This window comes from Methanospirillum lacunae, from assembly GCF_003173355.1.
GTDB lineage: Archaea > Halobacteriota > Methanomicrobia > Methanomicrobiales > Methanospirillaceae > Methanospirillum > Methanospirillum lacunae.
This window is the reverse complement of the sequence record NZ_QGMY01000009.1, coordinates 57672-114208: the sequence shown is the minus strand read 5'-3', so window position 1 is coordinate 114208 and position 56537 is coordinate 57672. Positions and strand designations below refer to the sequence as shown.

At 42.5% G+C, this 56537-nt stretch carries 65 protein-coding genes (2 of these 65 cut by a window edge); 38 read left to right on the top strand and 27 right to left on the bottom strand.

What is annotated here, in order from left to right; translation table 11 throughout:
- Positions 1–899, bottom strand: the 5' portion of a protein-coding gene (locus tag DK846_RS13420) for a response regulator (protein WP_109969471.1). 370 nt of this gene lie to the left of the window's left edge; the window shows 899 of its 1269 coding nt (coding positions 1–899); its start codon is at positions 897–899; the stop codon falls past the left edge of the window.
- Positions 900–1081: 182 nt separating this feature from the next.
- Between DK846_RS13420 and DK846_RS17760 the strand changes: the two genes are divergently transcribed.
- The 8 genes from DK846_RS17760 (at position 1082) to DK846_RS13380 (ending at position 6670) form a co-directional block, all read left to right on the top strand.
- Entirely contained in the window at positions 1082–1222 is a 141-nt protein-coding gene (locus DK846_RS17760; RefSeq protein WP_181391785.1) for a hypothetical protein, read from the top strand.
- A gap of 254 nt (positions 1223–1476) precedes the next feature.
- A complete protein-coding gene (locus tag DK846_RS13410) occupies positions 1477–2289 on the top strand; it encodes a sulfite exporter TauE/SafE family protein (RefSeq protein ID WP_109969469.1) in 813 nt (270 codons plus the stop codon).
- Positions 2290–2472: 183 nt separating this feature from the next.
- Entirely contained in the window at positions 2473–3276 is an 804-nt protein-coding gene (locus DK846_RS13405; protein WP_109969468.1) for an ATP-binding cassette domain-containing protein, read from the top strand.
- On the top strand, positions 3273–3980 hold the full coding sequence (locus tag DK846_RS13400; protein ID WP_109969467.1) for a GTP-binding protein: 708 nt from the start codon (positions 3273–3275) through the stop codon (positions 3978–3980). The genes DK846_RS13405 and DK846_RS13400 overlap by 4 nt, the downstream gene beginning before the upstream one ends.
- Positions 3981–3985: 5 nt before the next feature.
- A complete protein-coding gene (locus DK846_RS13395; protein WP_109969466.1) occupies positions 3986–4600 on the top strand; it encodes a (Fe-S)-binding protein in 615 nt (204 codons plus the stop codon).
- Positions 4601–4609: 9 nt separating this feature from the next.
- Entirely contained in the window at positions 4610–5560 is a 951-nt protein-coding gene (locus DK846_RS13390) for an ABC transporter substrate-binding protein (protein ID WP_109969465.1), read from the top strand.
- A 72-nt stretch (positions 5561–5632) separates the two neighbouring features.
- A complete protein-coding gene (locus DK846_RS13385) occupies positions 5633–6370 on the top strand; it encodes a HesA/MoeB/ThiF family protein (protein ID WP_109969464.1) in 738 nt (245 codons plus the stop codon).
- Positions 6371–6397: 27 nt separating this feature from the next.
- Positions 6398–6670, top strand: a complete 273-nt coding sequence (locus tag DK846_RS13380) for a ubiquitin-like small modifier protein 1 (RefSeq protein WP_109969463.1) — start codon at positions 6398–6400, stop codon at positions 6668–6670.
- A 99-nt stretch (positions 6671–6769) separates the two neighbouring features.
- On the opposite strand, the gene DK846_RS13375 is transcribed toward DK846_RS13380, so the two are convergent.
- From DK846_RS13375 to DK846_RS13350, 5 genes are all read right to left on the bottom strand, one after another.
- Complete coding sequence (locus DK846_RS13375; RefSeq protein WP_109969462.1) at positions 6770–7351, bottom strand: TlpA family protein disulfide reductase; 582 nt, start codon at positions 7349–7351, stop codon at positions 6770–6772.
- 712 nt (positions 7352–8063) lie between these two features.
- On the bottom strand, positions 8064–9749 hold the full coding sequence (locus tag DK846_RS13370) for a PAS domain S-box protein (RefSeq protein ID WP_146201230.1): 1686 nt from the start codon (positions 9747–9749) through the stop codon (positions 8064–8066).
- A 649-nt stretch (positions 9750–10398) separates the two neighbouring features.
- Positions 10399–10914: a chemotaxis protein CheW gene (locus tag DK846_RS13360; protein WP_245926556.1), complete on the bottom strand. Its 516-nt coding sequence runs from the start codon at positions 10912–10914 to the stop codon at positions 10399–10401.
- 4 nt (positions 10915–10918) lie between these two features.
- Complete coding sequence (locus DK846_RS13355) at positions 10919–13744, bottom strand: methyl-accepting chemotaxis protein (RefSeq protein ID WP_109969459.1); 2826 nt, start codon at positions 13742–13744, stop codon at positions 10919–10921.
- 211 nt (positions 13745–13955) lie between these two features.
- A complete protein-coding gene (locus DK846_RS13350; protein WP_245926555.1) occupies positions 13956–14735 on the bottom strand; it encodes a TrmB family transcriptional regulator in 780 nt (259 codons plus the stop codon).
- 98 nt (positions 14736–14833) lie between these two features.
- Here DK846_RS13350 and DK846_RS13345 point away from each other — a divergent pair, with 98 nt between their 5' ends.
- The 3 genes from DK846_RS13345 to DK846_RS13335 are packed head-to-tail and all read left to right on the top strand — an operon-like array spanning position 14834 to position 16464.
- Complete coding sequence (locus tag DK846_RS13345; protein WP_109969457.1) at positions 14834–15271, top strand: ester cyclase; 438 nt, start codon at positions 14834–14836, stop codon at positions 15269–15271.
- 46 nt (positions 15272–15317) lie between these two features.
- Complete coding sequence (locus DK846_RS13340) at positions 15318–16019, top strand: CDGSH iron-sulfur domain-containing protein (RefSeq protein ID WP_109969456.1); 702 nt, start codon at positions 15318–15320, stop codon at positions 16017–16019.
- Between the two features lie 31 nt (positions 16020–16050).
- Positions 16051–16464: a Rieske (2Fe-2S) protein gene (locus DK846_RS13335; protein WP_109969455.1), complete on the top strand. Its 414-nt coding sequence runs from the start codon at positions 16051–16053 to the stop codon at positions 16462–16464.
- 186 nt (positions 16465–16650) lie between these two features.
- On the opposite strand, the gene DK846_RS13330 is transcribed toward DK846_RS13335, so the two are convergent.
- Both DK846_RS13330 and DK846_RS17755 read right to left on the bottom strand, forming a co-directional pair.
- A complete protein-coding gene (locus tag DK846_RS13330; protein WP_109969454.1) occupies positions 16651–17448 on the bottom strand; it encodes an EFR1 family ferrodoxin in 798 nt (265 codons plus the stop codon).
- A gap of 144 nt (positions 17449–17592) precedes the next feature.
- Entirely contained in the window at positions 17593–17736 is a 144-nt protein-coding gene (locus tag DK846_RS17755; RefSeq protein WP_181391784.1) for a hypothetical protein, read from the bottom strand.
- A gap of 404 nt (positions 17737–18140) precedes the next feature.
- On the opposite strand from DK846_RS17755, the gene DK846_RS17910 reads away from it, so the two are divergent.
- The 4 genes from DK846_RS17910 to DK846_RS18365 all read left to right on the top strand — a co-directional run bounded on the left by DK846_RS17910 (position 18141) and on the right by DK846_RS18365 (position 22860).
- On the top strand, positions 18141–21497 hold the full coding sequence (locus DK846_RS17910) for a S8 family serine peptidase (protein ID WP_219970717.1): 3357 nt from the start codon (positions 18141–18143) through the stop codon (positions 21495–21497).
- Between the two features lie 560 nt (positions 21498–22057).
- Complete coding sequence (locus tag DK846_RS13315; RefSeq protein WP_109969453.1) at positions 22058–22309, top strand: hypothetical protein; 252 nt, start codon at positions 22058–22060, stop codon at positions 22307–22309.
- Positions 22306–22551, top strand: coding sequence for a hypothetical protein (locus tag DK846_RS13310; RefSeq protein WP_109969452.1), 246 nt, complete (start codon positions 22306–22308; stop codon positions 22549–22551). Before DK846_RS13315 ends, DK846_RS13310 begins: the two co-directional genes overlap by 4 nt.
- Before the next feature lie 213 nt (positions 22552–22764).
- Entirely contained in the window at positions 22765–22860 is a 96-nt protein-coding gene (locus tag DK846_RS18365; protein WP_109969538.1) for a histone-like protein, read from the top strand.
- Between the two features lie 7 nt (positions 22861–22867).
- On the opposite strand, the gene DK846_RS13300 is transcribed toward DK846_RS18365, so the two are convergent.
- The gene (locus DK846_RS13300; protein WP_109969451.1) at positions 22868–23560 is read right to left on the bottom strand and encodes a DUF166 family protein; all 693 of its coding nucleotides are present in this window, start codon (positions 23558–23560) and stop codon (positions 22868–22870) included.
- Between the two features lie 144 nt (positions 23561–23704).
- Between DK846_RS13300 and DK846_RS13295 the strand changes: the two genes are divergently transcribed.
- The 4 genes from DK846_RS13295 (at position 23705) to DK846_RS13280 (ending at position 26232) form a co-directional block, all read left to right on the top strand.
- The gene (locus DK846_RS13295; RefSeq protein ID WP_109969450.1) at positions 23705–24118 is read left to right on the top strand and encodes a hypothetical protein; all 414 of its coding nucleotides are present in this window, start codon (positions 23705–23707) and stop codon (positions 24116–24118) included.
- Between the two features lie 170 nt (positions 24119–24288).
- Positions 24289–25356: an ACR3 family arsenite efflux transporter gene (gene arsB, locus DK846_RS13290; RefSeq protein ID WP_146201229.1), complete on the top strand. Its 1068-nt coding sequence runs from the start codon at positions 24289–24291 to the stop codon at positions 25354–25356.
- A 79-nt stretch (positions 25357–25435) separates the two neighbouring features.
- Positions 25436–25810, top strand: coding sequence for an ArsR/SmtB family transcription factor (locus DK846_RS13285; RefSeq protein ID WP_109969448.1), 375 nt, complete (start codon positions 25436–25438; stop codon positions 25808–25810).
- A gap of 11 nt (positions 25811–25821) precedes the next feature.
- Positions 25822–26232 carry an arsenate reductase ArsC gene (locus DK846_RS13280; RefSeq protein WP_109969447.1) on the top strand — a complete coding sequence of 137 codons (411 nt, stop codon included), beginning with the start codon at positions 25822–25824 and terminating at the stop codon, positions 26230–26232.
- Positions 26233–26311: 79 nt separating this feature from the next.
- On the opposite strand, the gene DK846_RS13275 is transcribed toward DK846_RS13280, so the two are convergent.
- The 5 genes from DK846_RS13275 to DK846_RS13255 all read right to left on the bottom strand — a co-directional run bounded on the left by DK846_RS13275 (position 26312) and on the right by DK846_RS13255 (position 29197).
- Positions 26312–27040: an aromatic aminobenezylarsenical efflux permease ArsG family transporter gene (locus DK846_RS13275; protein ID WP_245926554.1), complete on the bottom strand. Its 729-nt coding sequence runs from the start codon at positions 27038–27040 to the stop codon at positions 26312–26314.
- Positions 27037–27519: a nitrophenyl compound nitroreductase subunit ArsF family protein gene (locus DK846_RS13270; protein ID WP_146201228.1), complete on the bottom strand. Its 483-nt coding sequence runs from the start codon at positions 27517–27519 to the stop codon at positions 27037–27039. Before DK846_RS13270 ends, DK846_RS13275 begins: the two co-directional genes overlap by 4 nt.
- 65 nt (positions 27520–27584) lie before the next feature.
- The gene (locus DK846_RS13265) at positions 27585–28058 is read right to left on the bottom strand and encodes a nitrophenyl compound nitroreductase subunit ArsF family protein (RefSeq protein ID WP_109969445.1); all 474 of its coding nucleotides are present in this window, start codon (positions 28056–28058) and stop codon (positions 27585–27587) included.
- A gap of 230 nt (positions 28059–28288) precedes the next feature.
- The gene (locus tag DK846_RS13260; RefSeq protein ID WP_109969444.1) at positions 28289–28624 is read right to left on the bottom strand and encodes an ArsR/SmtB family transcription factor; all 336 of its coding nucleotides are present in this window, start codon (positions 28622–28624) and stop codon (positions 28289–28291) included.
- A gap of 393 nt (positions 28625–29017) precedes the next feature.
- Positions 29018–29197: a DUF2703 domain-containing protein gene (locus DK846_RS13255; RefSeq protein ID WP_109969443.1), complete on the bottom strand. Its 180-nt coding sequence runs from the start codon at positions 29195–29197 to the stop codon at positions 29018–29020.
- Positions 29198–30336: 1139 nt separating this feature from the next.
- On the opposite strand from DK846_RS13255, the gene DK846_RS13250 reads away from it, so the two are divergent.
- The 10 genes from DK846_RS13250 to DK846_RS13215 all read left to right on the top strand — a co-directional run bounded on the left by DK846_RS13250 (position 30337) and on the right by DK846_RS13215 (position 35684).
- A complete protein-coding gene (locus DK846_RS13250; protein WP_109969442.1) occupies positions 30337–30591 on the top strand; it encodes a hypothetical protein in 255 nt (84 codons plus the stop codon).
- Between the two features lie 29 nt (positions 30592–30620).
- On the top strand, positions 30621–31595 hold the full coding sequence (locus tag DK846_RS13245) for a permease (RefSeq protein WP_109969441.1): 975 nt from the start codon (positions 30621–30623) through the stop codon (positions 31593–31595).
- A gap of 69 nt (positions 31596–31664) precedes the next feature.
- The gene (locus DK846_RS13240) at positions 31665–31901 is read left to right on the top strand and encodes a thioredoxin family protein (protein WP_109969440.1); all 237 of its coding nucleotides are present in this window, start codon (positions 31665–31667) and stop codon (positions 31899–31901) included.
- Positions 31901–32353, top strand: a complete 453-nt coding sequence (locus DK846_RS13235) for a putative zinc-binding protein (protein WP_109969439.1) — start codon at positions 31901–31903, stop codon at positions 32351–32353. Before DK846_RS13240 ends, DK846_RS13235 begins: the two co-directional genes overlap by 1 nt.
- 12 nt (positions 32354–32365) lie before the next feature.
- Positions 32366–32722, top strand: coding sequence for a putative zinc-binding protein (locus tag DK846_RS13230; RefSeq protein ID WP_109969438.1), 357 nt, complete (start codon positions 32366–32368; stop codon positions 32720–32722).
- A 46-nt stretch (positions 32723–32768) separates the two neighbouring features.
- Positions 32769–32909: a hypothetical protein gene (locus DK846_RS17750; RefSeq protein ID WP_181391783.1), complete on the top strand. Its 141-nt coding sequence runs from the start codon at positions 32769–32771 to the stop codon at positions 32907–32909.
- A gap of 228 nt (positions 32910–33137) precedes the next feature.
- Positions 33138–33275 carry a hypothetical protein gene (locus DK846_RS17745; RefSeq protein WP_181391782.1) on the top strand — a complete coding sequence of 46 codons (138 nt, stop codon included), beginning with the start codon at positions 33138–33140 and terminating at the stop codon, positions 33273–33275.
- A 245-nt stretch (positions 33276–33520) separates the two neighbouring features.
- Positions 33521–33901, top strand: coding sequence for a putative zinc-binding protein (locus tag DK846_RS13225; protein ID WP_181391781.1), 381 nt, complete (start codon positions 33521–33523; stop codon positions 33899–33901).
- Positions 33902–34070: 169 nt separating this feature from the next.
- Positions 34071–35021: a permease gene (locus DK846_RS13220; RefSeq protein ID WP_109969536.1), complete on the top strand. Its 951-nt coding sequence runs from the start codon at positions 34071–34073 to the stop codon at positions 35019–35021.
- A gap of 315 nt (positions 35022–35336) precedes the next feature.
- Positions 35337–35684 carry an ArsR/SmtB family transcription factor gene (locus DK846_RS13215; protein ID WP_109969436.1) on the top strand — a complete coding sequence of 116 codons (348 nt, stop codon included), beginning with the start codon at positions 35337–35339 and terminating at the stop codon, positions 35682–35684.
- Between the two features lie 507 nt (positions 35685–36191).
- Here DK846_RS13215 and DK846_RS13205 read toward each other — a convergent pair.
- Positions 36192–36602 (bottom strand): hypothetical protein, encoded by a 411-nt coding sequence (locus DK846_RS13205; RefSeq protein WP_109969434.1) that lies wholly within the window; start codon positions 36600–36602, stop codon positions 36192–36194.
- 139 nt (positions 36603–36741) lie between these two features.
- On the opposite strand from DK846_RS13205, the gene DK846_RS13200 reads away from it, so the two are divergent.
- Positions 36742–37113: a winged helix-turn-helix transcriptional regulator gene (locus DK846_RS13200; RefSeq protein ID WP_109969433.1), complete on the top strand. Its 372-nt coding sequence runs from the start codon at positions 36742–36744 to the stop codon at positions 37111–37113.
- A 363-nt stretch (positions 37114–37476) separates the two neighbouring features.
- Here the strand turns inward: DK846_RS13200 and DK846_RS13195 are convergent, their stop codons facing one another.
- Positions 37477–37815 carry a hypothetical protein gene (locus DK846_RS13195; RefSeq protein ID WP_109969432.1) on the bottom strand — a complete coding sequence of 113 codons (339 nt, stop codon included), beginning with the start codon at positions 37813–37815 and terminating at the stop codon, positions 37477–37479.
- Between the two features lie 184 nt (positions 37816–37999).
- Here DK846_RS13195 and DK846_RS13190 point away from each other — a divergent pair, with 184 nt between their 5' ends.
- Both DK846_RS13190 and DK846_RS13185 read left to right on the top strand, forming a co-directional pair.
- Positions 38000–38641: a C39 family peptidase gene (locus tag DK846_RS13190; protein ID WP_181391780.1), complete on the top strand. Its 642-nt coding sequence runs from the start codon at positions 38000–38002 to the stop codon at positions 38639–38641.
- A 186-nt stretch (positions 38642–38827) separates the two neighbouring features.
- A complete protein-coding gene (locus tag DK846_RS13185) occupies positions 38828–40030 on the top strand; it encodes an aspartate aminotransferase family protein (protein ID WP_109969430.1) in 1203 nt (400 codons plus the stop codon).
- Positions 40031–40602: 572 nt separating this feature from the next.
- Here DK846_RS13185 and DK846_RS13180 read toward each other — a convergent pair.
- The 9 genes from DK846_RS13180 to thiI form a co-directional block, all read right to left on the bottom strand.
- Entirely contained in the window at positions 40603–41952 is a 1350-nt protein-coding gene (locus DK846_RS13180) for a nitrogenase component 1 (protein WP_109969429.1), read from the bottom strand.
- Positions 41952–43508 (bottom strand): nitrogenase component 1, encoded by a 1557-nt coding sequence (locus DK846_RS13175; protein ID WP_109969428.1) that lies wholly within the window; start codon positions 43506–43508, stop codon positions 41952–41954. The genes DK846_RS13180 and DK846_RS13175 overlap by 1 nt, the downstream gene beginning before the upstream one ends.
- 18 nt (positions 43509–43526) lie before the next feature.
- The gene (locus tag DK846_RS13170; protein WP_245926553.1) at positions 43527–44441 is read right to left on the bottom strand and encodes a nucleotide-binding protein; all 915 of its coding nucleotides are present in this window, start codon (positions 44439–44441) and stop codon (positions 43527–43529) included.
- Positions 44442–44781: 340 nt separating this feature from the next.
- Positions 44782–45774, bottom strand: coding sequence for an AEC family transporter (locus DK846_RS13165; RefSeq protein WP_109969427.1), 993 nt, complete (start codon positions 45772–45774; stop codon positions 44782–44784).
- 129 nt (positions 45775–45903) lie between these two features.
- Complete coding sequence (locus tag DK846_RS13160; RefSeq protein WP_109969426.1) at positions 45904–46851, bottom strand: AEC family transporter; 948 nt, start codon at positions 46849–46851, stop codon at positions 45904–45906.
- 336 nt (positions 46852–47187) lie between these two features.
- Positions 47188–48108, bottom strand: coding sequence for a hypothetical protein (locus tag DK846_RS13155; RefSeq protein WP_109969425.1), 921 nt, complete (start codon positions 48106–48108; stop codon positions 47188–47190).
- Positions 48109–48416: 308 nt separating this feature from the next.
- Positions 48417–48728 (bottom strand): hypothetical protein, encoded by a 312-nt coding sequence (locus tag DK846_RS13150; protein WP_109969424.1) that lies wholly within the window; start codon positions 48726–48728, stop codon positions 48417–48419.
- A gap of 9 nt (positions 48729–48737) precedes the next feature.
- On the bottom strand, positions 48738–49541 hold the full coding sequence (larE, locus tag DK846_RS13145) for an ATP-dependent sacrificial sulfur transferase LarE (RefSeq protein WP_109969423.1): 804 nt from the start codon (positions 49539–49541) through the stop codon (positions 48738–48740).
- A 48-nt stretch (positions 49542–49589) separates the two neighbouring features.
- Positions 49590–50687 carry a tRNA uracil 4-sulfurtransferase ThiI gene (gene thiI / locus DK846_RS13140; protein ID WP_109969422.1) on the bottom strand — a complete coding sequence of 366 codons (1098 nt, stop codon included), beginning with the start codon at positions 50685–50687 and terminating at the stop codon, positions 49590–49592.
- A gap of 284 nt (positions 50688–50971) precedes the next feature.
- Between thiI and DK846_RS13135 the strand changes: the two genes are divergently transcribed.
- The 5 genes from DK846_RS13135 to DK846_RS13115 all read left to right on the top strand — a co-directional run bounded on the left by DK846_RS13135 (position 50972) and on the right by DK846_RS13115 (position 53992).
- The gene (locus DK846_RS13135; protein WP_146201227.1) at positions 50972–51166 is read left to right on the top strand and encodes a hypothetical protein; all 195 of its coding nucleotides are present in this window, start codon (positions 50972–50974) and stop codon (positions 51164–51166) included.
- A gap of 138 nt (positions 51167–51304) precedes the next feature.
- On the top strand, positions 51305–52057 hold the full coding sequence (locus DK846_RS13130; RefSeq protein WP_109969420.1) for a HesA/MoeB/ThiF family protein: 753 nt from the start codon (positions 51305–51307) through the stop codon (positions 52055–52057).
- A 90-nt stretch (positions 52058–52147) separates the two neighbouring features.
- Positions 52148–52546: a molybdenum cofactor biosynthesis protein MoaE gene (locus DK846_RS13125; protein ID WP_181391779.1), complete on the top strand. Its 399-nt coding sequence runs from the start codon at positions 52148–52150 to the stop codon at positions 52544–52546.
- Between the two features lie 7 nt (positions 52547–52553).
- Positions 52554–53702 (top strand): aminotransferase class V-fold PLP-dependent enzyme, encoded by a 1149-nt coding sequence (locus DK846_RS13120; RefSeq protein WP_245926552.1) that lies wholly within the window; start codon positions 52554–52556, stop codon positions 53700–53702.
- Positions 53702–53992: a hypothetical protein gene (locus tag DK846_RS13115; RefSeq protein WP_109969418.1), complete on the top strand. Its 291-nt coding sequence runs from the start codon at positions 53702–53704 to the stop codon at positions 53990–53992. Before DK846_RS13120 ends, DK846_RS13115 begins: the two co-directional genes overlap by 1 nt.
- A 113-nt stretch (positions 53993–54105) precedes the next feature.
- Here DK846_RS13115 and DK846_RS13110 read toward each other — a convergent pair whose 3' ends face one another.
- Positions 54106–54447 (bottom strand): winged helix-turn-helix transcriptional regulator, encoded by a 342-nt coding sequence (locus tag DK846_RS13110; RefSeq protein WP_109969417.1) that lies wholly within the window; start codon positions 54445–54447, stop codon positions 54106–54108.
- 121 nt (positions 54448–54568) lie between these two features.
- Here DK846_RS13110 and DK846_RS13105 point away from each other — a divergent pair, with 121 nt between their 5' ends.
- The gene (locus tag DK846_RS13105) at positions 54569–56008 is read left to right on the top strand and encodes a DHA2 family efflux MFS transporter permease subunit (RefSeq protein ID WP_109969416.1); all 1440 of its coding nucleotides are present in this window, start codon (positions 54569–54571) and stop codon (positions 56006–56008) included.
- A gap of 492 nt (positions 56009–56500) precedes the next feature.
- Here the strand turns inward: DK846_RS13105 and DK846_RS13100 are convergent, their stop codons facing one another.
- On the bottom strand, positions 56501–56537 hold the end of the coding sequence (locus DK846_RS13100) for an ABC transporter ATP-binding protein (RefSeq protein WP_109969415.1). The gene runs 653 nt beyond the window's last position; 37 of the gene's 690 nt are visible here — the last part of the coding sequence; its start codon lies beyond the right edge, outside the window — the gene reads right to left on this strand; it ends in the stop codon at positions 56501–56503.

Sequence of the window (56537 nt, the reverse complement as noted above, 5' to 3'; positions counted from 1 at the left end):
TGTTCCTGTGCCATGAGTTCAAATGCCAGTGATAGACTTTCTGTAATTTCCATCATGAGGAGCACCTCTTCTTCACTAAAAAAGTCAGCCTCATCAGAATGCAGTGTGAGTGCTCCGATTAATCCATCACTAACTCTGAGCGGAAATGACGCACTGGTGAGAAACCCTGTTGCACAAAGAGCACGGCCATACGGTTCTTCATGTGGATAACGTCTGTTGTCTGAACAGACATGAAATCGGTCTTCTTTAAGAGTATGCAGAGTTGGAACAGAGTCCGGGCTTATGAAGGGTTCTGTTGTCTTCCCCAGGATCTCCGGTGAAGTATCGTAAGCAACAATTTCGGGCAGGTTGGATATGGGATGGAGCATACAAACAGATGCTGCCTTAAATCCTCCCTGATCAATAGCAATATGACTGACTTCCTTTATGAGATCATCACGTGATCTGATCTGGTATACTGCTTTATTGACTCGTGAAAGGAGCGAATACAACCTTGCAAGGTGTCGTATCTGGTCCTGTGCCTGTCTTCGTTCGATTGCCCTTCGACATTTGTGTGCAAGTTCAGTATACTGAGCCTTTGCATCTCCCCCTTTTTGGAGATAAAAATCTGCACCAAGATTCAGGGCTTCGATTACTATCTCTTCCCTTCCCTTTCCGGTAAAGATAATAAATGGCTGGTTTGGTGACCGTTGCTTTACTTCCCTGAGCAGTTCGATACCGTTCATGTATGGCATGTCGTAATCCGATACTACGATCTGGTATGGCCGTTTTTCCAACCGTTCCAGGGCTTCTTTTCCATTTGATGCGGTATCAACGGTAAAATGCTCACGCTGTGTCAGGTAGAAGGATCCTAGATCTAACAGAACGGGTTCATCATCTACGAGCAGGATAGAGATCATAACTCTGGTACAACTCCACTTAAAGTATTTATGCGGCGATAAATTTCACTGGATATTGAATTAATCTATCACAAACGGCAGATGGAACTGGATCCATGGTAAGAACTGCCGATACAATGCATATTATGTTTGGGAAGGATCAATATGATGTGTTCACAATCGTGAATCACAGGAGAGATTTCATGAATTATGTCAAATCCAGAGCGGGAGCATATACGCTATCTGCCCGTGATTCTCCTGAATCATTCCTGGATGCAGGAGATAACATGATTGCATATATCTACCCGTGGGAACTTATCAGAGGAGATTACTGTCACCACTGAAAGACGTTTTCACTCATCACAGAACATCACACCTCTAAGGGATGATCCCGGACTGGACCCCGGGATTATCAATATTCAACTGGTCGTATCTGAACATCGCAGATATCGGCTCTGGATGTATCTATGCCGTTGCGTTACCTCGGATCAGTCGCCTTTGCATTATAAGCCGGATGGAGTTATCCTTCTCTTCCGGTTTAAAAAAAAGTCCATTCGTTTAAAATCAGTAATAATTCCTGTTAAAAACCCTTGGTGCCATGATATATCTTTCACCAGATCTTATTCTTGCTGGAATCGGGTCACTATTTGTGGGAATTCTATCTGTACTCATCGGTCTTGGTGGCGGGTTTATCCTCGTTCCGATGTATACGCTGGTTTTTAGCCTTACTCCAGAAATCGCTGTTGGAACTAGTATTACAGCTACAATATGTACCACACTATCTGCAACTCTTTTTCAGTTTGATAAAGTAAAGGAGCATCTTTCAATCATTTTTCGAATAATTATATTTTCTCTTCCGGCATCTATTTTGAGTTCATATAGTGTTCAATTTTTACAAGGATGGGCATTAACTGGTATATTTGGGTTATTTCTTCTGATCATGGCATTCAGACTTACGCTCTGGAATGAAGGTACATATGTCTGGTTGAAGATTTTGTCAAGTAATCGGCATCAGGAATCAGAAAAAAATGTTCGAAAGAAGTGTATCACAAATCGCTTTCTGTATTCTATTGGATGTCTTGGGGGACTGGTTAGTGGTTTAACCGGGATTTCAGGAGGGATAATCTTCGTTCCTGCACTGATTACCAGAAAAATTCAGATCCATGAGGCGGTCATCATCTCCCTTGCATCTATCATAATAACCTCATCAGGAGCTGCTGCAACCAGTCTTTGTCTTGGTCACGTGAGTCTTCCTTTTCTCTTTAGTACTGCAATTGGAGTCTTTTTAGGTGCCGCAATCGGTGTTAGGTTATCTCCCTATTTTTCCCCCGTGACGATCAGATGGATGCTAGGTGTCTCGGTGGGACTAATGGCCCTGATAATGATAGTCAAGGCTGTGACTCCCGTTTAAATTTTCAAACCTATTTTTCTGATAGTTGCAGATTGCCAGCCTGCATTACCTAACGTCTGACAATAATCAAATTGCCACAATATTTTTCTCAATAGGATAAATTTATTGTATATATCTTCCTTAATGGGATAATTTTATTGCCACTTTCTCTTCTCTTATATCTATGGACATAGACGGTACTTCATGGAATCTCTCCAGAATTATATCATCACAATCCTGCCAGGCCGGAGCAGAGATGGCCAGGAGGAATTTTTTGACCGGATTGATATTCAGCCTGGTGACTCTGTATCCATTGTTGGATCAACCGGATCGGGCAAATCCGCTTTCATTAATGACATTGAAGTCCTGGCGCAGGGAGATACAGTCACCCGAAGAACTATCAGAATTAATGGTGCTGAACCACCGGAAGAGATGGTTCGAAATCCTGCAAAAAAGCCGATTGTTATGATTACTCAGAATAACCGGTGTATAGCAGATCTGAAAGTTGTCGATTTTCTCGCTGTTCACATGAAGGCCAGGGGAATTGCAGATCAGTCAGTTCTTCTTGAAACCATTGAACTTGCAAATGAGTTCACCGGTGAGAAGATTCTCCCGCAGTACCGAATGACGGCCCTGTCAGGAGGTCAGACCCGTTCGCTCTTTATCGCAGATGCCATTCGTATTGGTGACGCTCCCATTCTTCTTCTGGACGAAGTTGAGAATGCAGGTATTGCCAAGGAACGGGTTATCAGCCGGATCAAAGAACATCGTCGTGCTGTAATCCTGGTTACACATGATCCTCTGCTTGCTCTGAGCACTGACCGGAGAATTGTCATGCAAAATGGGGCAGTTCGTGAGGTTATTTACCCGGCAGGATCCGAACAGGCTCTTGTCAGAAATCTTTCAGATATTGATCAATATGTCTCTGATATCAGAGAAAAACTCAGGAACGGAGAGCGGTTTTCTGATTCACCGGTGATCGTTTCAAAAGCAAAGGTGACAGCATGAAACTTCTTATTGTCGCAGGACCACCGAGCGTTGGAAAAACTGCAGTTATCAGGCAGGTTATAAAGGAACTCTCTGGAGAATTCAAGCCGTCATACCTGAAGATTGATGTTGTGAGAGCTTTTGAGGATGAAGAACTCCGGGAAGAGTTTGGCATTCCAACCCGTAAAACCTACTCTGGGGATGTCTGTCCTGATCACATGGGTATCCTCGTGCTTGCCGATGCCCTTGCCTGGGCTGTGGCTGTGGAGTCAGACCTGTTAATTGTCGAGAGTGCAGGACTGTGCCTGCGTTGCACACCATATACTACCCAGTCATTTGGTGTAGTGGTTCTCTCGGCAGTATCAGGAAGCAAGGCACCACTCAAGATGGCTCCGATGATTGCTCTTGCTGATGTTGCGGTAGTCACCAAAGTTGATCTTGTTTCACAGGCTGAAAAGGAAGTGTACCGTGAGGGTATTCTCTCTGCTTCTCCAGAAATTGAGATAATTGAGACAAATGCACTGCAGGGATCAGGTCTGCGGTTCCTGATAAACAAGATCAGATCATTCCCTGATGTCGAGGATGCGGGAACTGTTACACTCCGTGGAACTTCGCCACTTGGAGTCTGTACAGTCTGCATCGGTAAGAAAGAGATTGGATGGAAAAATCACTTTGGAATCATCAGAACCCTTGACAATGCAGAACCTATCTACCGGGGTGACTGAACAAGATGGTCTGGCAACCTCCAGGCAGGGATTGTGGTGCATGTGGTTTCTCCACTTGTGTCGAATTTTCAAAGGCTCTCATAACTGGTGAGCGATCAAAGGAAGACTGCCCGTATTCAGTGACTGCATCAGAACATACTGCCAGAACAGTCTCCTATTCCGGAGTTGATGTCACAGGGAAAGAGTATGATTTTGTATTGAAGGCTTTTCCCGGTGAACCATCTGCACGGAAATTTGTGGTGCCATTCAGAGCAGACCTTGTCGAGAAATGGGATATCAAGGCTGGAGATTTAATTACCGGAAGGCCGGCAGGTCCTGGTTGTCCGCTGTATCATGCACTCAGGGTCCTGTCTGCAAATCCGGTAACCGGTGTTCTTGAATGTCACACAGTTGGTCCCCTGGCAGCTCGGTCAGAAGAGCCACATGATGTTCAGGCATACCATGTCCATGCCTTTGAAGGTATTGCAGAGCCGATAAAGCGACCACCGATTCTGGGAATCAGGCAGTATTTCCTTCCTGGTTATTGTATGATCGATCTCGCACACACGGCTCTTGTGAACATGGTTCTTCAGAAAAAGGACGGTATTCACGTCCGTGTGGAGGATATCAGGATTCTCTGATATATTCTTATGACACTTCATCGAATCCGTATTGGTCATCTTTCAACAGTATACCATACGGCTTTCATTTTAATGGGCACTGATCTGCTGGAAAAAAATCAGATTCAAGCCGAGTGGACTCTTTTTCCATCAGGCCCTGATATAATCAGAGCAATGGAGAAAGGAAACCTTGATATTGCGTATATTGGTCTTCCTCCTTTTATTATAGGTCTGGACCGGGGACTTCAGGCACGATGCGTTGCCGGAGGTCATATTGAAGGCACAGTGATCATTGCGGGTCCTTCTATACTCCCTCTCAGTTCATTTTCTGGCATGAATGGTTTTCTCGATCAGTTTGCAGGAAAATGCATCGGAACCCCTCCAAAAGGTTCTATCCATGATATCATTGTGAGAAATCTTCTTTCCAGATATGGAAAAAACACAGTCCAGGTAAAAAATTATGCATGGGCTGATTTTCTTCATGATGCTCTTGAAGATGGGGAGATAGCAGCAGCAGCAGGAACTCCTGCTCTTGCGGTTGCAGCTCGACGGTATGGCTCTGCACATATTGTTGTTCCTGCCGAGGACATATGGCCGTTCAACCCAAGTTATGGGATTGTTGCAACCGATGATCTGATAAGCCGGGGAAACATTGTTCCAGCATTTATAAGGGCACATGAAGATGCATGCCAGATGATACGCAAAAATCCAGGGGAATGTGCGAAAATTGTTGCAGATACCTGTGGATTTGTTGATAAAGCCTTTGTAGAAGAAGCATATAGGATATCTCCGCATTATTGTGCTGCCCTTCCTTTGGAATATCTCAACTCTACAGATGAGTTTTCTCACACACTCTATACCCTTGGCTCAACTGAACATTGCATCTCTCCGGATGAGATCTTTGATCTGACAGCGGTGAATGCGATTCATCTGGCAGGGCACCATTATCGGGACGGAATTTATGAATATCAGAGGTGGTGATGATGTCAACATTTGCCCGGATCACCGGGATTTTATGGATCATCACGGAACTCATAGTACTGACTTGTTTGTATGACATTGACACCGTACGATCAAAAGCGATATAATCGCCAAATTCTGATTCGTGGATTTGGTGATGCCGGGCAGGAGAAACTGAAAGATGCCACTGTGTTTATTGCAGGATGTGGCGGGCTTGGAAGTCCGGTTGCAACGTATCTTGCAGTAGCAGGAGTTGGTCATCTTGTGATTGTGGACATGGATGTTGTTGACCTGTCTAACCTGAACCGCCAGATATTACACTGGGATGAGAATGTTGACCAGTATAAAGTCAAGAGCGCCAGTGTAAAACTTGCAGGCATTAATCCCTCTCTTAAAGTAACAGCTCTTCAGGAGAAGATAGATGAGGATAATTACCTGGATATCACGAAGGGCGCTGATATCATCATTGATGCCCTAGATAACTATCCAACCAGGTATCTTCTCAATAAAGCAGCAATTCATCACAATATTCCCTTTATCCATGCTTCTGTTTGGGGTCTGGAAGGCCGGCTAACAACAATTATTCCTGGAAAAACCCCGTGTCTTGAATGTCTTGTACCCGAAGCTCCTCCAAAAGAAGTCTTTCCGGTACTAGGAGCAACGCCAGGTGTGCTTGGAACGCTGCAGGTGACTGAAGCTATCAAGGCCATTACTGGAGTGGGTCAACTCGCTTTAAACCGTATGGTGATATATGATGGAGAGTACCTGGAATTTCATGAAATTCCAATCGTCCGAAATCCCCACTGCCCTGCATGCTCACATCTGAAATAGATAAGAGAAGATACATAGGCGATAATTATGACTCTTAAAGTAATTCTGTTTGCAAATTACCGGGAAACAGCCGGTGTAAAAGACGTTGAACTTGACAATGTCAAGACTGTACAGGATATTATAACTGAATTGACGAGTCGGTATCCGGGTCTTTCTGCCCTTCTGTTTCAGGATGGAGAATTGAAGCGGTACGTGAATATCCTGGTGAATGGGACAGGGTTTAAAGATCTTGATGGTCTTTCAACACCGGTTCATGATGGTGATGAAATAAAACTCTTTCCCCCCGTATCGGGTGGATAGGTTTGTTTGAAGTTTTATCGATATCTGACAGAATAATTTCGTGTATCAGGCCGAGGCAAAAAGGTTCCGGATGTTTCCGGATTTTTATTTTTTTGTGTATTAACAGAGTTCTGACAGGATTAATTTGAGTTTTTCTTCAGGGAATGCACCATCTCCCACATACGTGATTTTTTTATTGCATATTATCAGAGTCTGTGGAAGTGACTGTACAACTTTTGGTCCTACTGTCTGGACTAAGCCCTTTGTTAGTTCAATAGGAGCAGCAATGTACATTCCAACAAACTGGTTTTTCTCAATGTGACTCTTGATCATATTAGTATTTTCACGTGAATCAAGATCTATTCCAAGAACTGTGTATGCTCCCGGGTTTTCTTTGAGGAGTTTTGCAGTTTCACGGAGTTGTATTGAACAGGCCGGACACCAGACTGCAAATGAATGAATTATTACCGGTTTCCCTTCTTCTGCCAGTTCTTCAATGGTTGTCTGCTTTCCAGTCATCACATCAGTTATTGGCACGGTCATCCATGATGACTCATTACCTGATTGGGCTACATGAGTAGATGGTGTTGTTGTTTTTGAAGTTGTCTGGTTCCCGGTGTCAGGATTTGTGCAGCCGGCTGATAATATGACTGCCATAAGACAGAGTATCAGGATCAGAATCCGGGTATCTACTCGTTGCATATACAGAGTTCGTAATTTTGAGGATAATAGCTTGTTGAATGTTTACTCCTTATTCATGAGTTACGATAGAAAACAAGTTCAATTTGACGAGTGTGAGGCGAAATATTTTCTCAACTATGATGAGGTTCTTCTTCTTATGGTTATTTTGTGTCGTATCCCGGGGTAGCGATGATAGTGATGATGTTTGGGTAAGATCTAAAAAATCGCGATAATGTTTTTGATATTCAAAGATCAGAACTTGGAAATAGCGGTAATGGTAGTTGATATTTCAGAGCCAGAACCCGGAATTGAACCGGGCTATGCTGATCTGCAGTCAGCTGCATAGCCTCTCTGCCATTCTGGCTTTTGTTACAGGCACTTCACCTGTTACATACTAGAGTTACTTTTCCGGGAATATATATTCGAATATTTCGGCAATATCGTCCTGATAATCCGGATTGATTATTTAGCAACTTGGTCAGGTATACATGGTTTAATAAAAAATGATCGATTAATTATTCTCTTTTCTCAAGAGATGATCAAATTGAATCGATATTCTTTGATCATTGGGCCGGAATCAAATCTATGGGCAATTCATCCTGCTATTAAAACTAACGATCACGACTATTTAGAAACGAGAAAAAAATGACTGGAAAACGTCTTTTGATTCAATTAACGGTTTTTTATATATTTAAATGGAACTCAGTTACATTTTCTCAAACATTTTTTGATTCTACACAGATTTAAGAATCCCGACGGCTTGAACCGGTCTCTGCTCTGATATCAAGATGAGTGCAGTGATAATTTCTCTTGGCATTATGCTTCCGTCTGGGTGATTATAAAAAAACGTTGTCTCCCGATACTTAGCAGTTTCATCTCCAAGTTCGTATTCAGTAATCTGTCTTATAAGAATATTTAGACCAATTTTTTCGAGAATATTGGGATGAATATCAGATAAAGAATAGCCTGTAATTTCGTCTGGCTGATACCCCAGAAAACCAGATAGCAAAGGGCTTACATATGTAATTACCCGGGATTGATAATCTAACGTCCAGATAATATGTTTTAAATTGTCAAAGATTAACCTGAAATTTCCTTCAAGATCTCTTATCCTGATACCCAAACGTTTCTTTTCATTGATATCTCGTGATGTCCCTATTACCTCAATAGCCCCGGTCTCTTCATTCCGGTAATAATGAGAAATAATTTCGTTCCAGACAACATTACCGGATTTGGATAATACTTGTAATTCACATATATACTGCCTGCTCGTATTTGTGTCGAGAAATTCCTGATAATGTTTTTGACAACTGGAAATGAGAACCTCACGCATCTCATGGGAAACAAATTCTTCAATTGGTTTTTCACAGAATTCAGAAGGTTCCCATCCGAGCATGGATATGGATGACGGGCTCATATATTTCAATAATCGTGTTGAAGGATCCATGACCCATACCAGATCTGAAGTCGAATCTGCAAATAGATGATAATACCGTTTATATCGTCTGAGTTGTTCTTCGATCTTAAGCCGGTATGAAATATCCCTGGACTCTCCTAACAATTGGGTAATTTCACCGGCTTTATCTTTAATAAATGAAATAAGGGTCTCAGTTGGCACAATAAGTCCATCAGAATTTTTAAAGTAAATTCGAACTCTAAAAAAGTCAGGAAACTTTCCTTCGTTGTGACCTTTTATATAACGCCGGACCTTTACTATCATCCTCATGTATGTTGATTGCGTAATAAGATCCCGAATATTCATCTGTAATACCTGTTCAGATGTCCATCCTAGTAAACGGTTGACAGAGGGACTAATGAAAGACAATGAAAATGATATTGGATTCATGAGCCAGATAATATCCATGGTGTTATCGGCAACCAGGTGATATAATTCATCAGTTTTACGTATTCTCTCTGCTGCCTGCTTTTGTTCAGTAATATCCCGAATTACTGTAAGCATGCAGTTTCGCTTTTGCATGTGAATAATGCTTGAAAAACAGGATACATCAATTATTCGTCCGGTTGGGTTGTCAATTTTCAGTTCATAATTATATCGATTTAATCCGCTTTCTATGATATTTCGAATGATGGATTTGCGAAATGTATGTGATTGTAAAAGTCCTAATTCCACTGTAGTCTTTCTTATTAAGTCAGTGGATGAATACCCGATTAGATTACAATATGACATATTTACTTCTAATATTTCACCGGTTTCTAAATCGCTCATTATTATGCCATTAGGAGATTCATGAAATGCATGGACGTATTTTTCCTGGGTTATTCTCAATTCTTCTTCAGAGATTCTTTTTTCAGTGATATTTTTACAGATAATCGCTATCTGATTAGATGCATGAAGGAGAGAGAATCGAAGAATTGTAATCTCAAACCAGAAATTGTTGGAATCCTGAACAACAACCATCTCTGATGTATCAAATGAAAAAAAACTTAATACTCTGGTTACTTCATTTTTTGATAATAATGAAAATTTTAATGTATGTACATTGGCACCTATGCAATTGTTCAACGATACAGAAAAGTATGTGCATGCTGCTGCGTTGAGATATTGGACCACTAAGTTAGAATTTAAGATTATGATGAGATCAGTGCTGATGTCAATCAATCCGAATACAGGGATATTCTTTACTAATAAGTATTTTTTCGCAGTTCCCTTCTCTATCTTTCTTACCTTTCCCAGTAGTTCAAGCAGGTCTAAATGACGGGCAACAGTATGACGGTTAATTCCGGTAAAACGTGCAATTGCTGATATTGATAGAGAAATACGATCTTCTTTTAATACATCGAGAATCTTTTTTTTTCGTCATCAGCCTTTGTATTCATAGTGGTAGAAATGTATGCATTTTAAAATGGCCCCTCTTTTGAATTGTGATATAAATATTTTATTAATATTCAAAATTAATAGATAAAACTTCAAAACGAATAATGTGGTTTTACAGACTACATTCATTTTTCTGATCTGAGATGAATCCAAGTACTGATAATTATATTTATGGGTGAACAACAGATCCCATTTTTGAAAAAGTTCCAATTTTATATAGGCATACATTCCATTACTGGCCCATCTCTTTCAGAAGTCCTGGAATATCCAGCCATATTACCAGTTCAACATGATCAGATTCTTTATCCCCTTGTTTATGTCTGATAACCCCTAGAATGAAGGATGATCCATTTTCATCGCACACCTTTTTTTCTATCTCTGATTCGGTAATCGATAGAACAGTTGTAACATCATCAACAAGAATACCTGTTTTACTCTTTGTCACAGAACTATCTATTACAATGATTCTGGATTGATCCTGGTGATCTTTTGAAGATATTATCTCTAATTTTGCTTTGAGATCAATTATTGTTGTAATCTCCCCTCGTAGATCGATAATACCTTTGATATACTTTCCACTACCGGGAATGGGTGTAATCCGGGTATATTCAACAATCTCTTTTACATCAAACAGGTTGAGAGCAAATTTATTTTTTCCAAGAAGAAACTCTACGATCTGGAGTTCTTCTTCATTTTGAAGGCTGCCCATCCTGGTATTATGCGGAGAAACATACTGGATTTCAGCCATGAAATCAGGCTACCTTAAACTTAGTCATTTCGCCAGCAATACTATCAGCAATTGTAACTACACCATTCATGATGCGCCCGATTTCATCAATAGATGCACTCGTTTCTTCAGTTGCTGCAGCAGTATCTCCTGCTTCGTGTGATGTATTTTGTACCAGGTACGATACTTCCTGTATACTGGCCGTGACCTCTTCAACAGATGCAGCCTGCTCTTCTGAAGCAGATGCAACCTCTACGGTGTTACGGTTTATATCTTCAATTGTTTGAGCGATCTGATTAAATGATATAAGAGTCTGTTCAAGTGATGAGCTTCCATCATACACAGCATGAGTAGATTTTCCCATCGCTTCGGTTGCCTGTTTAGCTTTTGTCTGCAGGGCTGCTATCATATATTCTATATTTTCTGCAGATTTTCGTGAATCCTGGGCAAGGGATTTGACTTCAGCAGCTACCACTGCAAATCCTCTCCCCGCTTCTCCAGCCCTGGCAGCTTCTATAGCAGCATTGAGAGCAAGTAAATTAGTCTGATTTGCAATGTCAGATATTAACCGGACAATCTTTCCGATTTCATCCATCTGGGAGTTGATACCGGTAACAATGGTGTCTACCTCATTCGTCGATAGTTTAATATCTCCCATGGCCTTTTCTGATTGTTTTGCCTGTTCTACTCCTTTTTTAGCAAGATCATTAGCTGCGTTAGAGGCAATGGAGACAGATTCAGCTTTTTGTGAGACAGCTCCTACTGTAACGTTGAGATCCTCCATTGCTTTGAGGACCTGTGCGATTCCCTCATTGCCCTGTTCTGCATTCTGACTAACTTTACTTGTATTTGATGCTATCTGTTGAGATCCTGCAAGAACTTCTTCAATACTTGCATTAACCTCTTCAGTGCTTGTGACGAGTTCGGTAACATTTTTCGATATCAATGACATCGCTTCAGACACCTGGACTCCAATATTGTTCAGAGCAACAACAAATTGTGTCCAGTCACCTTTTACGCTGAGTGATGGATCAAACCGTGCAGTGAAGTTGTATTTTGCATATGAATCTGCAATTTTCATAGATTCCTGAATCGGAGTTGAAATGGAATCCAGAGTCTGATTCATCCCTTCAATAACTGCACGATAATCTCCCTTATGGATGGTGGGGTCAGATCTATATTTTAAATCTCCAGCGATGGCAGATTTAGCGATGGTATTTGAATCATGTACTAATCGGGTTATCGCATTTCGTGCTGTCTCAACTGCCTGGCTTATTTTTACAAATTCTTCTCTTGCAGAGACAGAATGTTCATCTGCATCAAGGACAGTGCAGGTGAAATTAGTATCTCCCTGGGCTAAAGAACTGATATTATCCTGAATATTGGCAACTGATTTACTCAAATATTGTACCATCGATTTAATTGCAGTCAGATCGGTAAATATTTCGATAAACTTCTGAACTTCTCCTTTTTTATCCATAATTGGAATGTATACACATTCCACATGCCTGATTCCTGCTGGCACGTCAACTACAAGTTTCCCTTCTACTGGTTTTTTGGATACCAGTGAATCACGTAATGTTTTACCTTCACGTTCAAGAACTTTAATGTCAGAAAGTTTTAATGTTAGACTTTGTTCATAACTATATCCCATCATTCGCGAAAATGCGGGATTTACATCAGTAATTGATAAATCGGGTTTTACCGTGATAATCGCATGGGGATTTTCCTTGATAAATGTTTTTATCTCATCGATATAGGATACCTGATCTGTGACATCCAGGTACATAGCAACCAGAGATGATACCTTGCCATTTGCATCAACAATTGGAATATAGGTGAAATCAAGAATTTTAACGGCCCATCCAAAATCGACAACAAGCCTCCCTTTAGCGGCTTTTTTCGATGCAGTAATATTCTGAAATGATTGACCTTCCCGCTCCAGGATGTTAAAATCCTGCATCCTCATTGCAAGCAGTTTCTCTTTGGATACCCGGGATAATTCTAGAAAGGCGGGATTTGTTGCCGTAATCCTGCCTGTAGGATCCATTGTGATAATTGATGCTGGATTTTCTGAAATGAGTGATTCTGACTCGTGGATCTTTTCAACAAGATCGGTAAGGTCTGAAAAAATGGCAAATATTTTGTAGATGTGACCTGAATCATCTTGTATAGGAATATGGGAATATTCAAGTGTTTTGATACCATTTGGAAAATCAATGACAAGTTTTCCTGTAGCCTTCTTCTTGTTTTGGACTGCTTCGTTGACTGTCTGGCCATTACGCTCAATGATCTTAAAATCTTTAAAGGATCGTCCTATCCATTCTTCTCTTCTGTACCCTGACATTTCAAGAAAAGCCTGGTTAACCTCTGATACCAGTAATGTAGCATCCATTTCAACAAGGGCGTAAGGATTTTCATGAATCAGAGTATGGTTTTCTTCCATCCTGACCTGGCCCGTTATATCAGCAATTGTTGTCAGGAGGCATGTTTCACCTTCGTACTCAATTTCTGATAAGGTTACCCTCGCCTGAAAAATTCTTCCATCCAGGGTGTTGTGGTCAAAAAAAAAGGCTATAGATCCTGACTCATGTGCTTTTTGTATGTACTTTCTACTTTCATAATCTGAACTATTTCCATTTCTTTGATTTTGGGGCGCAAGCAATCCGGGAGGTTTTCCAATTATTTCATCGCGATTACTAGCACCAAATATTTTGAGGGTTGCTTTGTTACAGTCAATAAATAATCCGTTTTTGCCAATAATGAGTGTGGCATCAGGAATTGAATCAATAATCTTCTTAAGCGATGTAGTGTCTTCTGAACCGATAATTGCTGAATTAGTATTTGACATAAAAACCCCTTTACATTTACTGAACCTGTAATCGAATAATCGTTAATTTTAGTAGTGTTAACTCTTGGAATTAATAATGACAAGGAGTGCTGGCGCCTACTAGGGCATGTTTATATACTAAAATCGAATCCTAAACATTCGACATGCCCATTGGTCCAAGGTTTTATGAAATGTAAACTATCGTGTCTTAAAAACCTTAACCTGATATAATCTAGCTTTGACTTACCCAGTTCCGGTTTCCCCATGTAATATTGAAAACGTTATTAATGGCTTTCGTTACTGTTTCGTTCTCAATCCAGAGGGCTATAACATTCTCGCGATATTCTTGGTCTGATTCAGGCAGAGGAAACATCATCAGCATCTCCTTGTTATCAATAGTCAGTGTTCGGATGAAAGGCTCTGGTGCTACCTGGATATCGTTTATCACTTTGGAAAAGGATTCGGACACATCAACGATCTTCTTTTTTACGAGAACTGGGTTATTTGTCGATATCCGTATAATAACACCCCGTTTTTTGACTACTTCAATCTGCTGCCTGATAGGCTCTACTTCTTCCGGATAATAGAGCGTTCCAAAAAGATAGAGGCTGGCTTTAGCCCTCCGCATCATATCGGCAGTCCTGACTACAATATTGTCTAGTCCATGAATGATGCTTGACCGGGGGATATCCTGTTCTTTGCGTTTGTCAAAATTCATCTTGAACTCGTTTGTCATCTGATCAATCTCTGCATCAAGAATGGCTTTCCGCCCCCTGATTGCTTCAGTTGGACAGATTGCAGAAATTTTAGAAGGTCTTCCTTTTTCCACGAGAACAAGGTCTTCCCGCTCCAGACGACGTATAGTATCATATATTTTTGTCCGTGGGATTCCGGATTCTTCAGCAAGATCAAAGGGCGACAGGGTTCCCGCCTGTGCCAGAACTGCATATGCTTTTGCTTCGTATGCTGTAAGACCAAGTCTTTGAAGAAGCCGTATTGTTTTGGTATCCATCGTCATAAGGAGTAATGTGACATATACCCTCATGTAAGTTACATAACTGTTATTGCCTAGATATGATAATTCACGATCGAATAAAGAGGTGATAAAATATGTCAACTGTTGAAGAGAACATGCATTTGATGCAGACACTGGATGATGCCTGGAATAACCAGGACTGGGAAACGTTTGACAAAAGGCATGCATCCCATGTAGATGTATTCTGGCCAGGACAGGAAAAACCGACTCATGGAAGGCCTTCCCACAGAGAAGAGGCGATTGCATTTTTCAAGATTTTCCCTGACAACAGAGTTGGGAACCGACCCTACAAGGTCTTCTTTGGTCAGGGAGACTGGACGTGTTCGGTGGCAGAATTTACCGGTACATTCAAGGGCCCGATGACAACGCCTGATGGGAAAGAGATTCCACCGAACGGGAAATCTTTCAAGGTCGAGTTCTGCACGGTCGCTCACTGGAAGGACGGGGAGATTATTGAAGAAAAACTCTTCTATGATAAGATCTCCCTGATGCAGCAGATTGGCCTGATGTAAGACGCCCGGGAACGTGGATTGGAGTTGGATTAAGGGTGAAGATAGTATGAAAGATCAATCCCAGCAAGAAGAGACGCCAGCAGATAAAGAAATGAGGGTTACAGTAACAAAGAATGGACCCTACATCATAAGTGGAGGAGTTCCCCTAATCCAGCAAGAGATTTGTAATGATGATGAAGGATATTGCCGAAACTGGAAGGTTACTAAGAATTATCCAGTGCAGGAGACTTACGCACTCTGCCGATGTGGACATTCGCAGAATAAGCCATTCTGCGATGGGACCCATTCTAAAATAAACTTTAACGGGACAGAGAAGGCAGGGAGTGAGCCGTACCTGAAATACCCCCTGGTTATTAAAGGTCCGGAACTGGATCTCCTCGATTATGAGAATCTTTGTGTCCATGCACGGTTTTGTATGCGGGCAGGCGGGATTTGGGGTCTCACGGAGAATTCTGATGATCCAGTGGCAAGGGATACCGCAATTGAGGAGGCCTGCAACTGCCCTTCTGGGCGCCTTGTCCTGAAAGATAAAAAAACGGGTAAGGCAATCGAGCCTGATCTCGAAAAGTCTATTGTCATCATCGAGTACCCGGCACGTGGGGAGCACGGGCCACTTTGGGTGAGAGGGGGTATCCCGGTTGTATCATCAGATGGGAAACCCTACACGTTCCGAAATCGGGTCACGCTCTGCCGATGCGGGAAATCTATGAATAAACCATTCTGCGATGGTAGTCATATTCAGCATTAGAAAAAAATCTACAATTTTTAGAGGAAGAGAAATGAGTCTTATTAAAGTTGCTAAAACCGGGGAGATACCTCCCGGAACAATGAAACATGTTGAGATCAACGATAAAGAACTGTGCATCGCAAATGTCGGTGGCACATTCTATGCTATTGGAGATCGGTGTGGCCATGAGAACGCCAGTCTTGCCAGGGGTAAACTGGAAGGGACACTTGTCGTCTGCCCCATGCACTCTTCAAAATTTGATGTGAAAACTGGAAAAAAAGTATCAGGACCTGTTCTTGAGTTAGCCGGTATCGCCAAAAAGTTCAGCGGATGTCCTGAACACGTGAGAACTGAGATGAGTGCCATGTTTGAAGGGATAGCCGAGGCACAGAGTTCTATCAAAACCTATGATGTACCGGCCTATGAAGTAAAAATAGACGGTAACGACATCCTGGTGAACGTGTAAGAGCGTTGAATTGAGAGTCATACTTTTTAGTTTTCTTATCCACCAAAATTTGGGGTTAAATTTATCTGAAAGTTAATTGTCGTGAGACGAGATTTACCGGTTGTTTTTTTTAGTAGCGCCTTTCCACTAATCAGATCTTACATGTATCATCATCTTCAGTTAACGTACCATACCATTACCTGGTCTTCATGACAACTCCCTGAGTTTCAGTTCAGATACTGTTACATCCGGGTTTCGATACCGCTGCCATCCCTCTGTTTTTATCCCGACCTGAATAGCCTGAACCGGACAGTTGTGGATGCAGCCGCAGCAGAGTTCGCAGCGGTGCTGAAAGACCGGTTTTTTCTGGACGATTTTGATATTATTTGCCGGGCAGACTGCGGCGCAGGTCCCACAGGAAGTGCATTTTTCTGATACAGTGAACTTCTGGTCCTCTCCATGGACACGGCTGAGGAACCGGTGATAGAACAGGATGTGAAGGATCTCTCCGAAGAACGAATAGGGGAGCTTTGCTTTCCGGCATTGCAGGGCAGCCTCGGCAATCCGGGCGATTTCATTATCCGCCGTTGCAAGTATTTTTGCACGTTTCTCTCCTTTCGGGGACTCGTACATCAGGATGTAGTTGCCTGGCATCTTTACCATGAAACCCGCATCAAGCCCATGGGACGTATTCTGCTGGAGAATTCCGTTGAGCTGCTGAAGGGCGGGGGCAGCCCCGGTTCCCCCGAATGTGCAGACAGCAAAGATATATTTTTCATTCCTGAAGCGGAGACGGGATACAAATGATGCCACCATCGCTGGCAGACCTATGAAGTATACTGGGAAAACAATCCCTATACGCTCTACTCCTGGGGTAATGTCCCCAGTTGTATCATAAAATGATGCAACAGGCACCAACTCAGTCTCCCCTAGTGTCGCTGCGATTTTCTTAGCAACAGATAGTGAGTTTCCGGTGCCAGTAAAGTAATAAATTACAGTGGACATTTTGGTTCTCGTAGTTATTTCATTGTCTAGAATTGTGATACCGTTTATGGTCATTACTCCGACAAGAGGAGGCCTTTGATGATGTCAGTCTATATCTTGTGATATAATTTTTCTTTACGCAAACATATTGACGACTTTGTTAGATTAACTAATATCCAGTGTCAACTCCATCGTGCAATTTGCCTCATCTACCACATTCTCAATGAGCTGAACATGCAGGTACATAAGAAGAAACGATGTATTGGACAGACCATTCAGGGGTTTGACTTCCTCGGGTATACTATCCATCCTTTTCGGAGACTTCGCCCATCAGGTGAAAGCACGAGACGCCTACATGAGAACGTGCCCGCCGGCCTTATGAGCAGGGAGTAACAATTGAGAGACTTTGGCAGTATGTATCAAAATGGTATCAATGGCTTTGGGTCGGTGTATATGGGTGAGTATCAAGAAAAGGCAGAGTCAGGAAGTATTAATTCTGGATAACAACGGCATTGAATATAAAAAAGCAGCCAAAAGTACAGGATACTGTTTTTTCATACATCTGTACAGCCCCATCAAAGCCCCATAAAACCGGTTTTTTGCCCTACGCGGAGGTGGTCACCAATTCGTAGAAATCCTGCATCGCATATATTGATAAGGTACGTTTGCAGGTACCATCTGTTTTTATATCAAGTTTCTGAATATATTGTTTCATGGGCGTGTGGATCTCTTATCTACGAATAGTATTGATCATCCTTCTGATATCAGCAATAATTCCACTTATGTCTGCCAATACAGACGTTCAACAAAAAACCCCCTCTTTTATCGATACAACCTCATCGAACCATTCAGTCATATTTCATGAAACGGGAAGTGGGACTTATGAGTATGCTCCGGATCGTCTTCTGGTAAAATATAACACAGATTTGGTAACATCTCAGGAGTTCGTCTCTGCTTCGGCTAGTCTTAATGCACAGGCTGATGCCTCTGTGATGACTGATTATACTCCCCTTGGTCTTCCCGGTCTTGAACTCGTCAGAATAGGGAGTAACAATGTATCAAAAGCGATGGAGATGTATTCAAAAAGCCCGTACATTGAATATGCAGAACCGGATTATCTAATACGTATGCCAGATGATGAGAATAATTCCTCTGCCCTTTCAGCATCAGATCAAGAAAATTACCTGGCCAACATTCCAAATGATACGTATTTTAATGATCTCTGGGGAATGCATAACACCGGTCAAAATGGTGGGACTCCCGGGGTCGATATCAATGCACCGGAAGCCTGGCGTGACATAACAGGATCAAAGGATATCATCATTGCAGTTATAGACAGTGGGGTTGACTATACACATCCGGACCTGGCAGGGAATATGTGGGTCAACAGTCACGAGATTCCGGACAATGGCATCGATGATGATGGAAACGGATATGTTGATGATTATCATGGATACAGTTTTGATCCCCTGCGTCCGGATCCCATGGCGACAGATCTGCATGGAACCCATTGTGCAGGAACCATCGGAGCAGTTGGAGATAATGGATTAGGAGTCTGCGGGGTGAACTGGCACACCTCTATAATGCCGCTCAATACGTACAATGTGACTGTCGAAGGGCATTATACATCCTCCCTGATTGCAGCATATCTGTACGCAGACATGATGGGCGCCCGGATTACGTCAAACTCATATGGGGGGGCCCCATATTCACAGGCATGGTCTGATATAATAAATAGTACCCATTTTCTCATGGTATGTGCGGCAATGAATGAGGGGTCAGATAATGACAAGCGTCCAGTATATCCTGCAGACTATCAAAATCCCAACATTATATCTGTTGGATCGATAGATTCCAATAATTATAAATCATGGTTCTCCAATTATGGGAAAACCTCTGTCGACCTCATGGCCCCGGGTGGTGACATATATAGTACCTCATGGGGTTATGAACCATATTCATGGCTATCAGGGACATCTATGGCAACTCCACACGTTGCGGGTGTAGCGGGACTTCTCCTGAGTTGGAATCCATATCTGACAAACAAAGAACTTGTAGACCGGATCTTATCAACTACTGATCCTATTGGAGATGGCAACCTCTATCCCACGGTGACCAATGGGAGAGTGAATGCAGCTCACGCGTTATACTGGAATTCTCCTCCAGAGATCAATTCAGTGTACCCAAATCATGGGTATAACAACCACACGGTTGCTATAACGAATATTTCAGGCAATAACCTCTTTGATCGATCAATTGTCAATCTCACCAGGCAAGGGGGAAAAAATATCACGGCAATCAATGTAGCCGTCATATCTCCTCATTCAATCTCCTGTTTATTCCCAATTACCGGTGCTTCTGTAGGAACATGGAATATTTCTGTTACAAATCCATATGGCCAGACCTTCGAATTACCAAATGGGTTTACTGTTTCTGAAAGTACCATATCTTCGCCTGTTATCACAGGTATTATTCCGGCATTAGGTCAGGCAGGCACGCATGTTCCCTTCACCCTCACAGGTTCGAATTTTGATTATGTAAATACCGTCAATTTGAGCAGGAATGGGATGGCAGATATTTCTGCAGTCGGTACGCTACAAGGCAATAATCTAACCGGGGTATTTAATATTCCATATATTCATTCCACCGATCTCTGGAATGTTACTGTAAACCAAAGCGGTTCATATTGTTCTATCTCTAATGCCTTCACGGTGCTAGCGACTGCTCCAGCACCTCAATTATCCAGGATTGAACCAAATTTTTCATATAACTCTCATGCTGCCGAGTTAGCAATTATTGGATCCAACTTTGTTGATGGTATTCGTGTTGCGCTTCTCACTCCTTATGGATATATCGTACCAAATTATACTCAGGTACTTTTTTCAAACTCAAGTTTTGTCAGCACATCTTTTGGGATATGGGGTTTTACTCCTGGTAATTATACCGTGATACTCACCAATCCTGATGATCAGCAGTGCTCACAGAAAGACATATTTACAATTCTCGATGCATACTCAACTCAGACCGTTATTGAGTCAATAACTCCTTCTTCAGCTTTGAATAATACCTTTGCTCACATCGAGATAAACGGGTCATTTCTCAGCCCTTCGATGAATGTCTGTCTGGAACCTCTTTACTCGTATGATCCGATAGTTGTCAACTATTCTCCCTGGTATGATGATCAGTCAGGCAACATCAGTGCCACTCTTGACCTCCATGGAATACCAACCGGATCATATGAGATTAAACTTATAAATACGACCACCGATATGTCCAGCTTTCCCTTCCCCTTCGATATAATGTATTCTGACGTGATGGTTAATGCAACCTCTGACCGGTGGACAAAAACATTTCCATCAGGCGTCAGAATGTATCCTTCCGGAACAAATGCTTCATATTATACTCAGGCAAGACCAGGTTCCATTCTGACAGACGTTCTGGTGAACAACGCATCTGTCGGAGCAGTGCCAAACTGGACTTTTACTGATCTTGGTGGTAATCAAACGATCGAATCGGTAGGAAATCCAATACCCGGACAGGTAATGGTATTCTTCACTGGATCTCCAACCTATGGGGCAGCACCTCATACTGTTCAATTCAATGATAGTTCACTTGGATCACCAACGTCATGGTACTGGCAATTTGGTGATGGATCATCCAGTACAGCGCAAAATTCTTCACATACATATACTGCGCCTGGTGTTTATTCAGTAACACTGAGAGCATGTAGTAATCAGAGTGGTGGAGTTGGCGAATGGAGCAAATATGTCACTGTTACGAATGGTGTTATTCCATCACCAACACCCACACCGATTCCTGGTAACATTGAACCCAATTTTGTAGTATACCCAATTCAGGGACGTATGCCGCTATCTGTTCAGTTCACTGATATGAGTACAGGTAATCCAACATCATGGTACTGGGATTTTGGAGATGGTGTTACATCCACCTCTCAGAATACTACTCATCAATACGCCAAACAAGGATCATATGATGTGACATTCCTCGTAAAGAATGAAATTTCCAGTGGTAATTTAGTTAAATCAAAAGTGATTACTGTTATTGAATAGATTATTTGAAACAGATCGCTTTTATTGTATCTGTAATACCGATCATCATTGTTTATCAAATTGCCAGTAGATAGAATGTGAGTGTGATCTTTCCTGGTTTTGATATCCAAATTACTCTCCTCAATCTGTTCAATAGCAATATAATTTCCTAATATCTCCTGTTGGGATATAATAATGAAAACCAAATCCAATGTAGATAATAGAGGTTTATTGGTTTGAAAATCCCTGTCTTTCCGCACAGGCAGGAATTTGATATCGTGGAATTTGGAAGACGTTTCTGGGTGTGTTTTTATGACGAGGTGGTCTGCACCTCAAATATGTGTATTATTCTGTTCTTAATTTGCTAATCTCAATGATCTTAATAGTTACTTGTTGTCTATTGGTATCGTCCCTATACTGTTTGGTAGTGGTATTTGATCGATATAAAATATCAAAAAGAATGGAAACAGATTCCTATATTCTATAAATGTATTGTTTATGCATCATGAAGTATTAGAAAAAATTAAGGTGTCAAGCCCATACCAGCCGTTGTGAAAGGATCTGAACTCAGGGATCGATGCATGTTTCTTGACGCAGGTGTGGAGCGTTCTCTTGGTGATGCATCAGTGTACGTATCCGGGATCCTGAGGAAGGGGGAGTATGATTCTTCACGGGTTATCGGTTCGGGCCTCTCTGGAGAAACCCGGGTGAATGGTTCAGGACTGCTTGCCTTTGGGTTTCAGGGAACCAGAAACCGGGCGATGATAATCAGAGGGTTTGTGCCAGGTAACATGTCGGTTCAGGATCATTTCAGGTACGGGGGAAGAATATGATCCGGGAAATGTTAAGTGGTGTTCTTGGTGGTGTAACCATCGTTAACATACTGGGACTTGTCTTTTTGTACCAACAGTACATGAAACTGGCTTCTTCTTCTATTGAATTCGCTGCCCTGGTGGTGGAATCTGTAGAAGAACAGAAGGACGGTTCGATAACTGTAGATCCTCTGGCTCTTGCAGCAACCTCGATGGATCACATCAGCCAGTTATCCGGGCTTCTGAAATTGATACGGTTCTGATCTCGTCATTGGCATACTACGTTGTGAGATCAGATAGTATTGTGCCGGGGGGATACTCCGGCCTTTCTGGGGAGGTTGAGAAGAACGACGGGGTCACTCCCGTTATTCTTTGTATGAGTGTTGAATCTCGGCAACACTCGCGGCGTTTTTGATGGATGGGTGATTCAATCACCCTTACATACCCAACCGGATAAACATAACTAATGAGTCGTACTGTACATCGGAAAACTGGCAAAAAAAGCCAATAAGCTGGCAACCCATTCTGGAAGAAAAACCCTTACGGCTGATGATATTGAGATATCTTTTTAAAATTAGCTTATTTGGCCTCATCATCGCAGGCAGAAACTATTGTACATGTTACCTTCTTCAAAGCCTGGGTACTCTTCTCCCATAGTCCCGGATTTATCCCTTTCAACGAAGAGACGAGTTCTTCCAGATGAATAATCCCGGCCTTCTCCTTGTCACAAGTCTTCCCAAACCTGGGAGCCCGGCAGGTATGACAGATGGAAAGGGCAAACCGGTTCATCGTCTCCTGATCAAACATCTGCTTGTTCAGTTCACGTGCTGCAACATCTGTTGATCCACATGGCGACCGGCGGATCGGCTGGCACCAGACAATCTGCTCTCCCTCCAGAAGGACATGAAATACCGGCCTGCCAAACACCTTTGCATACTCGTTGATCTGCCAGAACTCCGTGTTTGGCAAAAGAGAACACATCGTTTCAGGTCCGATTACAGCAGGGTTATACTCCTTTGCTTGGGCGATGAATCCAGGACCTAAGTTCACCCCGAGCAGGACCGGGACACCGGTCTTGATCAGTTCTATCGCAATATCGGGATGTCGAAGATAGGAGATATATAGATCACAGGGAGGGATTGTGAGATCGATATCATCAACAACCAGCAATGAGGAAAACGGAAGCAGGATCCATTCGGTGGAAAATCGCCTGCGTATCTGCTCATACGCCCGTTCCCCATACTGCCCGTCACTCACGATCCCGATCTTCACGATAACTGGGTGTACATGGAGAGTCCATTTTAATAAATATTGATATCTGTACCTACATCACCTCATCCTTTGGTGAAATGGCCTCACAGTCCTGAAATCCCTTAATATTTATAGATAGAATGGAAATCTTTCATACCACATATCATGACTCATATCTGGCATATACTCACCTTCTCCCTGATACTCCTCATCCTCTCTGGGATTGCGTCCGGATCAAACCAGACACAAATCCCGGGAAATCGGTCGAGTTCTACTAATTTCTCTGATATTATCGAGGTACCTGATGTGCAATCAATACTCACCAATCCCCCTCAGTATTATGGAAAGACAATATCACTGAAAGCAGTGGTTTCAAAGACCTCTCCTGAAAAAAAGGCATTTGCCGTTGCTGACCGGGTCGGGTGTACTCTCTGTACTGAAAAGAATGCCAAAAACTCTATTACAATCCGATACACCGGAGAGCCTCCAAAATACCTCGATATCGTACGAATAACCGGAGAAGTCGTTCCTGAAAAAAACAAAGGATTTCATATCAATGCCACTGCGGTGAAGAGGTAAGATAATTAATTGTAGAGATCTCAACAAACTTCAAAATCTCATACTATTCCAATTTTAAAGATAAAATATCGTTTCATTATCGTTTGTCTGTATCCTTTACCATAAGTATATACATTATTTCAAATAATACTGAGTTAGTTCACTATTGTGACTCACACGGTTGAATCATTATGTCCACTATCAAACGGTTATCCTTCCTAGATACGTACCTGACGATTTGGATCTTCCTCGCAATGATTATCGGAATTGCGATTGGGTACTTCGCACCGGCAGCTCCAGCCTTCATTACCAGCCTCTCGGTTGGGACGACGTCGATCCCCATCGCAATCGGCCTGATACTCATGATGTATCCTCCGCTCGCCAAAGTTAAGTATGAGGAACTGCACCTGATATTTAAGGATACAAAAGTTCTGGGGCTTTCTCTTGTACAGAACTGGATCATCGGGCCGATCCTCATGTTTCTTCTTGCTTTGCTCTTCCTCTCGGATCAGCCACTCCTCATGTATGGCCTTATCCTGGTTGGTCTTGCCCGGTGTATCGCAATGGTTATCGTCTGGAATGACCTTGCCGGAGGAGACTGCGAATATTGTGCTGCCATCGTAGGATTAAACTCAATCTTTCAGGTCCTGTTCTTCTCCCTGTATGCATGGGTTTTCATCACCGTGCTTCCCCCGATCTTTGGGATCACAGGCACATCTGTATCGATCACAATGATAGAGATCGCCATCAGTGTTTTCATCTATCTCGGTATTCCATTTCTTGCCGGACTGTTCAGCCGGATTATCCTCATTAAAATGAAAGGAAAATCATGGTATGAGACAGTCTTCATCCCAAGAATTTCTCCAATCACCCTGATTGCTCTGCTCTTTACTATCATTGTCATGTTCTCCCTGAAAGGAGAATACATCATTACCGTACCGTTCGATGTCATCAGGGTTGCCATCCCCCTGATCTGCTATTTCCTGATCATGTTCATGGCAACCTTCTGGATGAGTTGGAAAGCAGGGGTGGATTACCAGAAATCTGCTACCCTCTCGTTCACGGCCGCCTCAAACAACTTTGAACTTGCTATTGCCGTTGCGATCGCCGTATTTGGGATCGCATCACCGGTCGCTTTTGCCACCGTCATCGGCCCACTGGTGGAAGTTCCTGTTCTTATAAGCCTGGTCAATGTCGCTCTCTATCTAAAAGGAAAATGGTACGGGAATGAGTCAGGAGGAGAATGTTCCCTTTCCTGAATTTTATCTAAAATACAAGGAAATGATTACGCATGTCAACTCCCAGGAATAACCTGGTTTCTTATTTAGGCGTAAAAGTATGGTGAGTACCCGGTGTTGTCCTGCCGACTGTGCCATCCGGGAAGACTGGGAGGAGGAACTGAACCAGGTGAAATCAGCACATAGGATGAAACCGCACAAAAATGGAGCAGATACTCAAGGTTATCAGTCACCCATCAGGCTGAAGATTCTCCTGATGCTCAGTAATCGTGACCAGTGTGTCTGCGAATTCATCTGGATCTTCAAAGAATCATCCACTCTCATCTCCAACCACCTGAAGATCCTCAAAGATGCTGGGCTTATCGAGACCTATTACCGGTCAAATCACAAGATCTACAGGTTCAGGGAAGATGCAGACCGGACGATCATCACGTTCCTTCATCAACAGTGGAAGAAGAATACGAAACAGAAATAATTGGTACTCCTATGAAACAAAAAGTCCTCTTTATCTGCACCCACAATTCTGCCCGCTCCCAGATGGCCGAAGGGTATCTCAATGCGAAGTACAGCGATCGATACGAAGGATTCAGTGCTGGAACGGAAGTAACACGGGTTCATCCCCTTGCTATCCGGGCGATGGAAGAGATTGGAATTGATATCAGTCATCACCGATCAAAGGTACTTATCGAGTTCTTTGACCTGGATATCGATCTCGTAGTGACTGTCTGTGATAGTGCCAATGCTGCCTGTCCTATGTTCCCGGGAGCAAAGCAGATGGTCCATGTCAGTTTTCCGGACCCGTCATCTGCAACAGGGAGCGAAGAAGAGCAGATGAAGATCTTCAGACAGGTAAGGGATGAGATAATCACCTGGATTGATTTAAATCTCAAAAAATAATCTTTTTTTGGATGATAAGTCCTTTTCATCCGTTCTGCCTGGGGCCCCCAACAGGGCACCGTTGGGGTTTTTGGAATGATTATCCCATAAACAGCAACGCGGTGAAATACAGACCTATCAGAATGAATATCACCGCTACGATTCTTCTGAACCAGACCTCGGCAGCCTGCACCTTTCCCAAAAAATTACTACATCGCTTCACCCCGGTGACCAGAAGCACTGAGAAGAGGATCACCGGCAGGCCGGTTGCAAACCCAAATGCCAGAGGAACTCCGATCGGATCCTGAGTACTCAAAGCCAGTGGCACAAGCATCCCGAAGAAGAGGACCGCACTGAACGGACAGAAACTCAAGGCAAAGAGGATCCCGAGGAGAAAACTCCCGAGCAACCCCTGATCTGACAACTTTTGGCTCATCCGTTCCTTGAGATCCTGCAGGCCGGCATGTTCAAACCCAAAGGAGAGTGGTATGATCTCAAGCATCAGGATACCACAGATAAGAAGGATCGGACCGAGGAGGAGATCACCATATTCCTGTAGGAACAGGGCAATTGCCTGGACATTAAGCCCGCACAGGACGATGAGGGCAGCAATGGTAACATACACAAACACCCGGCCAAGGTTGTAGAACAGTCCTACCAGGATTGTATACCGGCTGTCCCCTATCTTGCGGGAGACATATGCAATTGCCGTGACGTTTGTCGCCATCGGGCAGGGACTTATCGCCATCATCAGGCCGATGAAGAACGCAGCAACGAGGGGGATGTCACTCGTCCCCATCGCTTCCATGAAACTCATCAGGTCAGTCACGAGAGGTCTCCTGCAAGCCGTTGATCGATAACACCTTTTAGGTAATTCATGTACTGGGTCTTGTTCCCGGTCATATACCAGACCTTACGATTATTCTCTCTGGTAAAGGAGGTCTTGTTGTACACCCCGATCATCAGTGAGGAACCCGTTACTCCATACTGCTGCACAAGATCGGCATTCTTCTCATCCTGGAAATTGATGTGATCAAAGATGAGTTTCCCGTTCCTGAGTTCGTTTGGGAAATACTCTTTCACCGTTTCTTCTGCATAATCACCTACGGTTGTGCAGCTCCGACACCCGTTGGTAGGATGGAAATGGTACACCTCAACTTTCTCAACCGGTGACGAGAAACCGGCAGTCTTTGACTGACCTGCCGGTGTTGTGCATCCGGTAACCAAGATCAACCCCACGAATACTGCAACGATCAGGAAAAAAAGGGAACGTCGTGCATGTGTTGTTTGCACATGATTCTGTATCATGTATTCAGTGAAAATCCCTGATGTTCTATCAGTCATATAAACCAAGCAAATAAACCCGGGGGATATTATGCCTCTAATGAACCGGAGAGTCTCTTGTCTAGGAGGTCTTTCAGGTAGGTATCGAATTTCCCTTTGTCCCCAACAATATACCAGACCTTAAGGTTCTCTTCTTTGTGGAAACCGGTTGCATCAGTTACTCCGATCATCAATGAGGAACCGGTTACTCCGAATTTCTTAACGAGGTCTGCGTTCTTGGGGTCTTGATAATTGATATGATCAAAGACGATCTTCTTGTTTTCAAGTTCTGCTGGATATGATTTTTTTATCAACTCTTCAGCATAGTTCCCGATGGTTGTGCACGTAATACATCCGTTCGTTGGATGAAAGTGATACACTTCAACCTGTTTAACGCTTGAAGAGGTATTGTTTGCTTCTGCTGCAGCGGCTCCTGAAATGAAGAATCCAAAGCAGGCGATACACAGGAGCAGGAATATCACTGTACTCCTTTCGTTACATTTCGTTGATGATTGCTGTTTCATGAATACACCTGAAAGAAAAGAAGAATGGGTTTGTTGTCAGTACGAGATGATGGAATATATTCTGGAATTGGTATGACACCGAACACGCTCATATCTGACTGCCCCATCATTCAATTTATTTTGAATTGATAATAAAGTTGCCGTAAAAATTTGAAAATTTCAGGGATTATGTACCAAACGAGAGGTATCGCCCCTCTCATAACGCAATCATGAAAAAAAGAATCGATAAATTATACCCAGATCTGAATACACCGTTTTCCCATTTGGGTGATAGAATAGATGAGAAAGATGCCATCCTGTTCTTTTTCTATTAATCCTACGGTGGTGAGAGTTTTAAGGTGATACGATAGTTTGGAGTCAGCAATATCGATAACCTCCTTAATCACACAGACACAGAGAGGTTGAATGTTGAGGAGGTAAAGAATTTGAAGGCGGTATACATCAGATAAAGCGGTGAAAACGCTCTTTTTTCTGAGTAGTTCATCGTCTGGTGGAAGATATTGTTTAAGACCCTCTACTCCACCGATCTGATCTAAATTTTCCTCAATTGGTTCAGGCAATCCCATATGTTACAATCCGATTATTCTTTTGTTCTTCATAGTATGAAATACTCCGGTTTATCGTTGACATCGTTTCATTTGATTCAATAACAATTGAAATCATTATTAACCCTGGCCCCGATCTTTCACTGGGGTATGCGTATAAAACCACTTATTCGCAGCATTTTATGAGCGATTTTTTCTCTCCTTCAATCCCGTCTGCAGCAGTAACCAATACTCGGCGGATGAGATCAGCAGGGATCAATTCATAGAACTCATCATGGATTTGAATAGTTCAGCATTCTGCTGATACCTCTTCAATAATACGTACACTGGACACCCAGAAGGTCTGGACAACTGTGCATTGGGTATGTACTCTTCAAGCGGTTTGCCATTGATCAGGACTTTGTTTCACTCCGGTTACTGATCGGATGGGAGCACCGTTTCCGAATACCTGATCCGAATTCCCTGTTTGGTAAGTGCTGGGGTGATCTCCTGGATCACTGATGCTAGGGTAGTCCTGGTATTAGAGCACCGGACAGAGGTATGAAAAACATCTACACCGACATGTATCCGTTCAATACCAAATTCCTTGTTCATGGAGTTTTCATCTGGTCTTAACTACTTGTTCGTTCTCGCTGAAGTGTTCAATTTTCTCCGAATTGGCACTATTGGTTCTTCTGACGATCAGGAACAGTGTGACGTTGATTACCAGACATGATTCTAATAATTTTAATTTTCCGTAAACATAGGAGGCATTTATCTGTACTTGTTTCATATAAGTTTGAATCGTGAGAGGTGGAGAAATGAAAACGGTATCAAATTCAACAGGTTCAACATTTTTTTTTAGATAGGGGCTTATTCTTACGGTGTTGAGCGATTCTATCAACTGATACGAGGGGGAAGATTGTGATTCCAAAAGAGATGAGAAAACAAGTAAATATCAATGATAGAGGTAAGATGGCGTTGATTTCTCTCGGTAACGGAAAAAGAGTTGCTGTCTGATGCTTGTATCGACTGGCACATTTTCAAAAGATGTATTGCACCTCATACACAAGATTCTCACCGAAGAAGAATAAATCATAAAATGCCCTCATATATCAAAAATAAAATAGGTTAAAAAAATTCTTAAATGATTGCTTCACCTAAACATTAATAACTGAAATTTTGAATGAATTTTCGGTATATAATAATTCGAATGATGTTGCGTGGGATGAAGATCATGCGAATGAAACAACAGTTCTGATGCTGTAATGAGAAAGACGAATGATAATCCTTCTGTTAAAATTCAGAATTTTCTGAAATTAAAAAATGATTATTATACCCTTTTATCTGATTTCAGATACGTATTTTTAAATAGTACTGAATATAATTCAATTAATGTTGAAATGTGTGGCCCCTGTTCGTATCAAACCATAACGAGATGAAAATTGAATGCCTTTCATGATACCGTTTTTCGGAATGCCATTCTTCTTCTTTGCGGGAATGGCCATTGTGTGCCTCTTGTTATTTTTTGGAATGATGTTGATTATGCGCAGATTCATCAGAAATGGACCTGGCTTTTGTCCTTGCTGTTGTGGATCGGGCAGGCAACAAAAAAATCCGGACAATCAGGATTCTTGGAAAGAATAGGATGTGGAATTTGATGTCTGATATTTGAATCGGAGGTACCTGGTGAACATGAAACAGACGCCAGATGTATCTAAACATAGGTTTTTCAAAATATTGAGGTTGATGAGATGAACAAGGATATTCCGTGTTGTCAGGCTGATGCACTCCGGCAGATTAAAATGGTCCCAGTCAACGGAGTCCCCACCGGTATCACCATGCTTGACGAGATCATTGCTGAAGTAAAGGAGATGAACCTCCCGTCTGACCAGCAGATTAGAGAGAATCTGCTGAAGAGAGTGAAAGTGTACAACTATGTCCCAAAAGCAGCTGATGAAGCGTACATGAGAGCAATCCTTGCTGTTTATAAAAAACAATTCCCTTAAATCATTGAAATCAAAATCCGGAAGTAAAAATGGTATTTGAGATAGTACAAACCGCTGCTGACTGGATCGTCTACTCACTACTCGGTCTCAGCCCGGACAGTCCGGCAGGAAGTTCACTTAACTTCTTTCTCTACGACACGGTGAAGATCTTCATCCTGTTGCTTGTGATTGTGTTTTTCGTAACCTTTCTCAGATCGTTTTTCTCACCTGAAAAGACAAAAGCATGGCTTGCAGAACGGAAGGGATCAACATTCATCGGGCATATCCTGGCTGCCTTGCTCGGAATTATTACACCGTTCTGTTCCTGTTCTGCAGTACCACTCTTTATCGGTTTTGTCGAGGCCGGCATCCCACTTGGGGTCACGTTCACGTATCTGATAGCAGCCCCTATGGTGAACGAAGTCGCTCTGGTAATGCTCTATGGTCTCTTCGGCTGGCAGATCGCTGCAGTCTATATCATTTCCGGTGAAGTGATAGCCATCGTTGCCGGTCTGGTCATTGGCAGATTGAAACTTGAGCGGTTTGTTGAAGAGTATGTCTATCAGGTCAAAGTCAAACCAACCCGGATAGCGATGTATGAACCAACGTACACAGAACGGTTCCAGGAATCCTGGGTTGAAACACTGGATATCATAAAACGGATCTGGCTGTATGTTGTGATAGGTATCGGGATTGGTGCCCTGATGCATGGATGGATTCCAGCCGGAGCTCTGGCTGCGTATGCCGGGAAGGATAACCCGTTCGCGGTTGTTGTAGCGGTTATCATCGGAATACCCCTGTACAGTAATGCAGCCGGAGTCATTCCGCTGGTGTCAGAACTGACCCGTGCCGGGGTTGCGATGGGAACGGCCCTTGCATTCATGATGTCAGTGACCGCTCTCTCGATCCCTGAGATGATCCTACTCAGAAAGGTTCTCAAACCCCGGCTTCTTGCCATATTTATCGGAGTGGTTGGCTCGGGAATAATCCTTACCGGGTATCTCTTCAACTGGGTGATGGGGTAGAGGAAATGAAGATTTTTGCGAAAAATGAATATCTCATAGAGACAGTATATTTCAAATAATAGTGAAATTATGAAACTCGAAATATTAGGTTCCGGATGCACAAAATGCAAAAGGATGTATGATAACGTGAATGAAGCCGTGAAGAAAGCAGGAATTCAGGCAGAGGTCATCAAAGTTGAAGATCTGAGTGAGATCGTCAGTCGTGGAATTCTGATGACCCCTTCCCTGTTTAAAGACGGAGAAGAGGTTGTGGCTGGCCGGGTTCCAACCGTGAATGAGATCATCGAGATCCTCAAGGGGGCATAATGGCAGAGCAGGCACCCTGTTCCTGTGGTGGCGGTGATAAATCACGGATCATTTTCCCCTGTTGTGGTCAGGCGAACACCGGTCAGATCTCAAACGCCGCTGCTATCCAGCTTGATGAAGAATCGTACGGGGGATATGCCTGCACTGCTCTGCTTGCATCATCTGAAGCCCTTGCAAAACGTGCCAAAGAGGTCGATGAGGTTGTTGCGATCGACGGGTGCGGGATGCATTGTGCAAAGAAGATCGCCGAGGCAGGAGGAGTCCCGGTTCACCAGCACCTGGTGATCACCGATCTCGGTGTTGAAAAAAAGAGTGGTGACCGGTCATTCACCCCTGACCAGGTCGAGGCGATTGCCTCAGCTGCCTGGAAAGGTGAAGGAAAACTCCAGGAGTCAGGGAAAGGAAAGAAACCCTCCGACGGTTCTGGCGGTTGTGGTGGAAAGTGCTGTTAAGCTCATTTTTTTATGCATGATGATGACGGGATAACCCTGATCACCTGCTCAGGGATATCAAATACGGGTAAACTCACCACGAAGACGGGAGAGCATTTGATGCGAAAGTGTCCGGGTATGATTGAACATTGTATCTCCTGCCGGGTGGATCCGGACCGGCTCTGTGATGCTCTTTCTCATGCTGAGAAGATTGTGGTTCTTGACGGATGCAGTGATTGCTGTGGGAGCAAGAAGGTGCGGGAGCAGGGATATGAACCAGAGATTCTTTTCATTGCAACTGAGTGTGGAATTATAAAAAATGGGATGGAAGAGCCCCGGTTCGATGAGATCGAACTTCTGACCACAGTTGTCCGGGAACAGCTCCGGTGATTCTGCTCACCAGAGTAAACTTTGATATGGTCCTTTTTTTATTTGTATGGCTGATAAAAAACCATACAACGGACTGCTGATTCCCCTTCTTGTTCTGGCACTCATTACCGGGCTATTGATCCTTTGGGAGGGTGTGGGTGCAATAAAAGGTTCATCCTGGATAATCAGTCCTCCGTTGAATTTGTAATATCGGTTCGTGCATCAGTTTCGCCATCAGTAATCGAGGTCTATCATTTTCATCCTACCTAGCAGTGTTACTCCTGTCAGGTCCTTGGGGAACTTGCTGAAGTGACGATAAACGCCTCATTTGCCCGTGAACTGGCAGACGGGAAGCTGATATATTGCACACATCAATGCTGAAGTACCGGAGAATGCAGACCTAGTATCCCGTTACGGAGTGACTTCGTCGTCACTGATGATTGGGTATACCAATGATACCGGGTTTCAGGCTGAGAATCAGATTGGTCTTTGGTATAAACTCAGGGATAAAGCAGATTTCATGAATGATCTGAAGATAACGTTGGGCAAACGATTTGGAATGGATCACCGCTAAATATTAGATCCCGAAGTGATTATTGAACCTCCGCACTTGTTCTTTTGTTACTCGTTAGAAATGATTTTCGAAAAGCCGAGATTATCATTGTGATGAATCCCTTACCTGAAATCCGTCTGCTTGAGTAAATATTATTGTAAAATGTTCGTGATTCTTCATGATACAAAATAAGTTGAAACAGCAAAGTTTATCCGATTTCGCATACTATGTTATTTCGACAAAAGTTGAAAAAGGAAGAATTAGAAATGAATGAAAAAACTACTTGCAGTTGTGGTGCAAAAGGAGTCCCTCGCATCATATATTCCTGTTCTGGAATTGCGTCTAATGTTGGCCAGCTCTCTAATGCTGCGGCCTGTCAGCTCAACAAGGAAGGATTTGGGACGGGCTCTTGTCTTGCGGGTATTGGTGGTGATGTTGAAGCACTCATCACTATGGCCAAAGGGGCAGATGAACGAATAGTCATCGACGGTTGTCCGATACAATGCGGCAAAAAAATCTTAGATGCCAAAAAGATCCCCATTGACCGATATGTGCTGATTACTGAGTTAGGGATAACAAAAACTTCAGGGCCAGAATTTAATGAGTCAGATCTCATAACCGTGATCAATGCCGTAAAACAAAAATGAGGAGAACCATGAATGTTTTTTACAAAGGGGTCAGTATTATGATCTCTCTTTTTTTCCCGAATAACCCTCTTATTCCATTATCCTCTTCTGGAAAAAATTTGATTTGTTCTGAACAATCTTTCGAACGCGACATGATTGATCAATTACACCTGGATATTGGATGGTCATCATGATCGAAAAATTTGCAGACTGGGTGACGTACACACTTCTCAATCTCTCACCAGATTCACCAGCCGGTTCATCGGTTCATTTTTTTATTTTTGATTCTATCTACGTCACGATTATGATGATGTTGGTAGTATTCTTTATCGCAATCATCAGATCATTTATCACGCCGCAAAAGATCCGAAAATGGCTGGGAGGTCGTCACGAGGGGGTTGGGAATGTAATTGCCGCACTGTTAGGAATTCCTACTCCCTTCTGTTCATGTTCTGCAGTACCCATGTTTATTGGGTTTATTGAATCAGGAGTACCTCTTGGAGTAACCTTCTCTTTCCTGATTGCATCACCTATGATCAACGAGATCGCTGCGACCATGCTGTATACCATGTTCGGTTGGCAGATAGCAGCACTTTACATCATAACCGGGTTTATTATTGCTGTGACAGCCGGGATAATCATTGGTAGACTTCATCTTGAAAGTGAAATTGAGGATTTTGTATATGCATCAAATCTTCCGGTAATGAGTGAAAAAGTACTGAGTTGGAAAGACCGGATAATCTTTGCAAAAAATGAATCGAAAAATATCACGCTCCGGGTACTTCCCTACATTCTCCTTGGTATTGGAGTTGGAGGTATAATCCATGGATATGCTCCAATGGAGTTATTGTCCCAATATGCAGGCCCAGATAATCCTTTTGCTGTTCCCCTGGCCGTACTTATCGGAATTCCGCTTTATATGAATGCAGTAGGCATGATTCCGATTTTACAGGTTCTGACTGAAAAAGGTGTTGCAATGGGTACAGCTCTCGCATTTATGATGGCTGTGATAGGCCTTTCAGTGCCAGAGATGATAATTCTCAGGAAGGTTCTGAAGATTCGGCTGCTTGTGATTTTCGCCGGGATACTCTTTGTTGCTATCACGATGACCGGGATTATTTTCAATATGATATTAGGATAAATAGATCAGGATGTTCACAAATTTGAGAAAAATCTGAATTTTTCTCATGAATCAGTCATCCCCATGCAGATTGCATATCCACCCACACAAACCTGCTCTCCTTTTTTTCCGGAAGAACGACCACTTATTCGGGATGTAAGAATTCATTCAGATTTATCTTTAAAAAAATATTCAAAAGAAATGGAGATTATATCAACGAGATATTTTTTGAAAATACCTGTACCGTAGTTTATTAATAGGAATGCATTTCATATTTAACTGAATTTTTGAAAATACTCATGAATACAAACCCAAAACTATCGACATGATACATTCATGAAATCAATTGATATACCCGAACGGGTTCAGGGCATTCTGGATTCTGCTATAGGAGTGGATGAACTATGTGAACGTCTTCCTTCTCTGACGTATATCTCACAGATGAGCAGTATCCATCACGCACTGTCAGATCCTATTCGGTTAAAAATCCTCTATCTTCTTGCAATCCAACCACTCTGTGTCTGCGTCATCAAAGAATGCATAAAAATCGCAGATTCAAAACTTTCGTATCACCTTACCGTGTTGAAAAAAGGTAATCTCATTGAAGGAGATCAACAGGGAACATGGATCATTTATCGGATCACGGATCTCGGAGAGCAAATGCTCACTCCGGGACATGAATAAGGGGTGAATATTATCCCATTTTACTTGTTTTTTTCCAGGGTCAGATATAATGAATAATATCACCGCTTCCTGAAATCACGATGTCACCGATAGAACGAGTGAGTATTTCCTATACATTCACTGGATGAATCGACAGAAAGAGTGTGGATGTTCATCTCCTGATTGTCAGGGATCATAGCCACACCTTTTTCCACAGAAATGAAATCTTTCTGAACCCTTTGGAAGAAAATAGTCAAGATTAACAATTTAAGGTACATTCATCTATATGTTTTAGATCATACCAACTCTTACCGATTAGAACGAATCCAATTCCAATAAAAGCTGCTGAATGAAGTCCGTATACTACTGTTTCTGATCCATAATCTCCGGCTAATATTCTCATCCAGAAGAACGGGCAAAAAATCCCCACAAAGGCAAACATCCCCCCCACCTTCATCAGGCTATATATCTGCTTTTTAGTCTGGTACATGGATCAGTCCTGTTTTTTGAATGAATAGGTGATGCAGATCATAGATCCCAACTCTCAACCTTTTCGTTAAACTGTGTCTTTTTGTTTTTTTTTCGAATCTGAAGATGGTGATATGCGATATAGAAAATTCCAAATAGGACAACAAGCAGTGAGTTAATACCACTTCTGATCAGTTCTTCACCCTCCGCTCCGGTTAATAACGAGATCCAGAATATCGGGCAGAATACTCCTATAAGAATAATTCCAAGTCCAAATGTGTTTTTACTTTTCAGGTATGTTTCGCGGTTTTTCAGAGATTCAGAAGATTGTGTTTTCTTTCCTTGTAGAGACCATAGGATCTTTTTTCCAAGCATTGTATAGGGGCAATAAGAGAATATTGAGAGGAATGATCGCCATATCGTCGACTTACTCTCTGGTTTCTTGTCAGTAGCCAGACAGGTTTCATCCATGTCACATCCAGAACAATTCTCGTCTCTGTGTGTTATTTATCATGCCCAATTCGTATGTACACATTTTGGTTTACGCCAAACATATAGGGGATACCACTCATTTTTGTAGATACTATGCAAAACCATAGTATAGATTCCCATGAAAGACCCATCCTGTTATTTCTGTCCGGTTGAGGGAACCCTTGATGTGATCGGCGGGAAGTGGAAACCTCTGATCATCTGGTATTTACGAAAGCGAATTCTCCGATTCAGTGTGATTCAACGGGCTATCCCTGGAATCACCGATGTGACGCTCACCAAACACTTACGTGAACTGGAGGAGGATGGAATAATCAGAAGGAAAGTGTACAAACAGGTTCCACCAAAGGTGGAATACTCTCTCACACCCTTGGGAAAAACCCTCATACCTCTTCTCGATACACTCTGTGAGTGGGGAATCGAGCACATGCATATCCCTATGATTGATGATGAGGAAGTGCCATTACGAAGGATAAAAATGAATGAGGATTGATTCCTTCTTCAGTTTTTTTTATCTTTCTTGGGATATTCTGACTCTGTCGGAGGGGTGTAGCAACAGGATGAATCTCCTTTACAACACCCGCCTAACTTCGTAAATGATTTCTTAATCGCTGCAAAAAACCCTTTTTTCTTCCTTTCTTCTGCTATAGTGATTACCTAAATACTACTGATCTTCTTTTGTGAAGGATGTTATCCATGAGACCAACCCCGTGAGAGGATTTTTCTTCGTATTGGTCTGATACCAGCGGGTCAGGGGTTCGGTATACGTTTCAATATCCCCACTATCCATGATCGCAACATTTCCCATGAAAATAATCAGATAATGGATGTCTTTCTTGTTAAACCGGGTTTATATTCATTGTACTGGGTGGATTTTCTGTACTTTAAAGAGATCATCATACTCTACCTGGATGTCTGTATGGTTAGTTGAAAATTTGTCCGGGTACTGGATTACTGCCTGACAGGATCCGTAGTGGGTATTATAAAAGAACTGAATGGGGAAAGGAGTTGGAGATAAATTGGTAGCATTATTCATGGTCTCTATGAGATGAGCTCCCGGTATCTCTGTTCCATTCTGAGAAAAAATGGCTGCTGATCCTGGTTGGATCAAGCCGATACAGAAAATGAATACTCCAAGATAGATAAGACCTGGAAAGAAAATTCTGGATTTGTGAAATGGGTTTAATGCGTTCATGCCTTCACCACAGTTTTATAATTTTTGAAATAGATAAACTCCCCGACGTATATGGATTGGATCATTTCAAACCGTTCTATATATCGATAAGAGAGAGTCAAATAGATGATACTACGCTGTCACGTAGTAACTATGAAAAATCTTATAAAAGGTTCTATGACATATTTCCCCTCCGATGAGATCTATGCCTGTTAATTTTCCATGTTGCCCTGCATATGAGGGTGCCGATACTCCCGAACCTGATACCATAATTCTCAATTCTGTGCCTGAGGTTATTCAGAGTACCCGGTACAGCTGTGGGGCGTCGTCACTTCAAGCGGTTCTCAGATACTGGGGGGTTTGCATAGAAGAACGGGAATTGATGGATCAGTTAGAAACCAGCAAAGACCAGGGAACTGCACCGGAAAAGATAGTACAAGTCGCCATCTCATACGGCCTTGAGGCTTCCCTTCAGGAGCAGACAACCATCGATGATCTGAAGAAGTATATCGAAACCCGAATTCCGGTGATTATTATCGCACAGGCATGGAATGGGTATGAAAATGATGGCATCTGGGTAAAGATCAGACCTGAACGATGGGAAGAGGTCTGGGGTGACGGCCATTACATGGTCGTGATCGGAGTTGATTGCAGGAATGTTTACTTTGAGGATCCTGCTCTCCTCGGAACACGAGGAGTAATACCGATAGATGAGTTTCTTTCCCGGTGGCATTTTTCCCGGGAAGGTGAAACCCCGGATGAGCAGATGAGGATCTATATCCACCCTGCAATTATTATTTCAGGGAGCAAACCAGCATCTCATTCAGAATATACCTGGATTTCCTGATATCAAATTGGGTATCCGATATGAAACGCGATGTATCATCTACCATTTTTGTCATCAAAGAAGAGCATTTCGGGTTTTAGTTATCGTAAATAGAAATTCAATTATTCCTGACAACATTTAACGGATTACAAATAAAATAATAAACGATTACCGCGGCAATAAGATTACTTTTAAAGAGGCAACGTAATGAATGAAACGAATAACACGTTTCTTATAGAAGATTCGTATTATATCCCATTTGCAGATAAAACACACCTTTCTATTGAGAAAGGCGATGGTGTGTATGTCTGGGATGAAAATGGCAAACAGTATCTTGATTTTACTTCGGGATGGGGTGTCACCTGTATTGGTCATGCTAATCCGATAATCACTGAAGCACTCTGCAATCAAAGCAAAAAAATTATACAAAACCCAAATTCAGGAGCGACATATTCACCAGCACGTTCACGATTAATCCAACTCTTTCATGAGATTCTTCCAAAGCACCTTACCCGGATATTCTTTGCCAATAGTGGAGCAGAAGCGAATGATGCAGCAATCAAACTCGCCCGGAAGGTTACCGGAAAGAAAAATATTATATCAACCGAAATGAGTTTTCACGGACGGACAATTAGTACCGTTTCTGCTACAGGACAGGATGTTCACCGGAATAAATTCAATCCGCTTATGCCGGGATATTTCTTTGTGCCGTTTAATGATATTTCAGCGGTTAAGGAGATCATCGACCAGGATGTGGCTGCGGTCATCGTGGAACCTATCCAAGGTGAAGGTGGTGTAAATATCCCTTCAGAATCATACCTTCTGGAACTATCGGAAGTATGCCGGGAACATGGCGTTCTTTTTATCGCTGATGAGATACAAACCGGGTTTTTCCGGACCGGTCCGCTTTTTTATTCCATAAGTAAAGGAGCAAAACCTGATATTATCACGATGGCAAAAGGAATCGCCGGAGGATTCCCCTTTTCTGCATTTGCAGTTACTGATGAAGTTGTTAATGGTATCCAGAAAGGGGATCATGGAGGAACGTATAATGGAAACCCTCTTGGCTGTGCAGTTTCTGAAGCAGTTATCAGATATCTGATTGATTCGGATATCGAATCTCACGTCAGTGATCTGGGAATTGACACTATCAAACGTTTGAATGGGTGGAAAGAGAAGTACCCAAAAGCAATTACTGAAGTGAGAGGTCAGGGTCTGTTGATTGCTCTTGAACTAACTGACGACTTAAAATCTGCGGAAATCGTAACGCGATGCCTGGATAATGGTTTAATCTTAAATCTGAAACATGGTCATATCATCAGGATTTTTCCTGCTCTCACGATTACCAAACAAGAGATGCAAACAGGCCTTGATATTCTTGAAAAAGAAATTGTTACCTGTTACTCCTGACACCCTTTTTTCTTTAGAATGTTTAAAATATTCAAATAAAAAAGTTATTTAAAAAAATCTCGGTTTCATGCTGAAATCAATAATTCGTTTGATTATCAAGGATTATTTCAACTCAGTACATTTTTGATTCAGCTTATTCACTTGTAACAATAAAGAACTGATTCTTATTTAAACTACATAGAATCCCAAAAAACAAAATAAACCTGAATAGTCAATGAAATAACCGGTTGGAATCAAAACCGGAAATACATCTTCAATGAATATGCGAAACTAATAATAGGAGATTTTCAGACTTTGCTCATTCCTGTGGAACCGGGGTGCTGATGAACATGCCTGATCTATCAGCACCGGTGTCCGGAAAAAAGATATTTCCCGTGAGGAAGTAAGATTGTAGTTTAATATGAGGCTCGAAAGGTGGTGTATCTTTTCACACCATTTTTTGTAACGTGAGAACGGCTTTGATTCTTTACTACAATCTGGAGATTAGGGAGGAAGGTTGATGTCTGATCTTCCCCTGATGCCAGAATATCTATCTCCACTTTTTTTATGACTGCACGTGCATATACCCTCCCTTATAGCGGGCCAACAAAGGTGCTGACCGTCTCTTCAAAGAGCGTGAGAGCACCATCAAACCCGGCATACGTCCGGTTTAAGATGAGCCTGTTCATCGCAGGGAATGAGACTGTGATCGGTATTGCTCCAAATTCCTGCAATGAAGTCGGTGCTTCAAGAGAACTTGCATACAGGAACAGGAAGGGGCGATTCTTGAGATTCTGCCTCACGAGATGGGAATCAGTCTCAAATATCACATCTGGTTTCACCGGTGTTTCAAGACCTTCGGTGAGATGTTTTGTAATCTCTTTCCTGACTTCCTCTGGTGGTTCATCAGCTATCTGGACGACATCAGGCAGATATCCAAGCTCATTGACCAGAAAACGGGTGATCCCAATGGCAGTTCCTGAGTCTGCTACAACCGCAAAGAAGGGATGTGGCCTGACAAGCATATGGGCATCACCACCGTACTCAATGAACCGGTATACACGCCTCTCTTCTGATTCAATGACGGATTTAACAATCTTCTCAGAGACATTGAGTGCTTTTCCGACGGTCCGGAGGAACTCTGTGGTCTGTTTCGGTCCGATGGGAACTGATGGGAATGACAAGAATGGTGTGTCAAACTTCTCTTTGAGCAGGTTTGCAACACGGTGACCGTTCCATGTTGAGAGGACGATGTTATATTCTGCTGCCGGAATGTTCCTGAGTTGGTTTGTTCCGTCAAATTCGCCAAGGAACACGTTTGCGGTAACACCAATTCGTGCAAGCAGGTCTTTTATGGTCTTGGCATCTCCTTTCCAGAAGACATGCTGATAGGGAACAATGCCGAATATGTTCACAGTCTTAAGCTGAATCTTCTCTGCCGGTTTCAGGATATCGTTTATCACCGCTTCAAAGAAGAGTTCGTACCCTTCATATGAATTCCCGGTAAATCCGGAAGTTTTCACGTAAATGATATCGTTCTCATCTTTAAATGGCCTGACAACTGCATTTACATCATCTCCGATAAGAGACGGAACACAGCCGGTGATAACAGCATACAGATCACCTTCCATCAGCTCAGTACTTGCTTTGATGAGATCCTTGAGTTTCTCTTCACCGCCAAATACCACGTGGTGCTCGACAAGTGAGGAACAGGGAGTACTGGTTCCTCCCTGTGGACCACCTGCATTCTGTCCTCCTGCATAGAGTTGGCCGAAAAGCTGACCGATACCACATCCAGCTCCTGAGTGGAGAATTGGGACAGTTCCGTAAATCCCTAATGCAGTTCCAAGAGCTCCCCCGAGTGCACAGGAAAACCTAGGAGCCTCTATTGCTCTTCCCTCTGATAAATCTTCAGATGCCGATTCTGCTTCTGCACTGCTCATTAAATACTCTCCGGCTTCATGTAATAGAGCGGGTTTGACTGTTTGAACCACCACTCGCGGTAACTGTCTTTTGTCTTTGCTTTCAGGGTCTTCTGGAATGCAGAACTCTTGAGAGCCTGAAGCAGGAAGTTTCCATACGCAATTGCCCCGGTGTATCCACTCTGGGCACTCCAGGGGTCTGGATCTCCACGAAGTGCGTGAATCCTGGTTGATCCTTTAACTCTCTTGTATGCACCACCCTGGAACGGGCAGCTGAGTGTCAGATCAGGATCAAGTTGCTCGGTGATATGTGACTGTTCTGCGGCCTGGAAGGTGTTAACCAGGAGATCGAAGTCACCAACCTTTGCAATGACATCCTCAAGATCTTCCAGGATCAGGTTGTCATAGTCCTGTGACATCGCTGCCGGAGAGGTGAGTCCGAGTTCGTCAAAGTACGGGAGCTGAGCAAGCAGTCTTCCCTGACCAAGTGATCCGAGAACCCTGACTTTGCTTCCTTTCTCTGCTGCAATCCGGTCGAATTCTGATCTGATTGCCTGCAGCTTTGGAAGCCAGGTCTTGTGTTCATCCTCGATCAATGCCTCGATCTCATCAACCTTTCCGGTATGTTTTCCTATCTGTCTGAGCCACTGATCGGTGTTTGCAACTCCCATTGGTGACGGATACATGAAGTATGGAACACCGTACTCCTGCTCAAGTCCACGTGAGATGTAATCGGTATATGTGGGGCAGAGCGGTGCTGTCACTGCTGCTTCAGAGAGCTGCTGGAACTGCTCAACACTTGCAAACTCAGGAATCAGGTTTGCACGAAGACCTACTTTGCTCAGCAGTCTCTGGATTTCAAGCCTGTCCTGCCAGGTATATGAGAGCATGCTTGCAACATTGACCAGGTCTTCCTGCTTCTTCTGTGGTTTCTTTACCAGGTACTTCAGAATGGCATGCCAGAATGCATCATATCCGGTCTGAACCAGCCGGGATCTGACTCCTTCACAGTGGATTGGAACGATGGTCGCATCGATGTGCGGCTGGACATCTGCGACTGCTCCTTCAATATCCTCACCGATAATTCCGGTTGTACAGGATGTCAGAATAAAGATGGCCTTTGGATTGTACCGTCTTTGTGCCTCGTATATAGTCTTCTTGAGTTTGTCGCCTGCACCATATACCACATCTCTGTCCCGAAGGTTCGTGGTCATCCAGTGCAGGTCGTAGTTTACAGGTCTTCCAAGCTCAACCGGGATACCCCTGAAGAGTTCCCGGTACCCGAGTGCTGATGACGAGCACCCTACCGGAGCATGGAAGATGGTTGCCGAATCCCTGATGGTTCCGACACGAACCGAGAGGTAGAAGTTGAGCGTACATCCCGATGACTGGGCAAATCCCCGCTCATGATTTTTGAGGCATCCTGACTTTGCCTGGTCAACAAGCTCACTTGCCTTTCCATAGAAGATATTGATACCGTTTGCCCGCTGTTCACGATTTGGGCAGGTGTTCTGTGAGAGATCTATCTTCTTCTCATAGAGTTCCCTTTCTGCCTCTTCCCTGGTGTTATATACCATAATTACTCCTTTCTGTGATTATGTTGCAGCTATTGCAGTCTTTGACCGGTGAGTCTGTTCCTCTTCCTTTTTGTCAAGGAGGCGGTCTGACCATGACTCAGCCCAGCCTTTCAGCCCTTCTGCGTCAAGCGGGGCAGGGACGTACTTCTTCTCGTTGGTTATGATCGCTTTTGCAAGCCTGCGGTAGACCTCAGCCTGCTCTGAATCGGGATCATACTCAACTGCAGTCTGACCACGAAGTTCACTCCGTGTGATGGTGATCGATCGTGGAACATATTCAGCGATCGTTGTCCCGGTCTGTGCTGCAAAATCATCAATGATCTCTTTGTGGATTGGCAGAGAAACCGAGTTTGCGATGATGCCAGAGAAGAGGGCTCCTCCGCTGTTTGCGTACTTCTTAATACCCTTAAAGAGGTTATTTGCAGCATACACTGCCATGAAATCGGCGGAGGTTACCGTATATACCTGTTCTGCCACTCCTTCACGGATTGGTACTGAGAATCCTCCACAGACAACATCGCCGAGGACATCGTAGAGAACAACATCCGGTTTATACTGCTCAAAGACCTTCTTCTGTCTGAGAAGCTCGATTGCAGCAATGATACCTCGTCCTGCACATCCGACACCGGGTTCAGGTCCTCCAGCTTCTATGCATAGTACGCCACCAAATCCCTCGTACACGATGTCTTCAATTTCAACCTTTTTCCCGCTCCTGATTGCATCAAGAACTGATGGAATGGATTTTCCTCCACGGAGGTTGTTGGTTGAATCACTCTTTGGGTCGCATCCTATCTGGATGACCTTCAGGCCACTATCAGCAAGGGCTGCACTGATATTGGAAGTCGTAGTTGACTTTCCAATACCCCCCTTTCCATAAATGGCAATATTTCTGGTTCCGGTCATGTTTTCTCCAAGTTCTGATACAAAGGTCATCACGAACAAGGATAAACCGAAAGAAGGGTGCAACTGATGGCTGTATGTTTCTAAAAATGAAAAAGATCAGGCAATTATTGGTATGATCAGAATTGACCTGATACAATCAGGGTGAAAATACAGTTCTTTTGAGTATGGATTACATGCAGACTGGTGGGATATCTGTCCCTTTAATCAGGTTTTCATGCTCTGGAATCCTGAACCATTCATCCATTGATGCTGATCGCGCTATCATAGTGAGTCCAGGTCATAATTATGATTGTGACATAGATGCCCCGTCTCCCTATACAAAACTACTCATTTCATGAATGGTACACCAAGTCCTTGATTTCCACTTTATTTATGAAAAAATGCAATTTATTTGAAGTGCCATAAAAACAAGTGGCATGGTAATAAGTGAAATTACATATGTTCCAACAATTAACCATCCTGCAAGCGAACTGTCACATCCGTACCTACTTGCAAGTACAGCGGCTATTGCACCTGATGGCATTGCATTTTCCAAGATTAGAAGGTTTTGGGTAATAAGTGACAAACCAAGAGATGTAGATAATAATGTTGCAACAATGGGTTCGAATAGCATTTTAATGCAGATGATAACGAAAAGGATGGGAATAATAAATTTTATTTTAATTGGTCGAAGCATGAGGCCTAATGCAATCCAGATCAGGAGATTCATTGATACACTAATAATTGTGAAAAAGTTAGTAAAAATGTCAACAAAATATACTGTACCTGGAATATGAAATTCTTGAAGCAGAAAAGCTACCAGTATCCCAACAATAAAGGAGATAAAGATAGGGGTCATGAAAAAGTTTTTTAATGTATATGATATCCTGACCTCTCTTTCTGCATATTGAGCTCCGAAATACGAAGCAATAATTACTCCCAGTGTGAAAAAGGGAATAGCGGATCCTAATGTTCCGATAGTAAGCCCTTTTTGAATGACATCTGGTTGTGAGCTAAATAATTCATAAATAAGGGGACTCGCCATTGTTGCAGTACTACCAAATCCAGAGGCCATAATTATCGTCCCAGAAATCGGCCGAGAAAATTTGCAGATACGACAAAAAATGTATGCAATAATTAAAGCCAGTAACAAAGTAATAAAGAGCACACAAGCAGGTGCGATGGTACTAATCGAAAACTCAAGTTTCGCAAGGGAAGAAAAAATAACTGCTGGAAGTGCTAATTCAGTTACTAGTTTATCAAAAACTGACTGATCATCATCGGTGAAGAACCCTCTGTATTTTAAATATTTAATTGAGCCAATGATTATGAGTGCAATTAATACAAATTGATAGATTGGCTGTAGTGAAATAACAGTTGTCATCAGAATCTGCCCCTGAAACGATGCCCCTCTGTTTGAGATCGGGAAATATTATTTGGGGTTATTTTTTGAAATAGTACGAAAATGACCCTGGTATCTGACATGTTTTGTTTCATATTTCACCTTTTTTCATTATAAAAGAGTAATTGAAATCAGAGGAATCGTTACCAGGCTGAGCAAAAACGAAATTATCACAATAGTAGAAGCCAGAGATCCGTCACATCCATATCTTTCAGCCATAACTGCTGCTACAGTTCCTGAAGGAACTGCCGCTTCTATTACCAGAATTTCCCGGATCAGAGAGGGTGTTTGGGTCAGGGTTGCTCCTGCATAGACTAATAGTGGGAGACAAATTAATGCCAGAGGGAGGGTGATTGCCATATATATGAGAATATCATTGATTTTTATTGGTTTAAGCATCAGACCAATCGTAATGGCAACGAGCATTTCAAACCCGTTATTAAAATATTCAAAAAAACTTGTAAAAAATGGTGATGTCATTAAAGTGGAAAGGGTGGGAATCTGGGAAACTACCAATCCAGCAATCAAAGAGATAAAGATAGGAGATCTGAAAAATGCTATTATATTATTATAAAAAAGACTCCCTCTTGATCTTTGGCCAAAATATGCAACAATCAGGATTCCAATTGTAAAAAATGGAATACATGATCCAAATTCACCAATAATCAGAGCACTTGTCATTGCTTCACTATTTATGCCATACGTCTGGCTAATAAGCGGATATGCGATAGTTGAGGTACTTCCAAATCCTGCAAGAATGACGATTGTTCCTGTAATCGGGTTTGAAAAGTGGAATAATGTACAGATAATGTAGGCGATACAACAGATGAGGAGGCTGGCAACAAGGTAAATGAGTGATGCATAAATTAATTGTGGTTTAATCTCTCCTACTGCCAGCGTTGAGAAAATAGTAATCGGAAGTATGATCTCTGTAATCACCTTTCCAAAAATTGCGGTATTACCTGTTTCAAAAAAACCTCTCCGTTTTAAGATCTGAATAAACAAAACTAATAAAAAGAAGATAGAAACCGAACGGATAAGGGGGTATAGTTGTTCCATGGTATACAGTTCGCGTATTTATTGTATTCCTGTGAAGCCTATTATTATATACCTATTTGGTTTTCATGAAAATTTTGTTTAACTGAACCATCGTTTCCCGGTCTTCCTCTCCGGATTACAGAAATTCCTATCACTTTTCCCGAAGAAGAGATTGCTGTATGTTGAAATTCAGGACTGAAAACGTCCATTGATCAGACCGGGAGAATCACCTGAAATACTCTTGATATAATTTCATATTCAATAATCATATCTGATTGCGTGGCTGGATAAAAGAGAGGGATTTTATATGAGGGAATTGAGGAGATATTTTGATTTGATAGACAATGCTTCAATCTATCATTTTGTAGGATTACTTTGGCTCATTGTATCGATAAGAACTCCCTTATTTTCAAGAGCAAAGAGACCTTCCACACAGAATCGGTTGAATGGGCATTCTTCAAAATGCTGGCATCTGGTTCGCTTTCCATCTTTGTGTGAACATCCGTTTCTGGAAAGATTCCGAAGCACTTCTGACAGATCAAATGTGGTAATTCCATCCTTGTCCGATCCGTTCTGAGTTAGTGCCTCTTCCCATAATTCTCTGACTTTTTGAGATATCAACGAGATCTGTCCTGAGTATGAACCATATGCCAGCCCGAGGGCAATACTTGCCCTGACGATATGAATATCAGTGAGCAGCGGAATTTTATTCAGATTCGTGAGTGTATCAATCCCGGCATCGTTTTTGAGCAGTGAAAGCCATAACATGCCTTTTCTCTCCCCGATGAAATGCTGGAAGTCGTATGCCTCATGATACCTGGCTGATATCATCCGGTTCAGAATTTCAGGCCCATTCCACTGGCATGACCTGAGGAAATTTCTAGGATCTCCTCCCCACTTCTGAAATAGATATGAGCCTGCATTCTTCCATATCTCCGCGTTTTTATTTTTAGTCCCTCCCATGTTGAGATTTTTCAGATCATATCTGACCTGATCTAGTTCTTCACTGAAAAGGGACTCTGGAGAAAAGAGATATCTGGTCTGCTCTGACTCATATGCCTGCCGTGAAGAATCCCAGAGTATAGAGGAATGGAGACCATTGTCAATTGAGAGGGTCAGGGTAATAAAAATAACATGTTCCAGGGATCCGGGGGTAACCCCCATTGGCGGCGAATAGGAACTGTCCTCTTCATGAGTTAAGAACCTTGAATCTATGATTGTTTCAGGTAACGAGTGAGTGATCTCCACCGCCCTGTTTATACTATATTTCAGACTCATGGGAATTCTATCTTCTGAATTATTGGTTCCTGAATGAGATCTGGTGCCTGATGGTCCTCATTCAAACAAAGTAACTATGTTTTCTGACTTATCTCGAAATATTATTAGAATATTCTCGCTTTGACTGTACGTTATCTGTTAGAAGACGTATATTTGAATTTCCTCATTGTACGGGTGAAATACTGACTAGGATACACGCCTCCTGTTTGTAGGTACCATGAGTCCGGCTTTTTCCCATCCATATGGTGCCTAACTCTGGATTTGTAAAGGAATTTGGTAGTAATTACTTCGGTTACCAATCTGATATCTTATAGTTCTTCAATCTCTATAATTTCAATCAGGATATTTCCACAGTCTCTTGCAAACTGAATAAACACCTGAAGATTTTCTGAGTTGATAGACATAAGTGATCGGGGAATATATATACGAATAGTCTGGGAATTTTCAGAATCTTTCTTTTGAATCGATGCTATCTGGCGTATAGCCGAGATGATTATACAAAAGTTGATTCGCTTTATGACCCGTACGTGACCGATAGACCGATCATCAATCCATGCCCGAAACCGGTCAGAAGTCAGGATGACTCTGGTAATATCCTGTCCTTCTCCGGTTTCGGTCATATATCACGACTATGACAGCACTTCGTCCATGCTTCCTGATCGGTATCCTCTAAGGTCTAATGTAACATATGAGAACCCTATCTTACGAATTTTCATCTCGATGTCTGCTTTCAGGCCAATAATTTTGAGCATATCTTCAGGCTGTACCTCTATTCGAGCAATATTTCCGTGATGACGCACTCTGACTTGTTTAAATCCGAGATTCGTGAGTAATTCTTCACTCTCCTCTATCATCTGCAGCTTTTTGTCTGTTATCTCGTCGCCATATGGAATGCGGGAATACAGGCAAGCCGATGACGGTTTATCCCAGAATGGGAGTCCTTTCAACCGTGCGATCTCCCTGATATCCTGTTTTGTGATCTCTGCCATAATGAAAGGGTGAATCACACCACATGAGCTGAAGGCCTCGATTCCCGGGCGGTGTTCTCCCAGATCTGAAATGTTTGCTCCATCTGCGATTGAATTACTTCCGTATCGTTTAGCTGCCTCTGCAAGGATTTGATATGTACCTATCTTGCAGTGTCTGCATCGGTCTGATGGGTTGATCTGTTTCAGGTCTTTAGAAAGTGACTCTCCCTTGATTATCTCAAGATTTAATCCCAGTGATCTTGCGTTTGATATCGCTTCTGCAACTCCTCTGCGTGGAACTTCAGGCCCGTCTACAAGGACACAGCGGGCGTTATCAGATCCAAGAATTTCCTGTGCTACTGCAGCCAGGAGTGAACTATCCACTCCTCCTGAGTACGCAATAAGAATCGGTGCCTTATTCCTGATGAGTTCTTCAAGTCTGGAGAGTTTAGTTGAAAGGTCCATGGGTTTTTCTTCCTGCGTATTATCTACATTACCAAAGATTTCAAAGCCTTACTTGTTGTAAAGATTCTTTTCTATCTCATTGATCCTTCCCCGTTCTGATGTTGTAGCCGGTTTAAACGGGATAGCACAGCAGCATGACGGGACCTGCATGATTGAAAGATCAAATGTTCCGATGGTACGTGCAATGTTTATTGTCTCCTCTTTATCATATCCGATGAGTGGGCGATACACCGGCATATCAATAGCATCATCAAGAACAAAGAGATTATCAAGTGTCTGGGAGGCGACCTGGCCAAGAGATTCCCCGGTAACAATTCCTTTTGCTCCTGATTTTTGTGCTATCTCTTCAGCAATACGATAGAGATGTCGTTTGCAGAGAACACATGCATACTTTTCCATACCTTTCTTTTTGAGTTGCATGCGGTTTGCATACACCTGGCCATCTTCGATCACCTGAATTGAGAGATCTGGTTGATATCTTCTGAGATGCTCAACGATGAGACGTGCCCTCTCTTCTGAACTGTCATCATGAAATGGGGCGATTTTTATGTAGACCGGGATGATTTTACAACCCCGTTTCATCATCATATACATCGCAACAGGCGAATCAATGCCACCTGAATGAAGGGCAACAAGGGTTCCTGATGCACCAGGGGGCACTCCACCTGGTCCGGGGAATATTTCGGTGTAAAAATAACAATTCCGTTCCCTGACTTCAATATGTAGTTCGTACTCTGGATTTTTAAGGTCTACGCGTAACGATGGGTAAAAAATTCTCACATGATCTCCAAGATCCCGTGCTAGTTCCTGGGAAGTAAAGGAATGTTCTCCTGTCCGGTGGATTCTAAGAGCAAAGGTGGATGCATTCCTGATACCAGTCTCTCCAGCAAACCTGATTATTTGTTCTTTTATATTGGTGAGAGATTCTTTTTTACATGGAGAAAAGGAATGCACACCAAATGTATATCTGAGCTGGTCTGGATTTACTGGTCCTGATATCCATATACGCCCTCTCTCCCTGGTCACATCGCAGTCTGGCAATCTGCCCGACAGTGACCTGATTAGGATATCCTCCCATGATCTCCTGACAGGTTCACTTTTTAGAAATATTTCAGAATATCTAACTAACCAAATATCAGTGTTCATACAAGTTCCGTTCAGATAAAATCAGAATGTCCATTGTCAGATGATTGTAATGCATCAACTTTTGGGTTCAAATCTGAATAGAATTTCTTCTTGGTGGTTAAAAGGTATGAGAATGAGGCAATATGTTTGGCTCGTTATTTAGAAAATCTTTGATATCTGAATGATTTGTTTAATGACTCTTATTTATAAGCCCATCCGGAATATGGTAAGAGCTGCCGCTACTGGTGGGACTATTTCTCTGGAAGTTGACAATTGTATGTTCACATGGTGGACACGAGGTAGATATGAATCCTCAAATAAATGCAGGAATTCTGGCTTCACTGCCAGACAATGAAGAATATTATTCCCAGGAATATGGGGTCGGAGTGGTGTATGAGATTCCATATCCCAGGGAGCTCAAGCGGGGAAATTATTGTTGGCACATGCATAACCTCAATGCCATATGTAATGGTACCAGCCTGATGCCAAATTCTATATAATAAACCTGTACCGTCCGCTTTGTATATGCCATTGCCATATGGGGGGCATATCCTGCCCTCCTCTGTTCCTACTCAAATATTTTGGAGATTGAATGGTTATAGTGTGAATTCATTAGTAATCACCATGGAGTACGTCAATTGTCTTCAGATTTTACGTTATCAGATAATGAGAGAGAACGTTATCTCCGTCAGATCCTGATATTTGGATCAAAAGGACAGGAAGCTCTCAAAAAAAGCCATGTATTCATCGCAGGTTGTGGTGGTCTTGGATCTCCAATAACCTTGTATCTTGCAGCAGCTGGAGTTGGGACTCTGACTATTGTTGATCAGGACACCGTGGCATTATCCAATCTGAACCGCCAGATTCTACACTGGTCTGATGACATCGGCAGAGAGAAAATAACTTCTGCACAAGAAAAACTTCACTCTCTAAATCCTGAGATTTCTATTCATGCGATCCATGAATCTATTGCCTCAAATTCTCTTCCTATCCTTGCAAAAGGTGCAGATATCATAGTAGATGCTGTTGACTCTATGGAAACCCGCCGGGTTCTGAATTCCTATTGTGTCAGGAACAAAGTCCCGTTTGTCCATGGGGCTGTTCACGGGCTAAAGGGACAGATGATGGTGATAATTCCCGGTGATACGGCCTGTCTGCAGTGTTTCATCCATCATTCGCCTAGATATCCGGTTGTTCCTGTGCTTGGTGTCACAGCCGGCATTATTGGTCTTATGGAAGCGAATGAAGTAATTAAGATGATCACCGGGACCGGCAGGATTCAGGCAGGTAGACTTGTTCTCTGGGATGGGGAACAGGGTTCTATAGAGAACTTTCAGGTCAGAAGAGATCCTCACTGTCCAGTATGTTGGAAATGTAAATTTTCTGGTTAAGTAAACGGTAATACGTTTTAATGAGCCTTTACGTTGCCTGAAGGATAGATCCATTATAGGAACAGACCCCATAAATATTGGTTAATGAGTATGTACCGGATGCAGGAAGAACCCATAGATCTCTCCCAGGTTTTTGAGAATGTCGGACCTGATACCGGGGCTGTTCTTATCTTCGCAGGCACAGTGAGAAATGACGGGATGGATGTTCTGCGACTTGAAACAGATAAGGAAGAGGCAGAAAAGGAGATTCATAAGATAATATCGGAGGCTGAAGAGAAGTGGGATCTCACCCGTGTTCAGGTTATCCACCGGTATGGTCCTATGAAAGTGGGTGAAGTGATCGTACTCATCACGGTCGCATCCAGCCATCGAGATGTGGGATATGCAGCATCACGATATCTTATCGATGAATTAAAAGTCAGGGTTCCTATATGGAAAGCTGAACTATTTGGCGATAAAGTACGGTGGGTCCCGGGGGCAGGAGAGTAATCAGATCGTGCAGCACGCGGATATCAAGAACCTGGTTTATCTGAATAATGCTGCAAGTACCTGGCCTAAACCCCCCTGTGTACTGGATGCGGTAGCACAGTCATCTTCATTACCTTATCTGGAATCAGGGAGGACAACATTAGAAGGATTGATCTCCTATCCAGATGAGGGCCGGAAGGCACTATCTTCTTTTTTTCAAACCGATGATCCATCTGAATGGGTATTCACATCAAATGCAACAGATTCACTTAATATCCTGATTCACGGATTTGCTACTGGATTGAACACTCCTTTTCATGTGATCACGACAGAACTGGAACATAATTCTGTAATCCGCCCTTTATTAACTCTAAAAAAGGCAGAAAAGATCTCCCTCTCTATTATTCCGGCAGACTCGGGAGGCCATATCAATCCGGATTTGATTCGTGAAGCCATTACTCCGGAGACCCGGCTTGCGGTGATAAATCATGGCAGTAATGTAACCGGAGCAGTACAGGATATAACTGAAATCTGTAGATTACTCCATGAAGAAGACGTCTTCTCTATAATCGATGGTTCACAGACTGCCGGACAGATCCCGATCCGGTTATCTGAAATCCCTGTTGATGCCTTTGTTTTTACCGGTCATAAATACCTCTTTGGAATTCCCGGAATCGGTGGATTTTTTATACGAACACCTGAATCAGTTCTCTCTCTTCACCAGGGTGGTACCGGATTTGATTCTGCTTCCCCGGATCATCCAGCAGAAATGCCTGCACGATTTGAGGCAGGAACTCCCAACTTTCCCGGTATTGCTGCCCTGACTGCAGGAATTGACTATGTGTCCGGAATTGGTTTTGACAGGATATGTTTGCATCTTGATGAAATGTCTCGGTATCTTTCGAAGCGGTTATCTGACCTGGATAATGTGATTCTGTATTCACCTGATCCTGATACCCCGATCTTCTCATTTAATATATCCGGAGTCGATCCGGAAGACGTAGGTCTGATTCTGGGAAGAAAATATAACGTGGTAACCCGGACTGGTCTGCATTGTGCTCCGTGGATTCATCAGAGATTAACCAATGGACAAGGTTGTGTCAGAATAAGTCTTTCGTATCTGAACACCATGGAGCAGTGCAGACTTGTGGCTGATGTTATAGAGGGCCTTGTATAATGAAGATTATTAAATCGCGAATTTCATCAAAATGTACCGACGGTGCAATTGTAAATGAATGTACTCTCGACATCCCGGTCAGTGATGCATTTCTGCAATCAATTCAGGATAAAGGGGAGGGAGAGGTTTCAACCAAAAAACTCGGTTCTAACACTCTCTTTACCTTTTCCTGTAATTCTTTCTCAATGAAGGGAATGTCTGGAGATACAATAATCTACGTCAGTCACAGGAAAGAGGATGCAGAACCTGTACAGTCAATTCTGCAAACACTTTTTAAAGAACATACGTAGTTTCATGAGTGACATAACCCGGAAGTACCTGGCCCTGGTTATCCACAGTCAGCGACACTGTCCTGGTTGTTAGTGTGGATAATCAAAAAAATATTGGTCTGAAAATTATCGGTTTAATTCCTGACTAGTTCCTGGTCCAGGTACTCAAGAGCCCATACATTGAGTGCCTTATAAACCGTTATCAGTTTTTTTCCTATCGGCGTTAGAGAATATTCTACCCTGGGAGGAATCTCAGCATATGCTCTACGTGTGAGAATACCATCTTTTTCGAGCTGGCGAAGCTGGCTTGTCAGAACTTTCTGAGTTATTCCAGGTATCTTCTCCTGGATTTCATTGTATCGCAGTGTTCTGTCCTGAAGAAAATACAGAATTCGAAGTTTCCACTTTCCGTCAATAATATTTAATGCAACTTCAACCGGGCATACTTTCTCTGGTTTATTGGTTTGAATATTCATCGGTATCCTCATGGTGCGTATGGATGAATTAAGTTCGTTTTTTCAATAAATATCGCAGCGATCAATTTTAGGTGCACATTAAATTTGAAGGTATTTCTTACATTCGGGAATTTTACCAGATATGATTCAATTATCGCTAAAACGCCATATAAACTCATGTTCACAGTCCCGGCAAAGGCATTTCATTCTGATGATTCTCATTGTCGGAGTGTTCATGGCAAATCTTGATGCTGTCATGGTCAATGTAGCGTTACCGACAATAACGGAATTTTTTAAAACTGATCTGGCCTTGTCACAGTGGACTATTACCGGGTATATCCTCATGATGACGAGCCTGCTTATCATCTTCGCAAAGGTATCAGAATTTACCGGGATTACCAGGCTATATATTCTGGGATGGGGTCTCTTTACGTTTAGCTCACTTGCCTGTGGTTTTACGGGAACAATAGAAGGACTCATTTTCTTCCGTATTATCCAGGGAATTGGTGCATCCATGGTTTATTGCGGGATGGGTCCCCTTATCATCCATGCCAGTGAGCCCAATCAGAGGGGACAGGCGATGGGGTACATAACAGCAGCTGTAGCAGGTGCAACGTTTATTGGTCCCGGACTTGGAGGATTTATTACTGATTTTCTTGGCTGGCAGTTTATTTTTCTCATAAATGTTCCAATAGGGATTTTTCTAATACTTTGTTGCCTGAAATATCTCAATATCCCTGAGAAGAGATCAGAATCTATTGAATTAGATGTATTGGGATCTGCATTGCTTATCCTGACACTTGTATCTTGTCTGCTGGCATGTTCTGAATTTGCTCAAAACCTTAGTTTAACACTATATATTACAATATATTGCCTTGTTTGTGTTATCTCATTGGTTGCTTTTGTATTTTTTGAATCCAGGAGTCAAAATCCATTAGTTGATCTGAAGATATTCAAAAATCAGACTTTCAGAATTTCAATTATTTGTCTGCTTTTTTTCTTTCTTGTAATAAATTCGACAAATATTGTAAGTCCATTTTATTTTGAAAGTGTCATGGGGTATAGCCCGGCAGCATCTGGTACGTCATTAATGCTGGTTCCATTCATGATGATTGTGGTTTCTCCAATTATCGGGAGGTTGTATGATCATTACCGGCTGGATTATTCTACATATGGGTTGATATTTGTGGCTGTATCCTGTGTTATTCAGGCTATTGGGTCATTATCTGTAAATCGTGTCCTTATTTTCATTTCACTCTGTCTCCGGGGTATAGGATGTGGTCTGTTTCAGGGTCCTAATAATACTGACATCCTTCATTCTCTTGATCCAGAAAAGTCTGCTATGAGCTCATCTGTTGCTTCTGCTTCCCGAACCCTGGGCATTGCATTGGGAGTATCGTTTGCCAGTACTTTTATGTCTCTGGCCCCAGGTTGGAATGGTCAATCAGGTCCGGTTTTAATACAAGGGGCAGAATTGATGCAATATAACTGTGGAATTACACTGTTTGCAGCAAGTATTGTTTGTATTATTGTTATTTTCGTATCTCGTTTTGGAAGAGTTAAGATTCGCAATAATAATTAACTCCATACCTCATATTGAGTGGAAACTTCTCGTTGATGTGTGTAATATTGATGAGAAAAGTCAATCAGTGTAGGATTCGACAATGGGATAGTTTCTTTTCTTATGTATAGAAGATGATAGGCCGGACAAAAAAAAATCAGCGAGTATTGTCGTTTCCAGGCTCTAGAGATTCATAGTCAGAAAAGATATACTCCTGATTACAGTCAGTTGCATTGCTTTTCAGTCATTTTAATAGTAATGGCACTATATCCAAGACTCTTATGTCAGAGCCAGAACCCGGAATTGAACCGGGCTATGCTGATCTGCAGTCAGCTGCATGGCCTCTCTGCCATTCTGGCATCAGGTATGGGACAACATCAGAAAATTCCACATCGACATCTGGATGCTTGTACGGGAATCCCTGTTGCATACTAATGTCGCGGTTTCTGAAATAAATAGCCAAGGAATACGGCAATTTATTCCTGTTCTCTCATAGTAAAAATAATTTATACATTATGAACAGGGGCAGCACACCTGTTCGTTCTCAGTC

Excerpts from the sequence above, each read along its gene's own strand:
- DK846_RS17760 (WP_181391785.1), top strand. The coding sequence starts at position 1,082 with ATGAATTATGTCAAATCCAGAGCGGGAGCATATACGCTATCTGCCCGT.
- DK846_RS13410 (WP_109969469.1), top strand. The coding sequence starts at position 1,477 with ATGATATATCTTTCACCAGATCTTATTCTTGCTGGAATCGGGTCACTA.
- DK846_RS13405 (WP_109969468.1), top strand. The coding sequence starts at position 2,473 with ATGGAATCTCTCCAGAATTATATCATCACAATCCTGCCAGGCCGGAGC.
- DK846_RS13400 (WP_109969467.1), top strand. The coding sequence starts at position 3,273 with ATGAAACTTCTTATTGTCGCAGGACCACCGAGCGTTGGAAAAACTGCA.
- DK846_RS13395 (WP_109969466.1), top strand. The coding sequence starts at position 3,986 with ATGGTCTGGCAACCTCCAGGCAGGGATTGTGGTGCATGTGGTTTCTCC.
- DK846_RS13390 (WP_109969465.1), top strand. The coding sequence starts at position 4,610 with ATGACACTTCATCGAATCCGTATTGGTCATCTTTCAACAGTATACCAT.
- DK846_RS13385 (WP_109969464.1), top strand. The coding sequence starts at position 5,633 with ATGACATTGACACCGTACGATCAAAAGCGATATAATCGCCAAATTCTG.
- DK846_RS13380 (WP_109969463.1), top strand. The coding sequence starts at position 6,398 with ATGACTCTTAAAGTAATTCTGTTTGCAAATTACCGGGAAACAGCCGGT.
- DK846_RS13375 (WP_109969462.1), bottom strand. The coding sequence starts at position 7,351 with ATGCAACGAGTAGATACCCGGATTCTGATCCTGATACTCTGTCTTATG.
- DK846_RS13370 (WP_146201230.1), bottom strand. The coding sequence starts at position 9,749 with ATGGTTGTTGTTCAGGATTCCAACAATTTCTGGTTTGAGATTACAATT.
- DK846_RS13360 (WP_245926556.1), bottom strand. The coding sequence starts at position 10,914 with ATGGCTGAAATCCAGTATGTTTCTCCGCATAATACCAGGATGGGCAGC.
- DK846_RS13355 (WP_109969459.1), bottom strand. The coding sequence starts at position 13,744 with ATGTCAAATACTAATTCAGCAATTATCGGTTCAGAAGACACTACATCG.
- DK846_RS13350 (WP_245926555.1), bottom strand. The coding sequence starts at position 14,735 with ATGGATACCAAAACAATACGGCTTCTTCAAAGACTTGGTCTTACAGCA.
- DK846_RS13345 (WP_109969457.1), top strand. The coding sequence starts at position 14,834 with ATGTCAACTGTTGAAGAGAACATGCATTTGATGCAGACACTGGATGAT.
- DK846_RS13340 (WP_109969456.1), top strand. The coding sequence starts at position 15,318 with ATGAAAGATCAATCCCAGCAAGAAGAGACGCCAGCAGATAAAGAAATG.
- DK846_RS13335 (WP_109969455.1), top strand. The coding sequence starts at position 16,051 with ATGAGTCTTATTAAAGTTGCTAAAACCGGGGAGATACCTCCCGGAACA.
- DK846_RS13330 (WP_109969454.1), bottom strand. The coding sequence starts at position 17,448 with ATGTCCACTGTAATTTATTACTTTACTGGCACCGGAAACTCACTATCT.
- DK846_RS17755 (WP_181391784.1), bottom strand. The coding sequence starts at position 17,736 with ATGGATAGTATACCCGAGGAAGTCAAACCCCTGAATGGTCTGTCCAAT.
- DK846_RS17910 (WP_219970717.1), top strand. The coding sequence starts at position 18,141 with ATGGGCGTGTGGATCTCTTATCTACGAATAGTATTGATCATCCTTCTG.
- DK846_RS13315 (WP_109969453.1), top strand. The coding sequence starts at position 22,058 with ATGTTTCTTGACGCAGGTGTGGAGCGTTCTCTTGGTGATGCATCAGTG.
- DK846_RS13310 (WP_109969452.1), top strand. The coding sequence starts at position 22,306 with ATGATCCGGGAAATGTTAAGTGGTGTTCTTGGTGGTGTAACCATCGTT.
- DK846_RS13295 (WP_109969450.1), top strand. The coding sequence starts at position 23,705 with ATGACTCATATCTGGCATATACTCACCTTCTCCCTGATACTCCTCATC.
- arsB (WP_146201229.1), top strand. The coding sequence starts at position 24,289 with ATGTCCACTATCAAACGGTTATCCTTCCTAGATACGTACCTGACGATT.
- DK846_RS13285 (WP_109969448.1), top strand. The coding sequence starts at position 25,436 with ATGGTGAGTACCCGGTGTTGTCCTGCCGACTGTGCCATCCGGGAAGAC.
- DK846_RS13280 (WP_109969447.1), top strand. The coding sequence starts at position 25,822 with ATGAAACAAAAAGTCCTCTTTATCTGCACCCACAATTCTGCCCGCTCC.
- DK846_RS13270 (WP_146201228.1), bottom strand. The coding sequence starts at position 27,519 with ATGATACAGAATCATGTGCAAACAACACATGCACGACGTTCCCTTTTT.
- DK846_RS13265 (WP_109969445.1), bottom strand. The coding sequence starts at position 28,058 with ATGAAACAGCAATCATCAACGAAATGTAACGAAAGGAGTACAGTGATA.
- DK846_RS13260 (WP_109969444.1), bottom strand. The coding sequence starts at position 28,624 with ATGGGATTGCCTGAACCAATTGAGGAAAATTTAGATCAGATCGGTGGA.
- DK846_RS13255 (WP_109969443.1), bottom strand. The coding sequence starts at position 29,197 with ATGAACAAGGAATTTGGTATTGAACGGATACATGTCGGTGTAGATGTT.
- DK846_RS13250 (WP_109969442.1), top strand. The coding sequence starts at position 30,337 with ATGAACAAGGATATTCCGTGTTGTCAGGCTGATGCACTCCGGCAGATT.
- DK846_RS13245 (WP_109969441.1), top strand. The coding sequence starts at position 30,621 with ATGGTATTTGAGATAGTACAAACCGCTGCTGACTGGATCGTCTACTCA.
- DK846_RS13240 (WP_109969440.1), top strand. The coding sequence starts at position 31,665 with ATGAAACTCGAAATATTAGGTTCCGGATGCACAAAATGCAAAAGGATG.
- DK846_RS13235 (WP_109969439.1), top strand. The coding sequence starts at position 31,901 with ATGGCAGAGCAGGCACCCTGTTCCTGTGGTGGCGGTGATAAATCACGG.
- DK846_RS13230 (WP_109969438.1), top strand. The coding sequence starts at position 32,366 with ATGCATGATGATGACGGGATAACCCTGATCACCTGCTCAGGGATATCA.
- DK846_RS17750 (WP_181391783.1), top strand. The coding sequence starts at position 32,769 with ATGGCTGATAAAAAACCATACAACGGACTGCTGATTCCCCTTCTTGTT.
- DK846_RS17745 (WP_181391782.1), top strand. The coding sequence starts at position 33,138 with ATGATTGGGTATACCAATGATACCGGGTTTCAGGCTGAGAATCAGATT.
- DK846_RS13225 (WP_181391781.1), top strand. The coding sequence starts at position 33,521 with ATGAATGAAAAAACTACTTGCAGTTGTGGTGCAAAAGGAGTCCCTCGC.
- DK846_RS13220 (WP_109969536.1), top strand. The coding sequence starts at position 34,071 with ATGATCGAAAAATTTGCAGACTGGGTGACGTACACACTTCTCAATCTC.
- DK846_RS13215 (WP_109969436.1), top strand. The coding sequence starts at position 35,337 with ATGAAATCAATTGATATACCCGAACGGGTTCAGGGCATTCTGGATTCT.
- DK846_RS13205 (WP_109969434.1), bottom strand. The coding sequence starts at position 36,602 with ATGGATGAAACCTGTCTGGCTACTGACAAGAAACCAGAGAGTAAGTCG.
- DK846_RS13200 (WP_109969433.1), top strand. The coding sequence starts at position 36,742 with ATGAAAGACCCATCCTGTTATTTCTGTCCGGTTGAGGGAACCCTTGAT.
- DK846_RS13195 (WP_109969432.1), bottom strand. The coding sequence starts at position 37,815 with ATGAACGCATTAAACCCATTTCACAAATCCAGAATTTTCTTTCCAGGT.
- DK846_RS13190 (WP_181391780.1), top strand. The coding sequence starts at position 38,000 with ATGCCTGTTAATTTTCCATGTTGCCCTGCATATGAGGGTGCCGATACT.
- DK846_RS13185 (WP_109969430.1), top strand. The coding sequence starts at position 38,828 with ATGAATGAAACGAATAACACGTTTCTTATAGAAGATTCGTATTATATC.
- DK846_RS13180 (WP_109969429.1), bottom strand. The coding sequence starts at position 41,952 with ATGAGCAGTGCAGAAGCAGAATCGGCATCTGAAGATTTATCAGAGGGA.
- DK846_RS13175 (WP_109969428.1), bottom strand. The coding sequence starts at position 43,508 with ATGGTATATAACACCAGGGAAGAGGCAGAAAGGGAACTCTATGAGAAG.
- DK846_RS13170 (WP_245926553.1), bottom strand. The coding sequence starts at position 44,441 with ATGACCTTTGTATCAGAACTTGGAGAAAACATGACCGGAACCAGAAAT.
- DK846_RS13165 (WP_109969427.1), bottom strand. The coding sequence starts at position 45,774 with ATGACAACTGTTATTTCACTACAGCCAATCTATCAATTTGTATTAATT.
- DK846_RS13160 (WP_109969426.1), bottom strand. The coding sequence starts at position 46,851 with ATGGAACAACTATACCCCCTTATCCGTTCGGTTTCTATCTTCTTTTTA.
- DK846_RS13155 (WP_109969425.1), bottom strand. The coding sequence starts at position 48,108 with ATGAGTCTGAAATATAGTATAAACAGGGCGGTGGAGATCACTCACTCG.
- DK846_RS13150 (WP_109969424.1), bottom strand. The coding sequence starts at position 48,728 with ATGACCGAAACCGGAGAAGGACAGGATATTACCAGAGTCATCCTGACT.
- larE (WP_109969423.1), bottom strand. The coding sequence starts at position 49,541 with ATGGACCTTTCAACTAAACTCTCCAGACTTGAAGAACTCATCAGGAAT.
- thiI (WP_109969422.1), bottom strand. The coding sequence starts at position 50,687 with ATGAACACTGATATTTGGTTAGTTAGATATTCTGAAATATTTCTAAAA.
- DK846_RS13135 (WP_146201227.1), top strand. The coding sequence starts at position 50,972 with ATGAATCCTCAAATAAATGCAGGAATTCTGGCTTCACTGCCAGACAAT.
- DK846_RS13125 (WP_181391779.1), top strand. The coding sequence starts at position 52,148 with ATGTACCGGATGCAGGAAGAACCCATAGATCTCTCCCAGGTTTTTGAG.
- DK846_RS13115 (WP_109969418.1), top strand. The coding sequence starts at position 53,702 with ATGAAGATTATTAAATCGCGAATTTCATCAAAATGTACCGACGGTGCA.
- DK846_RS13110 (WP_109969417.1), bottom strand. The coding sequence starts at position 54,447 with ATGAATATTCAAACCAATAAACCAGAGAAAGTATGCCCGGTTGAAGTT.
- DK846_RS13105 (WP_109969416.1), top strand. The coding sequence starts at position 54,569 with ATGATTCAATTATCGCTAAAACGCCATATAAACTCATGTTCACAGTCC.